Genomic DNA, 55,158 nt, shown 5'->3' on the forward strand with positions numbered 1-55,158 from the left:
CACCCGCCCCCCGCCGCAGCCGCTGGGCGCGCGCAACCGGCGCGCTAAGCCAGATCGCCCCGGCGGCATCGGCCACCGCCCGCGTGGCATCGGTCGAGCCACCGTCGGACAGGATCAGTTCGCGCACCAGCCCGGCCTCAAGCCCCTCCATCAGCGAAGGGATTGTTTCGGCCAGCCCGTCGCGGGCATCAAGTGTCGGAAGGATAATCGAAATTGGCGCGCGCATGCCCTGCCCCTGTTTGCCTCGGGCCGGTCATCCTATATGATGTCCCCGGGATCAAGAGGGAGACCAGAATGACCACCGTCGAACGCACCGTCCTGACTGTCACGGGACCAGAGGCCAGCAGTTTTCTGCAAGGTCTGGTGAGCAACGATGTCACCAAGCTCAAGGATGGGCTGGTCTATGCGGCCATGCTGACGCCGCAGGGCAAATACCGCGCGGATTTCTTTCTGGTGCCCGACGGCGACGGCGTGCTGATTGATGTCGCCACACCGCTGGCCGCCGATCTGCTGCGCGCGCTGAGCATGTATAAACTGCGCTCCAAGGTCGAGGTCGCCGAGACCGATCGTGTGGTCACGCGCGGCACCGGCCCTGCGCCCGACGGCGCCTATGCCGACCCGCGCGATCCGCGCATGGGCTGGCGCGCCTATGACGGGCGCGCGGGCGAGGATGTCGACTGGGACGCCCTGCGCGTCGCCGCCTGCATCCCCGAAAGCGGGATAGAGCTGACGGCAGACACCTTTGTGCTTGAGGCCGGGTTCGAGCGACTGAACGGCGTGGATTTCCGCAAGGGCTGTTATGTGGGCCAAGAAGTCACGGCGCGCATGAAACACAAGACCGAGCTGCGCAAGGGGCTGGCCGTGGTCGCGGTGACCGGCAGCGCGCCGGTGGGCACCGAGATCGACGCCGGTGGCAAGGCCGCTGGCGTGCTTTACACGCAGGCCGGTGGGGCCGGGATCGCCTATCTGCGGTTTGACCGTGCGACAGGCCCGATGACCGCGGGCGAAGCAACGCTGGTGCGTCAGGGATGAGCTTTTCAGACACACTCACCGCTGCCCTCGGGGCTGATGTCGCCACCACCACGCCGCTGCAGGGCGGGGATCTGTCGCAGATCGAGCTCGTCACCCTGACGGATGGCCGCCAGATGGTCGCCAAGCGCGGTCCTCTGGTCGAGGTTGAGGGGCGCGTGCTCGCCGCGCTGCAGCTGCTGCGCGCCCCGGTGCCTGCGGTCCTGCATCTGGAACAAGGTCTGCTCTGCCTGCAATACCTGTCCCCTGCCCCGCCCAGCCGTCAGGGCTGGCGTGATCTGGGCAAGGCGCTGGCCCAGCTGCACAGCCATGATGGCGCGGGCTATGGCTGGCAAGAGGATTACGCCCTTGGACGGGTCGAGATCCGCAACAGCACAACCCCCGACTGGCCGACGTTCTGGGCAGAGCGGCGTTTGCTGGCGGATATCTCAGAGCTGCCGGGCGATCTCGCCGCGCGGGTTGAAACACTGGCGCGGCGCCTGCCCGACCTGCTGCCGAAGGAGCCGCGCGCGGCACCGCTGCACGGCGATCTCTGGATTGGCAATCTGCATTTCAGTGAGGATGGCGCCTATCTGATCGACCCGGCCTGCTATCACGGCCACAGTGAGGTCGATCTTGCCATGCTGACCTTGTTTGGCCAGCCCGACGATGCCTTCTGGCGCAGCTATGGCACGCTGGATCACGGCTTTGACGACCGCAAGCCGATTTATCAGCTGTGGCCCGCTCTGGTGCATCTGAGATTGTTTGGCGAAAGCTACAGGCCGATGGTCAGCGGCCTGCTGCACAGTTTGGCCGTCTGAGACGCACGGACCTTCATCTGCCCGTAAATATCCCGGGGGTTCGGGGGCAGCGCCCCCGAGCTCTCGCACCAGAAGAACGTCGCGGTTATGCGCGCTCAGCGTATTCCATGGTTTCGGTGTTCACGATGATGTCTTCATCCTGACCCACAAAGGGCGGCACCAACACGCGCAGACCATTGTCCAGCAGCGCAGGTTTAAAGCTGTTGGCCGCTGTCTGGCCTTTGACCACCGGCTCTGTCTCGACGATGCGGCAGGTCACTTTCTGCGGCAGGGTCGCGTTCAGCGCCTCTTCGTAGTGAAATTCGACGTGGATCGTCATGCCGTCCTGCAGGAACGGGCGGCGTTCGCCGAGGATATCGGCGGGCAACTCGACCTGATCATAGGTCTCTGTGTCCATGAAGGTCAGGATGCCGTCCGTTTCGTACAGGAACTGCATGTCCTTTTGTTCCAGACGCACGCGCTCGACCTTGTCCGCCGAACGGAAGCGTTCGTTCAGCTTAGAGCCGTTGCGCAGGTTCTTCATCTCGACCTGAGCAAAGGCGCCGCCCTTGCCGGGCTTAACGTGGTCGACTTTCACAGCCGCCCAAAGGCCGCCGTTATGCTCCAGCACGTTGCCGGGGCGAATTTCGTTTCCGTTGATTTTGGGCATGTGTAAAACCGCGTCAAAAGGTTGATAGAGCTTAGAGCGTCCCTATATCTGGCTATAATGCAACTGGCAAGACAACCAGATGTCGTGCTGCACCTTCAGAAGCTATGCGTAAAGATCATGGGTGTTATGCGATATCGGGGTACCCGAATCAACTCTAATAGTCCATAAGGACGTTCACGCCTGAAAACACAAGAGCAATAATCAAAGGACGAAACATGCGAGATTTCGTTGACGGAACAGCCTATAACAGCGAACAGGGCAACCGCGCCCGCAAGCTGTTTGCGGCGGTTGTCCTCGCGGCACTGGATGATGCAATTGCCGACGACAAGAAGTACGGCAACGGACCAGAACAGATCGCCCGCTGGGCACGGTCGCGCGACGGGCGCGAAGTGTTGTCCTGCGCCGGGATCGACCCCAATGAGCGGGTTGTGTCTGGTCTGATGGATTTTGTCGGCAAAGGTGTGCGCACCTCTGTTGCCCTGTCCCGCGAAGAAAGCGAGCGCCGTCACGCTGCCGAGCAGGCAGAAGCGGCCTGAGCCACCCAAACGGCACCTACATTTAAAGCGCACCCCCGGGTGCGCTTTTTTTGTTTGCAAACATCTCTCTCAGCCCGGCTGCGGTTTGCCCCAATTTGCTGTCGGAATGTCGGGTTGATGTCGGAACGGGTCATTCGACCGGCTGTGCGCCTTTCAGGCCCTGCTGAATCTCGCGCCGGATCAGATCGCGGATATCGTCAGAAAGACCGTCGCCCTGTGTGCCTTGCAGTTCCCGACGCAGAATCGCAGCAACAAGATCGCGCAGCCTGTCTTCGCTGGGAAGGTCGTCCTGCACGGGGGTATCCTGGGCCTGATCAACCTCGGGCGGTGCTGTGGCACCCTCCGGCGTTGAGACGGGTTCGATCAGTCTGGTTTCTGGGGTGTCTGGCTGGGCCAGTGTTGCGGCAGGCACGTCCGGCACTGGCGTTGCGTCAGCCTGCGCATCAGGCGCTGGCCGTTGTTCGCGAGATCCGGTTGCCGCGACAAGGGTCGCGAGTTCCGCGATTTTCTGGTCCAGCGTAAGGGTCGGGGCCGTGGACGACCGCATTGGCAGGGCAAGCCGCGCCTCTGTCGCGGCCTTGTCCGGGGCAGATCGTGCGGGCCGGTCTTGCCCAACCGGCGCCTGTTCCCGACCCCGAGAGACCATCGCCCTGGCAAGCGCGGCGGCAACCATGCCCTGCAGCGCATCATCCAGCTTGCGCAGGTCCCCATCTTGCGTATTGCTTACGGACTCATCTGTGGCGGAGGCAGCGGGATCGTCGCAATCCACGCGGCTGGTCAGGACGAGCGGTTGCGCCGCTTCGGGCTTTTGGGTGCCGGTGCCGGGAATTACACGCTGCGCATGAGTCAGTACGAGCCTGTCAGGTGCGCTGGCACCCTGCCCCGTCTGAAGCGACGTCGTGTCAAACGGTCCGACCTCACGTGAGACAAGCTTGCGAATCGATGCAAGCAGGTCGTCTGTCTGAAGATCCGTAACGGGGTCGGACATATTCTCTCACCACTCTTGCCTTTGGGCGAGTCTAGCGAGAGCCGGGCGGGCGAACAACCTATGCGGAATAAATTACTGTTTGCCGAGGGCACGCAGGACACGGTCGAGTTCGCGCCCCTGCTTGCTGAGCGGTGTCGGTGCGCCCTTGACCATATTGTAGTAGGCCGCAGGATCATATTGCTGGACGTTGAGGCCCAGCTGATCGGCAGTCAGCACACCCATGGCGTAGAGAACGGAGTAGGCCGCGATATATTCGTCAACCGAGGCCGAAATCTGGCTGGCGCGAGCGTCGAGCAGTTCCTGTTCCGAGTCGAGCACATCCAGAGTGGTGCGCGCGCCCAGTGTCGCCTCTTCGCGGATGCCATCAAAGGCGATCTGTGCGGCGCGGACCTGATCCGCCGTGGCGGTCTGGCTGGCCCGGGCCACCTGAAGGCGAATATAGGCGTTGGCGATGTTCTGTTCGATGTTCAGGCTGGCAAGCTGGAGCTGAGCGCGCGAGGAATCGCGGCTGGCCATGGTCTGACGCACGAGCGAGGACAGGCGCCCCCCCTGATAGATCGGCCCCGCCACGTTCAGCGACACCGACCCGCCACGGGAAAAGTTGTCATTGTCGAAATTTTGCGTCACGCCGACCTGCCCCTGCAGGCTCAGCGAGGGTTTCATCGCGGCCTTGGCGCGCAGAATGCCGAGTTCGTTGATAGAAACGGCATATTGCGCCGCCAGAAGATCCGGATGGATGCGCATCGCAACGGCGCGCGCCGCTTCGACGGACGGTGGCAGCGTTGGCACACTGCGCGGATAGGTCAGCGTGCCGGGACGCTGGCCAGTGGCAACGCGGTATTCTTCCTGCGCGATGACCAGATCACCCTCTGCCGCAGAGAGCGAGGCACGGGACGAGGCCAAGCGCGCCTCTGCCAGGGCGACATCGGTGCGCGTCACTTCGCCCACGTCAAAGCGATCCTGGGCGGCGCGCTGTTCCTGAGTGATTAGACGCAGGTTGTTCTGCCGCAAGGACACTGTTTCCGTGGCGCGGCGCACTTCCATGAAGGCCTGCACGGCGCGCAAAAGGATCTGTTGTTCGACGGACAGAAGGCTTTGCCGCGTGGCGAGCACCGATTCCTTGGCCGCATCAATCGCAAGGCCGGTCTGGCCGAAATCATAGAGCGTCATTTCGGCGCTCAGCGCGATCGTCTTGGTGTTCTCGACGCTGGGCATGATCTGGAACGCGGTCTGGGAATTGCGGGCCGTGCCGAAGTCACGGGCCACATTCGCCGTCCAGCTGAGCACAGGGCGCAATCCGGAAATCGCCTGTGCCACATCTTCGTCGGCAGAGCGCAGCACGGCGCGGTTCTGTTCCAGCAGGCCGCTGGTGTTATACGCGCCAACCAAGGCATCTGCCAAGGTATCGGCCTGCGCCGCAGCTGCGATCCAGACCAAAGCAACGCCCGTGGTCAGATGTTTGAGGAGTGCCCTGGGTGTCATGATGCTCTGCCTGTGTCTGTCCGCTTGTGCTGCTCAGAGCGCGAAGGCGGTTTCTTTTTCAAATCCAGCCAGCACCGGGGCGCTTGCGTTAAAGGCGAAACGCCAGGAAATCTTGCCGTCCAGCTTGTAGCCCATGCGCACGACGCCAAGCGCACCTTCCATGAACACACATGCAATGCGGCCGCCATCCTTGAGCTGATCGATCAGGGCCGCGGGGACCTGCTGAACCGCGCCTTCGATGATGATCGCATCATAGGGGCCGTGTTCCGGCGCGCCGGCGGCAAGCGGACCTTCGTGCAGGATGACATTGTCGGCCTGATGATCAGAGAGCAGGCCTTGGGCCTCTTTCAATCGGGACGCGTCGTCTTCGACGGCGACGACCGCTTCGGCGATATGGGCGATGACGGCAGAGGAATAGCCCAGACCGGCACCGATATCGAGCACGAGGTCATTGTTGGTGACATCCAGCGCATCCAGCATCTTTGCGAAGGTGCGCGGTTCGAGAATGACGCGGCCTGCGCCGATCTCGACATTCTCGCTCATGTATGCGGCTTCGGCGCGGTCGCGCGGCACAAATGCCTCACGCGGGACCTGCAGCATCGCGTCGATGATCGGGAATTTGGTGACATCTGAGGGGCGCACCTGTGTGTCGACCATCATTCTGCGGCGGGTGGCATAGTCTGACATGTACTAAACTCTTTCGTTCAGAATCCTGAGAACTGTCATGCCACAGAACCCCCGCCACGGCAACGTCCGGGCGGGAGAAATGCTTCAAACTGAAGACAAGATGTCGAGCCTGTGCAACGCCCTTGCACAAAGCTGTGCAAAGGCGCGGATCAGCCGGGCTGCGTGCCGCCCATGGTGCGCCGCACCACGCTGTCATCCATCAGGGCCGCCGCGATCACCATCACCGGTATCGACACGATTCCCCCGATTGGCCCCCAGAACCAGAGGCCGAACACCAGCGCCACAAACACCAGCAGCGCGTTGAGCGAGACATGTTTGCCCACCAGCGAAGGGGTGACGAACTGCGCCTCCATCATATTGAGGAACAGGAAGCCTGCGACCGGCGCGCCCACCATCAGCCCGTCGAAATGCACGAGCCCGCTGAGCAGCAGCCCCACTGCCATCAGTGCAGGCCCGACATAAAGCACGTAATTCAGAAGAAAGGCAGCCATGCCCCAGACCCATGGCAACGGCAGGCCGATCAGCATAAGCACCCCGGTCAGCGCCATGCCGAGGCAAATGTTGATGACAGAGATGGTCACGAAATAGCGCGAGACCAGCGTTTCAGCATTGCGGAACCGCTGCTGGATCACGCTGGACTGCGCAACCCCACCGATGCGTTTGGCCAGGGCCGAGTAGACTTCAAGGCGGGTCAGTAGAAAGAAATAGAAGGTGCCCGCAAAGACCAGCACCTGACCGAGGATCACCGGCGCCAGAAACAGAGCATCGGAAACCGTGGGCAATGCAGACCCGGCATCCCCGCCACCGCCACTTTCGCCAGCGCCGCCAAGAGCCTGTTTCATCTGCTCGTTCATATCGTCCAATCCGCGCACCATGCCCCTCAGGTCATAGACCAGCGACTGCATCTCGTACCGGATGGTTGGAATGGTGTCGGTGATGCGCCAGAGCAGCGGTTCCATCGCCACAATCAGCAGACCGATCGCACCCAGCGTCAGCACCATGATGATGGTGGCCGCATAGCCGGTCGGAATCCTGAAGCGGGCAAAAAGATCCATCATCGGTGCGAGGATGATCCCCACCACGACGGCCAACGTCATCGGCGCCGCGATATCCTTTGCGACGTGCACTGCGAAGAGCGAAACGATCAGCGCGATCAGCAGGGTCGCTGTGCGTTGTGGGTCCGAAGAGGACATGAGCCTGTTTGACATGATCCGCGTTCAGCGCCGTCTTGACCGGGAGGAGCGCCGACCAGCATCCATGCCCATCAGGAAACCCTCGAACATCTGCAGCAGCGGGTCGGGCGCGCCTGCCACAGGCGGCGGGCGGCGATAGACACGGCGCTTTTGCAGACTGGCGATGGCGAAAAAGATCAGCCCGCCCGCGACGTAGACGCAGCCGATCACCTGCGCGGCCAGCAGCGAATCACCCACTCGTTCCAGCGTCAGCCAGGCCGCAATGGTCAGGAAGGCCACGCCGACGAGCAGCAGAAGCGCCCCGGCAAGCGAAAAGGCGACTGCGCGCGACGTGCGTCGCGCGTAGTCTCTGAGGGAAGTGCCAAGGAGCATGCTTTATTTCCGGCCGCTCAGAAAGCCTGCCAGAAAGCCGATGCCGACGGCGATGCCGATGGCGGTGCCGGGCTGACGACGGATGGCCTCCAGCGCCTGATCCTGTGCGTCGGCTGCGCGCAGCTGTGCTTCGCTCAGCGCCTCGGAGCTGCGATCACGCAGATGTTCCGCCCGCACTTTTGCGGAAGCGATGGTTTCATCCTTGCGGCGTGCGCCGATGTCGCCAAGCAGGTCGGTGATCCCTGCGAGATCCTTTTTCAGGGTCGCGATCTGATCGGAAAGCTCTTTGTAGTCGCTTGATGTGCCGTTGGTCATTGTTGTCTGTGCCATGTGTAAGTTCTCCAGCATGTGGTCTGACAGAAGAACGCGGCCCGGGTTGCTTTGTTCCGGCCTGTCGAGCGTTTGACGCAGAGAATGTGCAGATGCACCAAACCTGCTTGACGCCAGAGATGAGAAAATCTAATCAGGCGTTGCTCTGGCGGGTTGGCGGAGAGGTTACGCAGCGGATTGCAAATCCGTGTAGACCGGTTCGATTCCGGTACCCGCCTCCAAGCATTTTCAATAGCTTGCATGTTTGACTCCTGTGCGCGCATTGCACCGTTTACAGGTGCGTTTACAGTTTTGTTCACTTTGCACCCCCTTTTGCCAGTGCCAGCTTGACCAAAACAGCGTCGGTTTCGTCAGGCGAGACTCGGGCATAATGTTCAATGACGTTTGCCGCGTAGCGTATCGACCAAGCCATGTGATTGGCGATTTCAGCAAGGGACAGGCCAGCATTCAAAAGACGCGTGGCCGCTGTCCCCCGTGCATCATACAGGCGCAATTCATCTGACAGCTTGGCTTTGTCACGCCATTGCCGGACACCTTCCGAAGCGCGGTGCGGTGTCAGAGCATTACCACTGGCATTTGTGAGCATCAGCAATCGGTCGCTCGGTGTCGTGTCTATCACCTTGGCCAATTCGGGTGTGATAGGGATATGAGCCAACCGCTTACGCTTGTTTGTCCTTACGCGCAGGCGACGACCTTGCGGGGTCGTTTCAACATGCGCCGGGGTCAGCTTGATTAGATCCGCAGGCCGCAAGCCAGTCTCGCAAGCAGCGCAGAGAATACGCCGCGCCCACTCCGGCGCAACCGCGTCGAAAGCCTCGCGGTCAGCAGGTGTCCACACAATTTCAGAGCGGTCCACCTCATACAGACGGTGCAGCTTGTGACAATGATGCTCGGCAAGCTTACCCTCCTGCACCGCCCAGTTCAAAACGCGGACAGCATGCGTGCCTGCCATATCGTGCTGTTTTGGCGAATGCTTCCAAAGCGCGCGCCAAGCATTCATTTCACCACGCGACCCCCGCTCCTCAAAAATAGCGGCGGGCGCGTCTTGAAAGTGTTCCGCAAAACGCAGCAACCATTTGCGTTGGTCAGCAAAAGAGCGATCCCCTTTTGCCCTGGCGGTGCTGGAAAGAAGGTCATCCACCATCTGGGGAACCATGTAGTCGGCGGGCTTAGGGCGCGCCGTGGCTTCTGCAAAAGCTCGATAGAAAGCCGAATCGGATGGCTTGCGCTGTTCGTCTTCCCAGAACTTGGGGCCACCGCGCCAAGCGTAAAAATGAAAACGGCTTTTGCCACTCGTCAGCTTGCGCCGGACGCGATGCACACCTTTGGGCAGATCAGCTTGTGACACGGTTAGCCCTCCACTTTTCGAGCGGAGTCATGTCAGGCTTTGCAGCATCACCGCCCGTCCCAGCTGTGATAAGGAAACGCTTGCCATCTTGTGTTTCGACGACCACGGACACCTGACTAAAACCCGCCGCCTTTGCAGCCTCGAAAGCAGGCGTCAGGTCTGATTTTCGTATTGCGGCGGGGCGACGCTCCATCATCAAGCCTCATCGCCCAAGGCGTCATTCTCAAGCGATCTCGTGATTTCGCCGAGAGGGTCAATTTCACCAGCAAGGATAACCTTGGCAATTCTGAAAAGAGTGAAACAGCGCAGTTTGGACGAAAATTCCAATCCCCCAGAATACGGCATGCTGTCCTTCATGGGCTGATCGTCCGGCGCATGGACTAGCGCCGAAAAAACATGCTCTTCATGAGGAATGTCGCTTCCCTCATACGGGTCTGCACTGATCGTCGTCGCCGACATATCAACGTAAAGGCTGACGCTCCAATTTTTGGCTCGCACTTCATCCCAAGTTTCCTTTGCCAGTCGGTCCAGAAGGATGGAAAAGGCCGTGCCAAAGGTAGCGTCGGTATCGTTGTCGGTGTCGAGCGGTAGGTTAACAAAATGAGGCAACCGCTCCATGGCTACGGCGGGGCTGTCTGGACAGCACATGAAGGCAGTCAGAAAACTGGAGAGTTCGTTGCTATCAATGTGCGGAGCGTTCCGCCCTCTTGGACCTTTCTTGGTCCAGTCGCCTTCACGCAAAAGACGGCTCAGCATCTTCGTCGTCGGCTCGGGCCGGTTCAAGACTAATGCCAGATAAGATGCCGTTTGTCCAAGATGCATGTTTCGCTCCATCGCCTTCCATTGGACAATTACTCCAATTAGATCGGAAGTCAACACTATAGGAGTGATTGTCGGATAGATTTGGGGCATCAAGTTTCCGGGTACCCGTCTTTCCCAGTGCAGGCGCACCAAATTGCCATGATGGCGCGGCAATCATGTGCCTCAGCATGATCGGCTTCATCATTGGAGGCTGGAGAGACATAGAACCAAGCCAGCGCGGCCAGTGCGCCTACCCCCTCAAGGGACGTGGGCTTTAGTGCGAGCATCGCTTCTTGGGCGACCTCCTCACGAGCCTCGGCAGCGAGTGAGCGCGGATCTTGCCAATTGCCATTGCCGGGCAGGTCGGCCAGCTCACGCCATGTTCGACGTGCATCGAGCCATTCACGATAGACCGGCACAACCGGGTCCGGCTGATCGGACATCGCCGCAGCGGGCAACGCCAGCGCTACGCCGGAGGCGGGCAGCGCGGAAAGAAAATTACGACGGGACATAGCTGGGGTGGTCGCGCAGGCGCGTTTTTCGGTCATTGCCAGAGTCTCCTCAATCCGATACTATGATAACACGGTTATTTTTTTAACGCGCCTCAGTCAATACAAATATAACAAGGTTATCAAAATGAACGCGGTACAATGCAAGATGGCGCGTGTAGCTTTGGGTCTGGGAGTTCGGGATCTCGCGACACTGGCTGGTGTCGCACAGGCAACTGTTTCACGTCTTGAGCGTGGAGAGGAACTTAAACCCTCGACCGTGGCTGGCATACGTGCGTCTCTCGAAACTGCAGGGGTCGAATTCATCGAAGAAAACGGTGGAGGCGCAGGCGTCCGATTGAGGGAACGAAGAAATGGAACTTAAGACTTTTGTAAAATCGACTATTCAATCAATTATTGAAGCTTCCCAAGAGATTATAGAAGAAAACCAAGGTAAGCCTGTTTTTTACAATCCAGTCTCTAACAAGCCTACTAGTGACGATTGTCAGCTCTACTGGGGTAAATTCATCCCGGTAACTGAGATAAAGTTTGACGTTGCTGTGGCCGAAGGTACTGAGAAGAGTGGAGGCGGCGGCGCAAGCATAGATGTCATTTCTATCAAAGTGGGAGGCAATGGACAAATTGCTTCAACTGCAACAAGCGAATCAAGAATTTCATTTTCTTTGCGAGTTGCTCTGCCAGCTTGGATTTCTTCTGAAGACAAGGGAAGCACGCGGTAGTCCGCCACGCCCTCGTATTAGGAAGGCCGCGCGCTGTGAGGGGTCCATGGCACTCGCTGAGTGATCCGGGTGTTTCGGGTTAATAAATGCGTAAAGTTCCCAATACACCAATCCTGATCCTCAGTCTTGTCGCCAATCCACCATGCGCATCGCGCCGGACACGTCGCCGGGCGGGATACCGGCCTCTTTCGCCTCGGCCAATGTCTTGATGATCGCGGACAACGCCCTGGCACGCCCACCTGCATCAAACGCTTGCAAAGGCCGGATAGTGTCAATCTCCACCTCTGCCCCGAGCTTGGCCGTTGCCTCATCTGCCAGCATCTCGGCAATGGGCTGCAAGGTCCAGATTGCGAGCTGGCGTTGTGCCTCGCGGATTACGGGGCCGGTTGCCGCCCGATTGAAGAATGACGGCAGGACGCCATAGGCCATACCGATCCCCTCGCGCGCCGCCGCCAGCGTTTCATCCGTCATGCTCTTGGACAGATCCGGAGATAGCTGATCAGGCTTCTGTCCAATGGTCGGATTCATGCCCGCCGCTGTTGCCTGTGCGACGCCTTCGATCACCAGCGTGGAACCGCGCCGCCCTTTGAACGCGCCCCGCATATTGGCCATGTCTTCGGCGCCTGTGTCCGGCAGCGGAACGATCTGCGAACCAAGCGGCGCATTCTCGAATGTCTCTGCAAGCGCAGCCTCGACCGCATGTAGCATCCCGCCCGTGAGGCTGGACCGCCGCAGCGGTGCGGTGCCGATCCACGGTGTCAGGTTATCCGAACCGATCCGCAGGTGCAGCACCTCGGCTGCAAGAGCTGTCACAGTGCGCCCCCCGCCCGCCTCAGGGATGGACAGGCGATAGGCGCGCGGCCTGCCGTCGCGGGTGGTCACATCCCAATCGGTCGCCGGGACAAGCCCCAGCTCGGTGATCAGATAGACAGCCTCACCGTTCAAGGCGACGCCGCGCGCAATCATTGCCATGGTCTGCCGTGTCAGCAGGTCTGTGCCTGTCACGTCCGCCATGGCGAAACCGCCTTCCCACAGGCTGACACAGCTTTGCACCGTCGCGGTCAGCTCGGCCACGCCGCGCCGCCCGCTGATAAAGCTGTCACGCGCCGCCATAACCTGTGCAGTGTATCCGCCGCCGCTGGACCGCACCTCGATCGGGCGCAGCTTGTTCATGAGCCATCCGAGCATTGTTACCTCCACCGGATTGCGGCGGGGCGGTGCGTCATGCGCTTTGCCACCTCGCCAAAGGGTTGCCAGTTCCGAGCCTCGATCTGGGCTTGCGGATAGGCGGGCTTCGTCACGGCGCTGATCTCGATCAGGTCCGCCGCCCGGATCGTGCGCAGGATCGCGCTGCCGCGTTCCTCGACCGTCTCGCCGCCCGGCCGGACGCGGAATCCCGGCGACAGGCCCCGCACCAGCCCGGCCGCATGGGCTGACAGGAAGTCGCGCACATAGCTGACCTGCCCCATGTCGGCGCTGATCGTCGCGTCAACGGTCAGCGCGTCGTCGGTTTCGGTCAGCGTCAGAGTGCCGGCAGATCGTGAGGCCAGCGGTTTGTTGAAGTCGTGGCCGGACAGAAAATGTACGTCCTCGCCCCGGTCCAGACGATCCGCAAAGGCACGGGCCGCGATCATCTCGCGACGCTCACGCCCTGCCCCCAAGCGTTCGGCCAGCACGGTTTCCCGGCCATATGGAAAGGTTGCCCGAAGGCGGGTTTCCCCGCCATCGGTGCGCAGCTCAAGGCTGCCAACATGAGCGCCCCAGAGCATCACGCCGCCGCCAGTTCGAGGCCGGTCAGCAGTTCGAGCTGGGCCGGACGCGCAACGGTCACATCCATTGTCGCCAGTGCCGTGATTCTCAGCCCGCCGGACTGTGCATCGCTGTAAGGGTCGCGGATCATGTCCACCGCGCCCCATGCGCCAATGAAGATCGGAGCCACGCCGCCCGCGGCTGTGGTCAGCAGTGATGATGTTGCAAGCGGGTCGCCAGAGGGCGCGGCAAGCCCGTTGTTCGTCATGGCGATATTGGCCGAAGGCAGGTTTTTCACCAGCCGGTCCCATTCGGAAACCGCCGTGCCGGTGATCAGAACGCTGTCCAGATAGTCCCACAGCTCGGGCCGGATCATTGCCCGCACCGCATCCGGCGAACCGGCGGCATTGGCGGTCATGAAGCGGGTGACAGCCGAGCGGAACGCGCCCCAGCTTGCCAGTGCATTCACCGCCGTGGACGTGATGCCGTAGGTTGCCGCGCCCGTGATGACGCCAAGCGGCTGGCCGTTGGCCCCGGTGCCGAGAAACGCTGCCTGATCCATAGCCGCGCCCATGGCCCCGCTCATATCGCGCCGCACCGCCTGTTCCAGCGCCGCGCCGGACTGTTTCAGCGTCTTGCGTGTGATGCGCATCTGAATGCCGAGGTTGTGGTCCGGCGACATAGCGCGGTCAGTGGTTGCGTAGGTCGTTGGCCCGGCCACGTTGGACGCCTCACCGTTCGCCCAGCCCGCCGTGACAGCCGAGGTGGTCACGGGCCATTCCAGCGCGCCCGCGTCGATGCTGATCATCTGAGCACCCATGCGCGCCGCCACGCTGTCCGGAAACAGGCGGTCGATGATCGGGCGGGTCTGGATCGGGTTTGGCGTGCCGCTGGCCACAGTCTCACCGGCCCGGACTTCCAAAGCCTGCCACGGCACGGGAATGCCCCGGAAGCCGCCCGCGCTGCGCAGCTCGGTCACAATCTCCGCCGTGTGGCCGTCCAGTTGCCGCCCCTCATCAAGGGCAAGCGCGACTTGGCGCAACTCAAATCCTGCCATGAGGTTGGCCCATTCCTGCGCCGAGCGGGTTTCCAGCTCACCGCCCGCGTCCCGGCGTTCGGTGTCCTCAGCGATCAGCGCGGCGCGGTAGCGGGTTTCATTTGAGCGATATTCCAGATCCAGCTTGTCCATGGACCGGATTTCGTCTTCGGACGGGGTTTCTTTGCCCACAAGTTCCGCAAGGTTCTGGCGGATTTCGCTTTGACGGCGGGCGATCTTTACTGATTCAAGCATCTTTGATTTCCTTGTGCTTGGTTGGGTTTTCATCGGGGCGCGACAGCGCCTCGACAGCTTTCCGCCAGTCTTGGCGGGCCTCTCGGGGCGGGGGATGCCCGCACTCGATCCGTGTCTTTCGGGTGTGGCAACTCGGGCAAAGCGCCTGAAGGTTGGCGGCGTCGTAGGACAGCTCAGGGTGCGTCCTGACCGGCTTGATATGATCAACCTCAAGACGCCCGCCGCAGCCGCAGGACCGACAGCGATAGCGGTCCCGTTCGAGGATCTCGGCCCGCAGCGCCTGCCAGCGTTTCGTGCGGGTGATCCGCTTGGAATAGCGGTGATGATCGCGGCGAATGCTCATTGATCTGCCCACGCTGAACAGGTCAGCTCCAACATCCGGCGGCGACGATCAGGCGTTTCCTTGATTCCGGTTATCTCGTATTCACGGCCTTCGCAGGTCAGCCGATCCGTTGGGTCAATGTCCGCAGTGAAACCGCTCCACCGGACAGTGAAGCGCGTCGTTATCGACGCCTGCACCTGCCCGGCGTTCCACCGTTCGGCATCGCTGATGTCGCGTTTTGCAGCAAAGACGGGCGCGCCATGGTCCTGCCATTGTTCGACTTGGCCGTAGCCATCATCGACAAGAACAGCCCGACGGAATTGCACCCGCCTGTCCAGAGTTGCGGCGTTCAAAACCATTGCATCCTCGCTTTCACTTTGGGTTGTGCTGCGATCCGCGCGCCTTGGGCCACGGCCAGAACCGATGCCGCCGCCGCGTCGATCCGGCCCGTGGATCGGGCCTTCGCAATCTTGATGTTGTTCGCCGGGTCGCGCAGGCACACGGTGTCCGCGAAGGCAGAGCGCAGCAGAAGGGAGGGCTTGGCTTTCACCAGCCCGTCAAACGCAGCACGGCGGAACCGCTCTGCATCCTCGCCACCGTCCCGAAAGCCCTGCCCGCGCCAGACCAGCGGCGCGCGGATGCCCGCCCGGCCAATCGCTTCTCCCAGTTCGGCCTGCTTGTAGCGGTCCATGGTGATCGCGATGACGGACTGATCTTCAACATGGCGCATGACCTCGACCAGCCACGGCGCGACAGGCACGGTCTTATCGCCTAGAACGGACAGCTCGCCCCTGTCGCGCATCTCGACATAGCGCCCGGCTACGCCATCCGTCTGGCCACGATCCAAGAGGCCGGGCATGGATGGGAACGTGCCCAGGCATTCAAGCCGACCGGTAGCGGGCCAGTAAAACGCCGCCGCTGTCATGGAGGCCGAGCCGCCGAGGTCGATCCCGATAACGACCCCGCCTTCGCGGGGTGGCAGCGCCGAGGTTTCGCAGCCAAGCCATTCGTCCAGGGTAATCAGCAGATCCCGCGATTCGCCGGACACGCGCTCATTGCGGTTGTAAAGCCGGAAGCTTGTGAGGCTGGAACCGCCCCGCGCAATGGCACGCTTGGCTTGAGCTTCCAGCCATTCCAGCGAACCGCCGATGCCGTGAGGTGCGCCGGGGTTAGCAATCAGCAGGCTTTCCGGGTCATCGGCAGGCAGGCCCGGGGCTGGCCGATGCTCTTGGACGTAAGAGCCGGGCGAAGGATCGTCGATCCACCGGGAAAACGGGTGCGTGTCATCGCTGGCGCTGGTGCTGATCAGGAAGGCGCGACCTTCGCGCTTGCCCAGACCGGACAACAGCGCATGTTCCAGCTCGTCGCCACGATCAAGCGCCCAGTGCCCGCGCTCATCGAGGATCGCCATGGTCGGCGCGCCGCCGAGGGCTGATTTGCCGTCCGCTGCGATCACGCGCAGGATATGCCCGCCGCCGTCGCCCTCATATTCAATCTCAAGCCGGGGCGCGCGCCGGAAAATGAAGTGCCGCCGGATTTCCATAGGCAGGCTGGCGATGAAGCCCGCAACAAAGTCCCAGATGATGCGCCCCTGATCGCGGGTACGCGCGGCTGCAATGATCTCGCGCCGGGGTTGGCGATCCCAGACACCGATCAGACCGCCGAGGGCAAGCCCTGCCGTGATCGCGGATTTCCCGTTGCCGCGTCCAATGCTTAGAATGGCGTTGGCGGTCGTGTCGGCCATCGCGCCTTCAATGAACTGGCGCTGAAAGGGTGCGAGCGTGACAGGTTTTCCAGCGTTCGGCCCCTCGGGGATTTTGAGGCCATGCATGAACTGCATAGCTCTTTCTGCCGGGGCCGCGTTTTCGGCCTCCGCGTCGTGCGCGAAAATTGACAACTCCCATCCTCGGTCCCGCGTGTCGTTCAAAGTCGCGGTATTGGTACCTAATTCAAAGAGGTCGGCTTGATGATGCTCGGAAGGACGCGGCGCGCGTTGTGCGGGCGGCAGTTTCGAGCCATCCGCCTTGCGCCATGTTCTTTCTTTCTTCTTCGCCTCGGTCATCGTTTCACTCTCGCGTGTTGCTCTGTGTTAATCGTTGCTCTGTCTTGCCCCTGCTTACTGGTGAGGGTCGTTGTGACGGTCAGAAAGCGGGTTAACGTAGCGGGGTTGGAAACCCGCCTCCCGCCCTGACCGCCGCGATCTTGCCTGCTCACCGGAGCCGAGCCGCCGCTTAGGTCAGACCTGCCTTTCCCTCGGCTCGGTCCGCTCTCCCATGTTCACCGCCGTAGAGGGTGGCAGTGGGGCCTTAGGGCTTGGAGAGACCGCACGACGCGGAATAGCTGCCCTTGTGCTGTGGCCCGTTCCCCGGTAGCACTTTGGATGAGACGTCCCCGGCTAACCCGTGAAAGCCAGACGCCTCATAAGCCCGCCGTGTCACCGGCGGGCTTTCTCTTTGCCCTATCTCTCGATCAACTCCGGCTGTGCCTCGGGCACCTGCCCCAGCTCTGACACCAGACGCCGCATCACGGACGCCTGACGGTCGCTCGGGCGCCAGCTCGGGCGCTTGCCGTTGCGGGCAATGGACTTCACAAAGCCTTGCACCCATGCGTCGCTGTTATCGGCCATCGCCCGCCGCGTGACGCTGGGCCAGTGGTGGGTCAGGATCACATCAAGCTCGTGCTCGGTCATACCTGCACCCCGCGATACCGCGCGCCCACGCGGGCCATGTGCGGCGACGTGGTCAGGGACTTGGCGTCCATCGGCGACCTGCCGTCATAATGCAGCGCGGCCTGATCCCTGATCGCTTCGGCCAAGTCGCGTGGAATGTCGTCGGCTTCGTCACCAAAGCCCGCCGTGTATTCGATGATGATCCGGCTGGGGGTTAGCGCAAGATAGGTGTCCCGCCATCGGATCATGGGACGGATGCCCCCGATCACGTCAAAGGCGGTGAACGCGGTGCCGTCGATGGTGACGGCTATTTCAGCATCATCAGCCACCGGCCCGATTGGCAGGAGCATGTCGCGTTCGCAGTTTGGGTCAAAGACGTTGACAAGAATTGTCTGGGTCAACAGCGCGATTTGAGCGAATTGCTCGACCTCTGCCGCCGCAGTCCAAGCCTTGTTGGTCAGATCGTCGTCCGCATCGTTAAAGTCCACACGGGAGTGAACTTTGATCGACGCAAGATCGAACGGCAAAGCGGTTGAAACAGGAACCCTTTGGACAAGCATTTTCAAAGCGCAATCTCCACTTCACCGATGTGACGGAAGAATGCGGTCTGATCCTTGGCACTCATGGCCTCATAAGCCGCCAGCGCATAAGCCTTGAGTTCGGAACGGCTGGCGCAGGACGCCCACCACCGCGCGTCAGTCATGGGGTTTAGGAAGGTTGGCAGCGGCGCACCGGCCCCGCCCATGAGCGGGCGCGTGACCGCATCGCGCTGATCAGCGTCGAGGGTGGCAAGGCCCGCCCAGGTCATGGCGGCGCGCTCTTGCGGGGACAGAATGCGGGCGAAGACATGGGCAGCACGGTGCCATGCATCGAACCCGCCAAGCGTCAGCGCATAGCCCAGATGCCGGGACGCGTCCTTGTGCTTGGGGTCTATGAATTTGGAGAGTGTGGAGCTACTTTTTCGGTTTACAGAAGGTTTGCAAGCCGTTGAATTTTCAGGGGTCGAAAACCCTTGGTGTTTACACTCTTTTTCTTGTTTTTCTAAGCCCTTAGAAGGATTGCAAATCCGTGTAGACCGGTTCGATTCCGGTACCCGCCTCCAAGCTTTTCTATTCATTTCTGACAGTTGGATCTGGTGCCATCTTCCGGGTTACTCGGTCGTTGGGACTGGCACCGCCTGAGCTGCAGCGTTTTCAATCTGGTCTGACAACCAGCGGCTGCGCTATTGCGTGGCTAGGACTTGCGGGCGTTTTTGACCTTGCGCGATTGTGCCCGGACGCGGGAATGGTGCCTGTGCGGCAGAGCTGCGCAAAGGTTTTCCGGGACAATCCTTACGGGCGGCCCCAACAGACCTTGCGCGGTCGATTCGCATTTTCCCCAGAGCGCGCGGCCGCGACAGATTGCGCGCCGACATGATCGGTCGTTTTTTTCAGCTGACGCCGCCACTGCGGGCGTCTTGCTAGGTGTCACACCCTATCCAACCTTACAGCGTTTCGGGTTAACTTGGATTGGATAGTCGCGGCATCCCCCTTTGGTAGAACGCGAAATCCGATGCCCGTTGTCTGAGGTTAAACACGAACCGCTTTGAAGGAGTCCGCATGACTGTTGCAGTGTATCTACCCGCCGATGACAAGACCCAGTGGTGGGTGGACATGTTGCAGGCTCTGCTGCCCGGCTGGGTTGTCGCGCCGATGGAGGCCATGACCGCCCCCGAGGAGGTGACATATGCCGTTGTCTGGCGCCCGCAAACCGGGGATCTGGCGCGGTTTGCCAATCTCAGGGCGATTGTGTCGATCGGTGCGGGCATCGACCATGTGCTGGCCGATGACAAGCTGCCTGCCGGTGTGCCGATCATCCGCACCGTGGGCGATGATCTGACCCAGCGGATGCGCGAATATGTGGCGCTGCACGTGCTGCGCCACCACCGCGACATGCCCCGCCAGTTGCAGGCGCAGGCCGAGCGGGACTGGCATGCCATCGTGGTGCCGGTCGCGCCAAGACGCAATGTCGGCGTCATGGGTCTTGGCAATCTGGGCGCGGCGGCGGCGCGCACGCTGGCCGATCTGGGCTTTGCCACCCGGGGCTGGTCAAAATCCGCGAAATCCATCGACGGCGTGGAAACCTTTGCCGGGCCCGCGCAGTTCGACGCCTTTCTGTCAGGCTGCGAGATTCTGGTGAACCTGCTGCCGTTGACCGATCAGACGCGCGGCATCCTGAACGCGGATCTGTTTTGCAAGCTGGCCAAGGGCGCCTGCATCATCAACTGCGCGCGTGGCGGGCATCTGGTGGAGGACGACCTGCTGGCCGCGCTGGACGCGGGCAGGATCAAGCAGGCGACGCTGGATGTCTTTCATGTGGAACCCCTGCCCGCCGATCACGCGTTCTGGAGCCATGCAGCGGTCACCGTGACGCCGCATGTCGCCTCGCAGATCGACGCAGACACCGGCGGGCGGATCATTGCGGCCAACCTGATGATGTTTGAGGAGACCGGCACCTGCGCCGATCTGGCCGACGCGCAGCGCGGCTATTGAGGTTGAGATAACCTCCGGCCCCGGATCCGGGGCCGGAGCGTGGCGTGGCGTCAGATGTGAAACGCCACCCCCTGTTCCGCGAGCCCACCGCCCAGGGCCGATACCGTCCCGTCGGCGCGCCAGCAGGCGGCGCCGGTCATTGTACCGTCGGCCCCAAAGGCGATGGCGTTCATGCCCCCGCCGATATGGGGCACCACGCGCACCTCGTGTCCCATGGCCTCCAACGCCTCGACGTGGTGGGCAAAGGCCGGCTCGACCTCTACATGGCCGCCCTCGGTCCAGACGCGCGGTGCCTCGACCGCCTGCTGGGGCGTCATGCCATGGTCGATCAAGTTGACGATGGCCTGCAAAGCCGACGGGAAAATCCGCAGGGCCCCCGGCAGACCAAGGGCAAAGGCCGGCTTGCCCCCCTTGAGCACGATCATCGGCGCCATTGAGGTCGGCACCCGTTTGCCCGGCGCGATGGACAGCGCCTTTCCGGGATGCGGGTCAAAATTATACATGTAGTTGTTGGGAATGATACCGGTGCCCGGCACCATGAAGCGCGCCCCGAACAGCCCGTTAATCGTATGGGTCGCCGACAGGATCATGCCATCCTTGTCCGCCACGGTGACATGCGTGGTGTTGTTGCTTTCATAGCCCGGCGGCACCGGGGCCGCACCGCCCACATCGCGCAGCCGGGCGCGGCAGTCGTTTGCGTATTCCTTTGAGGTGTAGCGTTCCACCGGGATATCGACAAAATCCGGATCACCCGAAGCGGCGCGGCGATCCTCGAATCCGATGCGGATCACCTCCATCAGCAGATGCAGACGCGCAGCGGTATCAAAACCCATGGCCGTCAGATCATACCCTTCGAGGATGTTGAGCATCTGCGCCACATGCACGCCTGAGGAGGCCGGCGGAGGGGGGCCCGCCACCTCAAAACCGCGGTAGCTGGAAAAGATCGCGTCGCGTTCGTGGGGCACATAGCCTTTGAGATCCTCTAGGGAGAGCGACCCGGCATCGTCCCCACCGGTGTTCAGCCGGTCGACAAGCGCCTGCCCCAGCGCGCCGCCATGCAGCGCCGAGGCGCCTTCGCTGCGGATCAGTTTCAGGCTTTCGGCATAGTCGGGCTGGCTGAGGTGATGGCCCACTGGGGCGGGCGCGCCGTCGGGCAGGAAGATGCGCGCAATTTCGGCGTCTTGCGCCATGTCATCGGCGTGGCGCAGAATGTTGCCGTTCAGATAGCTCGACACCCGAAAGCCCCCCGCCGCCAGCCGGATCGCGGGCGAGGTGACATCCGCAAACGGCAACCGCCCGTGTCGCGCGTGCATGGCGCACCATCCGGCAAGGTTGCCCGGCACCGCGACCGAGGACGGTCCCACCAGATTACGACGCCCCGCCGTTTCCATGTAATCGGGCAGGCTGTCCGACACCGGCTGATACATGTCGGCCCGGGCTGCCCCCGGCGCCTCTGACAGACAATCGAACACCACATGCTTCCCGTCCGGCAGGCGCAGATGCGACACGCCACCGCCCGCAATGCCCACCATCATCGGTTCGACCACCGTCAGCGCAAGCAGCGCCGCGACACCCGCATCCACCGCATTGCCGCCCATGGCCAGCACCTCGTGCCCGGCGGCAGAGCCTAGCGGATGATTGCTTACCACCACCCCGCCAGAGCCGGAGGCCGGGTGTTTCTTGCAGGTGAAGGGCAGCGGGGTTTGCAGTGCGGTCATGTCGGTGATTTTCCTGATCGGTCCGTGTGATGCGCCAAGGGCGTCGCGGCGAGCTTAAACGCATCTGTGCCGAAGTGTCAGGCCGAGACCAGAGCCAGTCTGGATATTTTCGGGCTTCGGGCAGTACCTGTGCAGAACAACGGCAGGGAACGGAGGGGCAGAACCACCCCCGGCACGGACGCCCGAGAGGGGGTCACAGATCAGCTTCGCCCAACAATCACGCCACCGGGGCGAATGCGGACTTTGTCTGTGCCGCCCCTTGTCGCCGCCACTTTCCCCGGCTCGAGCGATGCTCTACTCCTGCGGCGCAATCGCTGCATGCCAGACCGGAGAGACCATGAAACCCATCCGCCTGATGTCGGGCATCCTTACCGTCGGATTCTGGACGCTTGCCAGCCGTGTGCTGGGTGTTGCGCGCGAAATCATCATTCTTGCGCTGATCGGTCCGGGGCCGCTGCTGGATGCCTTTGTGGCCGCCTTTCGCCTGCCCAACATGTTCCGCCGGTTCTTTGCCGAAGGGGCGTTCAATGCCGCGTTCGTGCCGATGTTTTCCAAGAAATACGAGGCGGGCGAAGATCCCGAGAAATTCGCGCGGGATGCGCTGAACGGCCTTGGTTTTGTGCTGATGGGGATCACGGCCGTGGCGCTGATCTTCATGCCCGCGCTGGTTTATGCCACGGCTTCGGGGTTTGCCGGATCGGACCGGTTCGATCTGACTGTTGGTTTTGGCCGCGTGATGTTCCCCTATATCTTTTTCATCTCGCTGGCGGCGCTGTTTTCCGGGGTGCTGAACGCCACGGGCCGGTTTGCCGCTGCCGCCGCAGCGCCGGTTCTGCTGAACATCCTTGTCATCATGGCCATGGTAAGCGCGCATTACGGCGGGCATGACGTGATCGCAGCACTGGTCTGGACCGTGCCGCTGGCCGGTGTCGCGCAGCTGGGTCTGACATGGTACGCCGCCGAAAAATCAGGCCTGCACGTGCGCCCCGGACGGCCCCGCCTGACCCCGGACATGCGCCGGTTGCTGCGCATCGCCATCCCTGCAGCGCTTGCCGGGGGGGTGATGCAGATCAACCTGCTGGTCGGCCAGCAGGTGGCGTCGAATTTCGACAAGGCGGTGGGCTGGCTTTATGCCGCCGACCGTCTTTATCAGCTGCCACTGGGTGTGGTTGGGATTGCCGTGGGGATCGTGCTGCTGCCGGATCTGTCACGCAGGTTGAAGGCACGGGATGATATCGGCGGGCGCGAAGCGTTTTCCCGCGCGGGCGAGCTGTGCCTCGCGCTGACCGTGCCCTGCGCCGTTGCGCTGGTTTTGGTGCCGCTGCCGATGGTGTCGGTGCTGTTTCAGCGTGGTGCGACGGGGCCGGACGACAGCGCAGCCATCGCGCTGGCGGTCGCACTTTACGGTCTTGGGCTGCCTGCCTTTGTCTTGCAGAAGGTGCTGCAGCCGCTCTTTTTTGCCCGCGAGGATACGCGATCCCCGTTTCGCTATGCGGTCTGGTCGATGGTGGCCAATGCCGCGATCGCCATCGGCCTTGCCCCCTATATCGGCTGGATCGCGCCCGCCATCGCGACGACCACGGCCGGATGGCTGATGGTGGTGCTGCTGCTGATCGGCGGGCGCAAGATGGGCGAGGTTGCGCAGTTTGACGACCGGTTCCGCCGCCGCGCCTGGCGGATCTGTCTGGCCTCGGCGATCATGGGAGCGGCGATGTGGGGAACTTTGCTGCTGCTTGGACCGTTGTTCGGCATGGCAGGCCTGCGTTATCTGGCGCTGGTGCTGCTGCTCGGTGTCGGGGGGCTGGTCTATGCGTTTGCGGGCCAGTCGCTTGGCGCGTTCAAACTGTCCGACTTTGGCAACGCCCTGCGCAGAAAGCCCCGCTAGCGACATGACCCTTACCCCACTGATCACCGCCGCTGAAGGTTTTCCCGCGCTGGAGCGGCTGGCCGCAGGAGCGCAGGAAGAACTGCTTCTGTCGTTCCGCATTTTTGACCCACAGACGAAGTTGCGCGCGCCCGAGCTGCGCGAACAGGGGCTGGAGACCTGGGCGGATCTGCTGGCGGTGGTGGCCGGGAGGGGCGTGCGCATCCGCATGGTTCTGGCGGATTTCGACCCGCTGTTCACCTCGGACCTGCACCGGACGGCTTGGGCGTCAGCCAACGGCTTTGCTTCGGCCGTTCCGGGCGATTTTCAAGTGCTTTGCGCGCCGCATGGTCAGACAGTTGGCTGGCTCTGGCGCACGGTGTTCCGTCCCAAGATTCTGGAGAAACTGCATGCGCTGCAGGGGGATGATCCAAAAAAACTGACGCCCTTGCAGAAAAAGGTGCTGACGGGCCCAGCGGTGCTGCGTCCCGTCACGCTGCATCAGAAATGCGCCGTGGCAGACAGCCGGATCTGCATCATCGGCGGGCTGGATGTGAATGACCGCCGCTATGACGACTGGGACCACGACCGCCCGTCGGATGAAACCTGGCATGATGTGGCAATGCAGGTCGAGGGCGCGTTTGCCGTCCCCCTGCGGGCGCATCTGATCGAGACGTGGAATGCCGCAATTGACTGTGGGGCAGAGTCGCCAGGCCAGACTGCCGAGCGCATGGAGGTGGCGACCGCAAGCCGGAGCGCAGGGGATTTGCAGCTGGTACGCACCCTTTCGGCGCCCTGTCAGGGCTTCAGCGTCTTTGGTCCCCGCGCGCGGATCACCGAGCACGAAGAGGTGCTGATCAAGGCCATAGATGCCGCCCGCGACAGCATCTACATCGAAACACAATTCCTGCGGCACCGCCCGATTGCCGAGGCGCTGGCCCGTGCCGCGGCCCGTGAACCGGACCTGAACTGCATCATCATCCTTCCCCCCCAGCCGGACAGGGTGCTGTTTGACGGTGACACCGGCTGGGATGCGCGCCATGCCGAGGCTCTGCAGCTGCGGGCGCTGGAAAAAATCCGGGACGCCTTTGGCGATAGAGTCGCGATGATTTCACCGGCAAAAACCGCCGCCGCCGAAAAGGGCGAGGCCGAGGTTTACGGCGCCGGGCCTATCTACATCCATGCCAAGGTCATGTTGATCGACGAGGACTTTGGCCTTGTCGGATCAGCCAACCTGAACGGGCGCTCGCTGCACTGGGATACCGAAGCGTCGGTCCTGTTCCGAAACGCCGACACGATCCGCGACATGCGCCAGCGGTTTGCCTTGAAATGGCTGGCAGAAGAGTCAGAGGGGCAGGATATCACCCGCGCCGAAATCTGGTCCAGAACCGCCGAGGCGAACAAGCTGCGCGCGCCGCAGGACAGGACAAGTTTCGCCCTGCCCTATCCGTTCAGACGCGTGCGTCGGTTTTCCCGGCACCTGCCGATCCTGCCGTCGGATATGTTTTAAGGATCATTCGCGCCGCAACAGCGACAGAATCTTGGTCCAACCGCCGGGCACCAGAAACAGCGAGAGCACGAGGCCCACGACAAAGCCGCCAAGATCCGCGACCCAGTCGTTTGTGCTCCCGAAGACCAGCCCGAACAGAAGTTGCAGGCCGAGCAGCATGGCGATCAGCGAAAACGCCCGGATCTGCTGCGCCCCCATCTGGCCCAGACGCACCCAGAGGAGATAGGTGAACGCGCCGATAAGCCCGTAGACCGGCGGAAAGGCCCCGATCAGCGGCACGGGGCTGTTCAGGATGAGCCCATATGCCAGTGCCCCCCCGATGGAGGAGGCGACAAAGATCGCGAGTGTGGCGATGTTGCCCATCACCTCGCCCACCATCTTGCCCAGCGCCAGCAGCATCACGCCGCCGATCATCGCATGGGTGAAGCCGGCGTGAATGAAGGGATAGGTGACAAAGCGGATCAGATGTTCGGCCGGGAATTGGCCAGAGGACAGCATCCAGTTCAGGATCTCGCCGGAAAAGGCATAGCGCTGGATCGCCTCAAGCCGCCAGCCGACAGCGCCCGGGCCGCCCAGTATGCCGCGCGCGCCAAGGTCAAACGCCACCTCGGCCCCGGTGATCACCAGAAACAGCGCCACCACCACGGGCGGCAGCGGATTGACCGGGCTTTCGTTCTGCGGGCTGCTCATCTGTCCGACCTCATCTGTGGCGCCTCTGGGCGCGCTGTGTTGACGCCACCCCGGGGCATGGGTAAGCCAGCAGGACATATAATTCCAGACGGAGAATTGCCATGTCCGAGGGGGTCCAAACCTCTCCCGCCTTCACGCCCCGGGTTTTTTCGGGGATTCAGCCTTCGGGTGATCTGCATCTTGGCAACTATCTTGGCGCGCTAAAGCGTTTTGCCGATGCGCAGAACAAGGGTGTACAGTCGATCTATTGCATGGTCGATCAGCATGCGATCACCGTCTGGCAGGACCCGGAAAAGCTGCGTCAGGCGACGCGGGAACTGGCGGCGGGCTTCATCGCCTCGGGCGTTGATCCGAAACGATCCATCCTGTTCAACCAAAGCCAGGTTGCTGAACATGCGCAGCTTGCCTGGATCTTCAACTGCGTGGCCCGCATGGGCTGGATGAAGCGGATGACCCAGTTCAAGGACAAGGCGGGCAAAAATGCCGAGAACGCCTCGCTCGGGTTATTCGGCTATCCGGCGCTGATGGCGGCGGATATCCTGATCTATCATGCCACGCACGTGCCAGTGGGTGAGGATCAGAAGCAGCATATCGAGCTGACACGCGACATTGCCGCCAAGTTCAACCATGATTACGGCGTTGATTTCTTTCCGATGACCGAACCGGTGATCGAAGGGGCGGCGACCCGCGTCATGTCCCTGCGCGACGGGTCCAAGAAAATGTCGAAATCCGACCCATCGGATGCCAGCCGGATCAACATGACCGACGATGCCGACACGATTGCAGGCAAGATCCGCAAGGCCAAGACCGATGCCGAGGCGCTGCCTTCGGAGGCTGAGGGCCTGAAGGAGCGGCCCGAGGCGCGCAATCTGGTGAACATCTATGCCGCACTTGCAGACATGACGGTGGCAGAAGTGCTGGCGGAAAACGGCGGGCAGCAATTTTCGGCGTTCAAGCCAAAGCTGTCGGATCTGGCGGTTGCCAAGCTTGCCCCGATCTCGACCGAGATGGCGCGGCTGATGACCCAGCCGGATGAAATTGACGCGATCCTGCGCCACGGGGCCGCCCAGGCGCGCGAGATTGCCGCGCCCATCCTTGCCCGTACCTATGACATCGTCGGCATGGTGCGCTGATCCGAACGGTTCCGACCTGACAGGCCGGAACCGTCTGCCGTATTGCCCTTTGCCCGCGCCGCCTTACTTCTGCTCCAAAGAGGCAGAGGCGCCATGGCAGAATCCTACAAATCCCGCGAACAGCGCGTGCCATCGGGGCGGTTGTCCCGCTTTTCGCGGTTCGGGGCGCTGACCACCGGCATCCTTGGCAATGTCGCCATCGGGGGCGCGCGCGCCTATGCAGCCGGACAACGCCCGCGCCTGAACGATCTGTTGCTGACCCCGGGCAATGCCACCCGCCTCACCCGAGAACTGGCCAATATGCGGGGCGCTGCGATGAAGATGGGGCAGCTTTTGTCGATGGAAGCCGGGGATTTCATCGCGCCGGAACTGTCCGAAATCCTCGCCCATCTGCGCTCCGATGCCCACACGATGCCGGGCCGGCAGCTTAAATCCGTGCTGGTCGCCAACTGGGGTGCGGATTTTCTGAAACAGTTCCGCAAGTTCGATGTGCATCCCATCGCCGCCGCTTCGATCGGGCAGGTGCATCGCGCGGTAACCCGCGATGGTCGGGACCTCGCCATAAAAGTGCAATATCCGGGCGTGCGCGGCAGTATCGACAGCGATTTGCGCAATGTCGCCAGCCTGTTGCGTCTGTCGGGCCTACTGCCGCGCGATCTGGATATTGCCCCAATGCTGGAGGAGGCGCGCCGCCAGTTGCATGAAGAGGCGGATTACCAGCGCGAAGGCCGTGCCCTGTCGGATTTTGGCCGGCTGCTGGAGAACGATCAGGCGTTTCTCGTGCCCGCACTGCACGGCGATCTGACAACGACCGACATCCTTGCGATGGATTACGTGTCAGGCGAGCCGATCGAGACCCTGAAGGAAGCGCCGCAAGAGGTCCGCGACCATGTCACGACGCAACTTTTGACGCTGCTATTGCAAGAGCTGTTCACCTTTCAGCTGATGCAGACCGATCCCAATTTTGCCAATTACCGCTATCAGGAGGACACCGGGCGCATTGTCCTGCTGGATTTCGGCGCCACCCGCAGCTTTGCGCCACAGCTGGCGCAGAAGTTCCACCATCTGTTGCGGGCAGGACTGCACAAGGACCGCGCCGGAATTCGGGCCGCTGCCATCGACATCGGCTATTTCAGTCACAGTACGGCAGAGCATCACCAGACCCAGTTGCTGGACATGATGGAGATGGCGCTGGAGCCGCTGACCTGCCCTGGGACCTTCGATTTCGGCGACTCGACCCTGCCCGCCCGTCTGCGCGAGGCCGGCATGGCCTTTGGCGAGAACCGTGATTTCTGGGAAATTCCGCCGATGGACACGCTGTTCCTGCAGCGCAAGATTGGCGGGCTGTACCTGCTGGCGACGCGGCTGCATGCCCGGGTCGACATGCCGTCGCTCTTGGCACCACATCTGTGAACGGACAAACTGTGCAAAAAAGCACGATACACCTTCGATAATGGCGCTACTCACGTCCTCTCGCACAGATTAGCTTACCCTGCGAAAGGACACCCCATGTCATACACAACGCATCCCCAGACCAGCATTGGTCACGTTCACCTCAAGGTTTCGGACCTTGATCGCTCCATCGCGTTCTATCGCGACGTGATGGGATTCGAGGTTCAGGTCCGCTACGGGCCTCAGGCCGCTTTTCTGTCGGCAGGCGGCTATCATCACCACCTTGGCCTGAACACATGGGAAAGCCGTGGCGGCACGCATCCGGCACGCGGCACCACAGGCCTTTACCACGTTGCGTTTCTCTATCCCGACCGCGCCGCCCTTGCCGCGACGTTCAAGAATGTGCTTGAGGCCGGTGTCGAGATTTCCGGCGCGGCCGATCATGGCGTGTCTGAAGCGATCTATTTCAACGACCCAGATGGCAACGGGATCGAGATCTACCGCGACCGCCCGCAAGAGGACTGGCCGCGAGATGCCTCGGGTGTGATCAAGATGTCCAACAGCGCGCTCGACCTCAACGCGCTTCTGGCCGAGGCGGTCTAAGAGGCTCTGGACCTCCCTCGCTGGCGGGCCTAGTTTGCCCGCCAAACGCACAAGGAGAGTCCACCATGGCCACCGGCACCCAGATCCGCACCTATTTTCAAGGTCAGTGGCATGATGGCGACATTCCGGTCATCCGGGGCGCCGATCACGGCGCCTGGCTCGGCTCCAACGTCTTTGACGGGGCGCGCTATGTAAACGGTCTGGCGCCGGATCTTGCGGCCCATTGCGCCCGCGTCAACCGCTCGGCGCAAGCGCTTATGGTGACACCGACCGTCACACGTGAGGACATGGTGCGGATCGTCTGGGACGGACTTGCCGCATTCCCAAAGGAGGCCGCCGTCTATATCCGCCCGATGTACTGGGCGCTGGACGGCGACGCGACGGCGATTGTGCCCCTGGCCGATGCCACCGGTTTCGCCATCAGCCTTGAAGTCATCCCGATGGCGGCAGACGACGCCACGACCACCCTGACACGTACCCGCTTCCGCCGCCCGGTGATGGAGGATGCGGTGGTCAACGCCAAAGCCGCCTGCCTTTATCCCAACAACGCCCGCATGCTGGCCGAGGCCCGCGCCAAGGGGTTTGGGAATGCCCTAGTGGGTGACGCTATGGGCAATGTCGCCGAATCCGCCACGGCCAATGTGTTCATGGTCAAAGACGGCACCGTAATGACCCCAATCGCCAACGGCACCTTTCTGTCTGGCATCACCCGCGCGCGTCACATCAAGAATCTGCGCGCCGACGGGACGGAGGTGGTCGAGACGGTCCTGACATTCGATGATTTCCACGCGGCGGATGAGATTTTCCTGTCTGGCAACATGCACAAAGTGACCCCGGTCAGCGCCTTTGACGATACCCAGTACCAGATCGGCCCGGTCACACGGCGCGCGCGCGCGTTGTACTGGGACTGGGCGCGTTCCGAAGGCTGAGACGGTGCGACGCTGGCTTTACCGTCTGTTTCTGGTCGCACAGATGATTGCATTTCTGGCGGGGGTGGTCTGGTTCTGGCAGACCTCGCCCTTCGCCGATCCGATTACAGAGCGCGGAGAGTCCGAGCTGAGGCAGGCGCTGGATCGCGCCATGGCCCGCGAGGTCGATCAGGACTGGCTGGACCGGCGTCTGGCGCAGGCGCTTGAGCAGGATGACCTCGACCGCGCCGCGCTGTTGATCGAGGTCGGCTCGGAGCGGATGCCGCCGGTTTTGCCATTGCCAGAGATGCAGGCAGAATACGAACGCAAAGCCGAAATCGCCGGGCGCCCCTTGGCAGAGGCCAAGGCATGTCTTCGCTGCGCTGTAGATGCCACATCCTGCAAAAGCATTTCTTTGATCGCGACATGCCTTATCCCGTTCGAGATGACCCCCGCAGGCGATATCAACGCCCTGCGCACCGAGGCCTGGGCCGCGTTTTCGGGCGGCGAGGTGGATGAGCTGAACGCCGGGCTGGCGGTGGTGGGTCTGGGGGCGACGGCGCTGATCCTGTTCACCGGCCCGGTTTCGGGCACAGCCAAGGTCGGGGCGACAACCCTGCGCATCGGGCGCAAGTTGGGCAGCCTGACCACGCGGATGGGTGGCGAGTTGTCGAAAATGTCCCGGCTCGACATCAAGGCAGGTGGTCTGTGGCGCTGGAGCTACGGCACCGGCCCCCTGGACGAGGCGCTGGATGTGGCGCGGCTGGGGCGGCTTGAACGGGTCAGCGGGTCCATGACCACGGTTGCAAAAAATACTTCTGCCGCCGAGGCTCTGGTTCTGCTGCGTCATATCGAGAGCGCCGAAGACGCAGCGCGTCTGGCCCGTGTTGCCACAGCCGCCGGAAAGGACACCCGCAAATATTTCACCGTGCTGGGCAAGACCCGGGTGTTTCGTGCTCTGGTGCGGATCAGCAATGCCGCGTTGACCGGCGCGGCGCTGATCTATGCCGCAGCGCTGCATGTCCTGACCGGGCTGGCCCATTTCATCGGGGTCCGGCTGCTGCGGGGCGGTGCGAGGCTTTTGCGTCCTCTCTAACAGCCACGGTTGCACAATTTCGCGACGCCCCTCATGATCGGGCCAAGCGAAAAGGACCAGATCATGCGCAAGTTCCTCGTTGTGCTGGATGACAGCCGCGAATGCCTCAACGCGATGCGGTTTGCCGCCATGCGCGCCTCGAAGACCGGCGGCGGGGTGGCGATCCTGTCGGTGATTCCCCCGGATGAGTTCAACCACTGGATTGGTGTCGGCGATATCATGCGCCAGGAGGCCCGCGAGCGGATCGTCGCCCATTTCGAGGTTTTCGCCAAATGGATGCGCGACAAGCAGGGAGTTGACCCCGAGTTGGTGATCCGCGAAGGCGAACCGGTCCCTGAGATCATTGCCCAGATCAAGGAGGACGCCGAGATCGGCGTGCTTGTCTTGGGTGCAGGGACCGACAAGAAGGGACCGGGACCGCTGGTGTCGCAGCTGAGCCGGGGATCGGGCAGCCTGCCCATTCCGATCACAATTGTGCCGGGCGACATGTCCAAGGAACGCCTTGAGATGATCACCTGACGCGAAAGAAACCGCTCCTGACATCAGGGGATACAGTTTAGAACCGTTCCAAACCTTGACCTCTGCCGCTTGCGCGCGCATATATGTCTGAACCCAGAAAGGTGCAGATCAGATGTTCATCCAGACCGAATCCACTCCGAACCCGGCGACGCTGAAGTTTCTGCCCGGCCAGACCGTTCTTGACATGGGCACCGCCGATTTCCCCAGTGCCGAAGGTGCTGCCGCCTCGCCACTCGCCACACGTCTTTTTTCGGTGACAGGCGTCAAGGGCGTGTTCTTTGGCAATGATTTCGTCACTGTGACCAAAGGCGAAGAAACCGATTGGGACCATGTTAAACCCGCGATCCTTGGCGCGATCATGGAGCATTTCCAGTCCGGGCAGCCGGTCATGGCTGATGACGCCCAGCAGGCCGGCAGCGGCCATGCCCATCACGAGGGCGAAGATTCCGAGATTGTCGGCCAGATCAAGGAATTGCTGGACAGCCGCGTTCGCCCCGCCGTGGCACAGGATGGTGGCGACATTACCTTCCACGGCTTTGAACGCGGTGTTGTCTATCTGCACATGCAGGGCGCGTGCGCGGGATGCCCGTCTTCGACCCTGACGCTGAAGATGGGGATCGAGAACCTGCTCCGTCACTATATCCCCGAAGTGACCGAAGTGCGCCCCGTCGCCGTCTGAGGCGACCTGGCGGTGACTGAAAAGACGTTTGTACCGTCGGGCGATCTGTCGACGCCCGACGCCTTGGCCGCATTACAGGCCAGCGCATACCGCGACATGTCCCCCTGGTCGGCGCGCGATTTTACCGACCTGCTGGAGCACCCCACCTCCCTGCTGAGCGTTCGACCCCATGCATTTTGCCTGGGACGCGTGATCGTAGATGAGGCTGAGATCCTTGCCCTGGCCACCGACCCGGATCATCAGCGCAGGGGTCTGGGCACAGCGATCCTGATGTCCTTTCTGAGTGAGGCGGCAGGGCGCGGCGCGGCCATGACATTCCTTGAAGTCGCTGCCAGCAATGCCCCGGCGATTGCATTCTACCAGCACCACGGATTCGCACAGACAGGGCGGCGCAAGGGTTATTATCGGCAGCCCGACGGAAGCCGCACCGATGCGCTGCTCATGTCCCGCGCAGTGACCCAAGGTAAGCTGCCCGAGTGCTGACATCGCCTTTCGCTGCACAGCAAAAAGCTGTTGACCCTCCCCAGTGGAAACGTCCTTAATCGCATCTGATCTGACTTGATCCACCAAACGCGGCCAAGGTGCGCCTGCCGCCACACATACCATCCGGGAGCAACCTATGACCCTCATGCAGAAATTCCTCGGCGCGGCCGCGACGCTGGCCCTTTCGGCGGGCGCGGCACTTGCCGATCCGGCGCTGATCTACGACCTCGGCGGGAAATTCGACAAATCCTTCAACGAGGCCGCGTTCAACGGCGCCACCAAATGGGCCGAGGAAACCGGCGGCACGTTCAAGGATATCGAACTGCAGTCCGAGGCACAGCGCGAACAAGCCCTGCGCCGCTTTGCCGAGGCCGGGTTTAACCCAATCGTCACAACCGGCTTTTCGATGTCGACCCCGATTGCATCGGTCGCTGCCGACTATCCCGACACCAAGTTCGTGACCATCGACGGTTTTGTTGATCCGGCAGAACACCCCAACGTGCTGTCGATCCTCTTCGCTGAAGAGCAGGGCAGCTATCTGGTCGGCATGCTGGCCGCGATGGCGTCGAAAACCGGCACCGTCAGCTTTGTCGGCGGAATGGATATTCCTCTGATCCGCAAATTCGCCTGCGGCTATGCGCAGGGCGTGAAGGCCGTGAACCCCGATGCCACCGTCATCGCTAACATGACCGGCACCACCCCTGCCGCCTGGAACGACCCGGTGAAGGGGTCGGAGCTAACCAAGGCGCAGATTTCGCAGGGCTCTGACGTGGTGTTCGCCGCGGCTGGAGGCACAGGTCTGGGCGTGTTGCAGACCGCTGCCGACGAAGGGATCCTGTCCATCGGTGTCGACTCCAATCAGAACTACCTGTTCCCGGGCAAGGTTCTGACATCGATGCTCAAGCGCGTCGATGTGGCCACAGCCGAGGCGATGACTGCTGGTGCGGATCTGGAAACCGGCGTCAAGGCGCTGGCCCTGGCGGGCGACGGCGTCGGCTATGCGCTGGACGAGAACAATGCTGATCTGATCACCGCCGACATGCAGGCCACTGTCGAAGAGGCCAAGGCCAAGATCATCGCTGGCGAGATCACCGTGCACGATTATGCATCGGACGACAGCTGCCCCGCGATCAGCTTCTGATTGCATCGGGCACGGCACGGATCTAAGGACCCAAGTCAGGGCCGCGCAGCCACAGCGCGGCCCTGACCCCTTCCGAGACACAGGTACCACCGCATGACCGACCAAGCCCCCGCGATCGAGCTCAGAGGTATCTCAAAGGCCTTTGGTCCGGTACAGGCCAATAAGGACATCTCGATCCGGGTGATGCCCGGCACGATCCACGGCATCATCGGGGAAAATGGCGCAGGCAAGTCCACGCTGATGTCCATCCTCTATGGTTTTTACAAGGCCGACGCGGGTGAGGTGTTTATCGCCGGAAAGAAGACCGAGATCCCCGACAGTCAGGCTGCGATCAATGCTGGGATCGGCATGGTGTTCCAGCATTTCAAGCTGGTGCAGAATTTTACTGTGCTTGAAAATGTCATCCTTGGCGCTGAGGAGGGTCGGCTGCTGCGCCCGTCGCTGTCCAAGGCACGCGGCGCCCTGAAGAAACTCGCCGAGGAATATGAACTTTCCGTTGATCCCGATGCGCTGGTGCAGGACCTGTCAGTCGGGCACCAGCAGCGGGTCGAGATCCTGAAAGCGCTTTACCGTCAGGCGGATATCCTGATTCTGGATGAACCCACCGGTGTGCTGACGCCCGCCGAGGCGGATCATCTGTTCCGGATCCTCGACAATCTGCGCGCCGAGGGCAAGACGATCATCCTTATCACCCACAAGCTGCGCGAGATCATGGAAATCACCGACACCGTCAGCGTCATGCGGCGCGGCGAGATGACCGCAACCGTCAAAACCGCCGAAACATCGCCCGAGGCGCTGGCCGAGTTAATGGTGGGCCGCAAGGTGCTGCTGCGGGTGGACAAGGCCCCGGCCAGACCCGGAGCGAAGCTGCTGGAGATTGAAAACCTGCGCCTGACGGATGAGACCGGCGTGCAACGTCTGCGCGGCATCTCGCTTGATCTGCGCGCGGGTGAGGTTCTGGGGATTGCGGGTGTCGCGGGCAATGGCCAGTCCGAACTGCTTGAGGTGTTGGGCGGTTATGGCACAGCCACCGGCATCGTGCGGGTGAACGGCGTTGAAATCCCCCTGTCGGGCACGGGCTGCACCGGTCAGGCACGGCGCGCCGCCGGCATCGGCCATGTGCCCGAGGACCGCCATCACGACGGGCTGATCCTGCCTTATACCGCTTGGGAAAACGCCTGTTTCGGCTATCACCGCGATCCGGCCTTTCAGAAGGGCATTCTGATGAACAACGCCGCGATCCGCGAGGATGCCAAGGGCAAGATGGAGCGTTTCGATGTCCGCCCGCCCAATCCCAACCTTGCCGCGCGCAACTTTTCCGGCGGCAACCAGCAAAAGATCGTGCTGGCCCGCGAGATCGAGCACAATCCCGACATCCTGCTGATCGGCCAGCCAACCCGGGGCGTGGACATCGGCGCGATCGAATTCATCCATCAGCAGATCATCCGTCTGCGCAATCAGGGCAAGGCGATCCTGCTGGTCTCGGTCGAGCTGGACGAGATCTTTTCGCTGTCCGATCGCATCGCGGTGATGTTCGACGGCCAGATCATGGGCTTTCGGGACGCGGCACAGACCGATCAGCGCGAACTGGGCCTGATGATGGCAGGCATCACGCAGGATCCGGGGGGCGATCCGCTTGCCGCCATCGACGCGACTCTGGCCGCCAAAGAGGCACGGGAGGCCGCACAGCATGGATAAGATGCCCGCCTGGGCCGATGCGGTTTTGGTCCCGCTGATTTCGCTGATCCTGGCCGCGCTGCTGTCAGCGCTGGTGATCGTTGCCATCGGGGAAAGCCCGATCGAGGCGCTGAAGCTGATGGTCGAGGGCGCGCTGATGCGCTCGACCGGCTGGGGTTACACGCTTTACTATGCGACCAATTTCATCTTCACCGGCCTTGCTGTCTCGGTCGCCTTTCATGCCGGCCTGTTCAACATCGGCGGCGAAGGACAGGCAACGCTGGGCGGGCTGGGCGTTGCGCTTGTCTGCCTTTACCTGCCGTGGCCGCACTGGTCGCTGGCCCTGATCGGAGCATCGCTGGGCGCTGCCGTGTTTGGTGCGCTCTGGGCACTGATTCCCGCCTATTTCCAGGCGAAACGCGGCAGCCATATCGTGATCACGACGATCATGTTCAACTTCATCGCCGCCGCCCTGCTGAACTATGTGCTGGTGAACCTGCTCAAACCTGTCGGGACCATGGACCCCGCAAGTGCATTATTCCCGCCCGCGACCCATCTGCCTACGTTTCAGGAGATGTTTTCTTCGCCCGAGTCACCGCTGTTCCGGGGTGCACCGGCCAATATATCGTTCTTTCTGGCGCTGATCGCCTGCGTCGTCGTCTGGCTGCTGATCTGGCGCACGCGGCTTGGTTATGAAATCCGCGCTCTGGGCCATTCGGAATCCGCTGCGCGATATGCCGGCATCTCTCCGGTGCGGATCATCATCGTCACCATGCTGATCTCGGGGGCGCTGTCGGGTCTGATGGCGGTCAACACGACGATGGGCGAATCAGAACGGCTGTTGATGAATGCCACCGAAGGCGCCGGGTTCATCGGCATCGCCGTGGCGCTGATGGGGCGCAATCATCCGCTTGGCGTGCTGCTGGCGGCAATTCTGTTCGGCTTCCTCTATCAGGGCGGCGCAGAGCTGGCCCTGTGGACGAACATCCCGCGCGAGCTGATCGTCGTGATCCAGGCACTGGTGATCCTGTTCACCGGGGCGCTGGACAACATGGTGCGTATCCCGCTTGAGAAACTGTTTCTGGCCATGCGCAGGGGGAACACCTGATGGATTTTCTGACCCTTCTGCAAGTGCTCGATTCCACCGTGCGCCTGGCGACACCGCTGCTTTTGGCTTGCCTTGCGGGCCTGTTCAGTGAACGCGCCGGGATCTTCGACATCGGGCTGGAGGGCAAGATGCTGATGGCCGCCTTCTTTTCGGCCGCAGTTGCCTCCCTCACCGGATCGGTCTGGCTGGGCCTGCTGGCCGGGATCGCCGGGTCTATGGTGCTTTCGGGCATCCACGGCCTTGCCTCGATCACCTTCCGCGGCAATCAGCTTATCTCAGGCGTTGCGATCAACTTCCTTGCGGCAGGGCTCACGGTGCTCATCGCGCAGGACTGGTTTTCCCAAGGTGGGCGTACCCCGTCGCTGATGGGGGGCGGGCGGTTCAACGCCATCACTCTGCCCTTCGCGGACACCTTGTCCGGTGTGCCCATCCTCGGTCCGATCTACGCCGAGCTGATCTCGGGTCACTCGATCCTGGTCTATGTGGCATTTGCCTGCGTTCCCCTTACCTGGTGGATCCTGTTTCGCACCCGCTTTGGCCTGCGCCTGCGTGCCGTGGGAGAAGCGCCCGAAGCTGTCGACACTGCCGGCGTTTCGGTCGTCGGCCTGCGCTACGCCGCTGTTGCGATCTGCGGCCTGCTCTGCGGCATTGCCGGGGCTTACCTCGCGACAGGCCTGCAGGCAGGCTTTGTCAAGGACATGACCGCCGGGCGGGGCTATATCGCCCTTGCCGCGCTGATCTTTGCCAAATGGCGCCCATGGCACGCCCTTTCGGCCTGTCTGCTGTTCGGGCTGCTGCAGGCGGTGGCGCTGCGCTATCAGAACATCGACCTTGGTGGTGTGATCATCCCCGTTCAGGTCATGGACGCCCTGCCCTATATCCTGACCGTGGTGATCCTTGCCGGTTTCGTTGGCAAGGCAATACCACCGCGCGCGGGCGGCGAGCCCTATGTGAAGGAACGCTGACCCAGCGTTCAAACCACAGATCAAAAAAGAACTTTTATGCCTTCGGCGAGGATATTTAGGGGCAGATGAAACCAGGACCTCTCCTCCGCTTCATCTGCCCTCAAATATCCCGGGGGAGTCGCCCATACGGGCGACGGGGGCAGCGCCCCCGAACCCGTGCAAAAAACGCACAGCCCCTACGCAAAGCGACCTGGAAACAGCACCAAAGATCAGCTGCCCCGTTGCCAATCCCGCTGTGCCTGCGCAATGTAATGACATGCAGGTCTACCTTCCCATTGCCGAGGTTTCGGTCAACCTTTTCGTCCTCCTCGGGCTGGGCACGATTGTGGGCATGTTGTCGGGCATGTTCGGCGTGGGGGGGGGGTTCCTGATCACGCCGTTGCTGTTCTTTCTTGGGATTCCTCCGGCGGTTGCCGTCGCCACGGGCGCAAATCAGATCGTTGCCTCCTCGATCTCGGCCGTGCTGGCACATCTCAAACGCAAGACGGTCGATCTGCGCATGGGGATGGTCCTGCTGGTCGGTGGCCTGTTTGGTTCCGGCTTTGGCGTATACATCTTCAATATTCTACGCGAGCTTGGTCAGGTCGACCTGCTGGTGCGGCTGTGTTATGTGCTGTTCTTGGGTGTGATCGGCGCGCTGATGTTCGTCGAATCCCTGAATGCGCTGCGCAACTCAAGACGCGGCGCGCCGCCCAAACGGCGACAGCATGGCTGGGTGCATGGCCTGCCGTTCAAGGTTAGGTTTCGCGCATCGGGACTTTATATTTCGGCCATTCCGCCACTGATCGTCGGTTTTGCCGTCGGCATCCTTGCGGCGATCATGGGGGTTGGCGGCGGTTTCATAATGGTTCCGGCGATGATCTACCTGCTGGGCATGCCCACCAAGGTGGTGATCGGCACATCGCTGTTTCAGATCATCTTTGTCACCGCCTTCACCACGCTGCTGCATGCCACCACAAGCATGACCGTGGACCTCGTGCTTGCGCTTGCCCTGATCGTAGGCGGCGTCATCGGGGCCCAATTTGGCACCGTGATCGGCATGCGGCTCAAGGCAGAACAGCTGCGCATCCTGCTGGCAGTGCTGGTGCTTGCCGTCTGCGCCAAGATCGGGCTGGAGTTGCTGCTGCATCCATCCGAGATCTACTCTCTGTCCGCAGGCGGGATATGATGCGCCGCCTTGCCAGCCTTCTGCCGCTGCTGCTGCTGCTGATCACCAGCCCGGCCTTCGCGCAGGACACCACCTTGCCGCAGAACGCTGTGCCGCAGGAAGAAGTCGTGCTGGGCCTGAGCCAGGATCAGGTTTCGATCGGGACGGATTTTGACGGCTCGAACATCCTCATCTTCGGCGCGATCAAACGCGAAACCCCGATCCCGGAAGGTCCGCCGATTGAGGTTCTGATCACCGTCGCCGGGCCGTCGGTTCCGGTGACAGTGCGGCGCAAGGAGCGCCGTTTCGGAATTTGGGTCAACACGGATTCGGTGGTGGTCGATTCCGCCCCGTCCTTTTACGCCGTTGCAACCTCTGCACCCTGGTCGCAGGCCATTTCGGATGTGGAGGATCTGCGCCAGCGTGTGTCGATCCCCCGTGCTATCCGGTCTGTCGGTGCGCCTATGACAGTGCAGGACAGCCAGAGCTTTACCGAAGCGGTGATCCGCATCCGTATGGCGAATGGCCTCTACCAGATGGCCGAAAATACCGTTGTGGTCAGCCAGCAGACTTTGTTCGACACGGCAATCGAGATGCCCGCAAACCTGACCGAAGGCACCTATCGCGCCCGCATCCTGCTGACGCGGGGTGGCACGGTCATTTCCCAGCGCGAAACGGTGATTGAGGTGCGCAAGGTGGGGCTGGAACGCTGGCTGTTCAACCTGTCGCGGGAACAACCGCTGTCTTATGGTCTGCTGTCCATCGCGATCGCCGTCGCAGCCGGCTGGGGGGCCTCTGCCGCCTTTCGCATGATACGGTCCTGATGGCGCGCGCCCTGCCACCCGAACGTGCTCACTTTACCGCCTTTCGGACTCTGCCGACCCGCTGGGCGGACAATGACGCCTATGGTCATATGAACAATGCCACCTATTTTTCGCTTTTCGACACGGCGATCAGTCTTTGGCAGATGGAACAGGGCATCTTGGTCGACGGACCAGAGGCGGCGCGGTTCCTTGTGGTGGAAAACGGCTGCACCTATTTCACCGAAGTCGGGTTTCCCGATATCCTGCAGGCGGGCCTGCGTCTGACACATCTGGGGACCACCTCGTTCCGAATCGATGTCGCCCTCTTTCGCAACGGCGCAGATACCGCCGCCGCTCTGGGCTTTTTTGCGCAGGTCCATGTGGACACCTCGGGCCGCCCCACAGCACTACCTGAGGCGGTCCGCGCCGTGCTGTCCGGCCTCATGATCTGACCAACGGCCCAACAACGCGGCAAAGGCGTGACGGCGCAGCCGAACACTGCGCCCGGGTAGTGCAGGGAGAGTTCCCTGCGCGTCTGCAAAGCCCCCCTATCAGACAATCTTGATCAGCCGCCTTCGTGAAAATACCCATAGATCCGTTCGGCAAGGGCCTCTGACACGCCCTCGACAGCCTTGAGATCAGCGAGGTTGGCGCGGCTCACAGCCTTGGCTGATCCGAAATGGGCCAGCAATGATCGCTTGCGTGCCGACCCCACCCCCGGCACATCGTCCAGCGGCGTGGCCCCTATCGCCTTGGATCGTTTGGCGCGGTGGGTGCCAATTGCGAACCGGTGCACTTCGTCCCGCATCCGCTGAATGAAGTACAGGACCGGATCGTTGTGGCGCAGAGCAAAGGGACGCTGGCCGACGCGGTGGAACTCCTCCTTGCCGGCATCGCGGTCGACGCCCTTGGCCACACCCACCATCGGAATATCCTGCACACCGTATTCCGCCATGATCGAAGCGACGGCAGAGACCTGCCCCGCCCCACCATCGATCAGCAGCAGATCGGGCCACTGGCCCTGTGTGCGTTCCGGATCCTCCTTCAGCAATCGCTTGAACCGGCGTTCCAGCACTTCTTTCATCATGCCGAAGTCATCGCCGGGTACCAGTGACTCGCCCTTGATATTGAACTTGCGGTACTGGTTTTTCAGGAACCCCTCAGGCCCCGCCACGATCATCCCACCCACAGCATTTGTGCCCTGGATATGCGAGTTGTCGTACACCTCGATCCGCTGCGGCGGTGCCTCCAGTCCAAAAGCCTCGGCCAGTCCTTTCAGCAGTTTGCCCTGTGTCGCCGATTCAGCCATCTTGCGCGCCAGAGATTCTCGCGCGTTACGTGCCGCACCTTCGATCAGTTCCACCTTTTCGCCGCGCAGCGGCACGGCCACCTCGACCCGACGACCGAGCTTGCCCGACAACGCCTCTTCCATCAGATCGGTGTTCTCGATCGGGTGGCTCAGCAGGATCAGGCGCGGCGGTTCCTTGGTGTCATAAAACTGGCCCAGGAAGGCCTCCAGCACCTCTGCCTCGTCCACATCGGCGCCGACGCGGGGATAGAAATCGCGGTTGCCCCAGTTCTGGTTTGCGCGGATGAAAAAGACCTGCACACAGGCCTGCCCGCCCTCTAGGTGCAGCGCCACCACATCCGCCTCGGTCACACCGCGCGGGTTGATCCCCTGCGCCGTCTGCACCTGCGTCAGGGCGCGGATGCGGTCGCGCAACGATGCGGCACGCTCAAATTCCATCGCTTCTGAGGCTGCCGCCATCTGCTTTGCCAGCGCCTCTTGCACGCCAGTGGATTTTCCGGACAGGAACTGCGCGGCATCCTTGACGCTATCGCGATACTCCTCGCCCGAGATCTTGCCCACGCAGGGCGCGGAACAACGCCGGATCTGGTGCTGCAGGCAGGGCCGCGTGCGCGATTCGAACATTGAATCCGAGCAGTTGCGCAGCAGGAAAACTTTTTGCAGCTGGTTCAGCGTCCTGTTCACCGCGCCTGCGCTGGCGAAGGGGCCGAAATACTGGCCCTTATCCTTTTTCGCGCCGCGATGCTTGGTGATCTGGGGAAAGTCGTGGTCGGTCACCAGAATGTTCGGAAACGACTTGTCATCGCGCAACAGCACGTTGTAGCGCGGCTTGAGCTGCTTGATCAGGTTCTGTTCAAGCAGCAGCGCCTCGGTTTCCGTCCGCGTCGTCAGGAACATCATCGACGCGGTTTCGCGGATCATCCGCGAGATGCGCCCGGAATGCTGCGGTGAGGGACGGGAATAATTGCTGACCCGTGCCTTCAGATTGCGGGCCTTGCCCACATAGAGAACCCGGCTTTCCGAATCAAGCATGCGGTATACGCCCGGGCTGCTGTCCAGTGTCTTGAGGTAGGACTGGATGCGCGCATGGCCCGTCAGCGCCACATCGGAAGAGGTATCAGAGGTTTGTGTCATTTTCCTTTTTCCTCTGGCCTGTCACCAATGATTCCCATGTCTGGCTGCACCGCGTGGCACATGGGTGCAAGATGTAAGACATCCACCGATCCTGTGGATAACTCTGCGTGTAACTTTCCGTGGTCTCGAAATTCTCGTTGTATTTGACAGACTTCGCCGATTTGCCTGTTTTTTAACCACATATATAAGCCATTGATTTAAAGCCAAAGATTTTTCAAACCTCTGCAAAGACATGATAACATTAACTCTTTTGTAACGATTGAATGACGCTTCGGGGTCCAGTGCACAACTTGACCTTGGGTCGTCATTCGACCCCGATCACATCCGGCGTCTGCCACCCCAGGTGCTGCCCACCGTCCGTGCACAGCAATTGCCCGGTGACCGACGGGGCATCAAGGAAATATGATAGCGCGCCAACAATATCCGACGCGTTCGATCCCCGCTCAAGAACCGTTGCGGCGCGCTGCTTGGCAAAGTGTTCCTCGCTTTGCCGCCCGCCGCGCAGGGTAGGTCCAGGACCGATTCCATTGACCCGCACACGTGGCGCCAGGGCCTGCGCCGCCGTCTGGGTCAGGGTCCAGAGGCCGACCTTCGCCAGCGTGTAGGTCATGAACTCCGGCGTCAGCTTGCGCACACGCTGGTCGATCATGTTCACCACCAGCCCCTGTGCCACGGGTTCGTTCCTTTCATCCATCAGCGGGTCCGCCACCTGCGCCGCAAAGGCCTGGATCAGCACGAAAGGCGCGCGCAGGTTGCTTTCCATATGCCGGTCCCAGTTGTCCCGGGTGGCTGAACTGATGTTGTCATATTCAAAGATGGACGCATTGTTCACAAGGCAGGTAAGCGGCCCACCCAGCGCGGCAACGCAACGCGGCACAAGGCTCTGCACCTCTGACTCTTGCGTGAGATCGGCCTGCAGCGCCACAGCCTGACGTCCCATCCCCCGGATAAGGGTCACAACCTCGTCCGCCGCATCCGAGGACGTGGCGTAATGTACCGCCACATCATAGCCCTTTTCGGCCAGAGACAACGCCATCACACGGCCCAGACGTTTGCCGGCCCCAGTCACCAATGCTTTCACAAGGCACTCCTTAGCTTTGAACAACAAATCAAATTGGCGAGATAGAGCTCGGCGCGCACAAGACCCCGTGCAGACCCGATATTCTGCCGCAGAAACACAAGAAAATCAGCGGCATGCCTGTCGCCACAGCGCGGCCAGCAGCCAAACGCTCTCAGGTCTTTCCTTTACCACAGGGGCACGGGCCCCGACCTATCCTGTAGCGCCCGCACTGTCGACATTTGGCCGAGGCGAGGCGTTTTGCTCCGGGCACCTTGAGCTTGCCAAACATCGCCAGCACACCCATGCCGACCAGAAAGAGGGTGACGATCTTGATGATCACATCACAGACCGAAGCGTGCGAACTGCGCGCGCTCTTCGATCCCGCCCAGCGTATCCTGCGCAAGAGAGGCTCCAAAGCGCTGGAACAGCGACCGCTTCGCGTCATACCTACGGAATTTGACCTTTTCGCCAAAACGGGCCTTCATCACCGGCACCATATGGCCGATGCCGTCTGCCAGACCAACCTGTACAGCACCCCGCCCGACCCAGACTTCGCCCGTGAACAGATCCGGATCATCCGTCAGCTTGTCGCCACGGTGGAGCTTTATCTGGGCAATGAAATTTTCGTGAAGCTGGCTCAGCAACCGGTCAAGCCGCGCCACGTCCTCTTCGGTTTCCGGCTTGAACGGGTCGTTCATGCTCTTGGATTTTCCCGCCGTATGCACCCGTCGCTCCAGCCCCTGCCGGGTCATAAAGACATGCGCGCCAAATCCTGCAGAGATCACCCCGATCGAGCCTATGATAGAACTCTCATCGGCGAAGATCTCATCCGCCGCCGAGGCGAGCCAGTACCCGCCGGAGGCAGCAACATCCTCGACAAACGCAAAGACCGGTATCCCTGCTTCCTCCGACAGCCGCCGGATCCGCGCGGCAATCAGCGAGGATTGCACGGGCGAGCCGCCTGGCGAGTTTATCTCAAGCGCGACAGCTTTGGGCTTGCCACGTTTGAAAGCTTTTGCAAGCAGCACACGCAGACTCTGATCGCTCAGTGCCCCGCGCCCGCCCATACCTATCGCGCCCTGCAGGCGCACAACGGCCACCGTCGGGTCGGGTTTCAGAAAAGGGATCCATCGTTTCATGTCTTTGCATGTAGATGGACCACCCCCGACAAACAAGGCGCAGGTCCGGAAACTTGCCCGTCTCCGTGACCTTCTGCCAAAGTCGGCCCGGCAAGATGCCCGCCTGGCACCACAAATCCGCCGAGCAAACAGCACAAGCGCCTTTGTACCTCAGCCAGGCCTGCTGAGGCAGACAAGATCAGAGCCATACCTCATCTTCACCTGTCCAAAAATATCCCGGGGGGTCACCCGTGAGGGTGACGGGGGCAGCGCCCCCTTTCTTGCAGCGTCAGAAGAAACTCTGCGGATCGATATCGATCGCCAGCCGCAATTGCCCGCGCAGGCGGAACTGCCCGGTCCATTCGGCCAGCGCGGCCTGCAGCGCGACGCCCTTGGGCGCCTTGACCAGCAGCCGCACGCGGTGCCGTCCGCGCACCCTGGCAACGGGCGCCGGGGCGGGTCCAAAGACCTGTGCGCCGATCCGGCGCAGCGCAGCGTCCTGCCGCGCCATGGCGTTGCCAAGGTCAAAAACCTCCTGAACATCGGTCGAACTCAGGATGATCCCCGCCATCCTCCCATAGGGCGGCACACCGGCAGCGCGCCGCTCTGCGGCTTCGGAGCGCCAGAAGCTTTCCTCATCGCCAGACAGGATCGCCCGGATCACCGGATGTTCGGGCTGATAGGTCTGCATCACCGCCTCGCCCGGCTTTTCCGCACGCCCCGCGCGCCCCGCCACTTGGCGCATCAGCTGAAAAGTCCGCTCGGCGGCGCGCAAATCCGACCCCTGCAGGCCCAGATCAGCGTCAATCACCCCGACAAGCGTCAGCAGGGGAAAATTGTGCCCCTTGGCCACCAGCTGGGTGCCGATGATGATATCCGCCGTGCCTTTGGCAATCGCTTCTATCTCGGCCTTCATGGTGCGCGCAGAGCCATACATATCCGACGAGAGCACCGCGACACGCGCCTCGGGGAACAAAGCCGTGACCTCTTCACCCAACCGTTCAACACCGGGGCCGACGGCGGCGAGCTTGTGCTCAGCCTCGCAGGACGGGCAGACATCTGGCACCGGTTTGCTTTCCCCGCATTGATGGCAGACCAGCCGTTTCAGGAAACGGTGTTCGACCATCCGCGCATCACAATGGTCGCAGGCAATCTGATGCCCGCAGGCCCGGCAGATTGTCACCGGTGCATAGCCGCGCCGGTTCAGGAACAGCAGAGATTGCTCGCCCTTTTCCAGCCTCTTGGCCACAGCACGCTGCAGCGTGGGTGAGACCCAGCGGTCACGCGGCAGATCTTCTGCCCGCATGTCGATTGTGCGCATCACCGGCATCACCGCCGCGCCAAAACGCGCGGTCAGCTCAATCCGGTCATATTTGCCCGCCTCGGCATTGGCCCAGCTTTCGAGGCTGGGCGTGGCAGAGGCCAGTACCACGCGTGCGCCACAGATCGCCGCGCGCAACACCGCCATGTCGCGGGCATTATAGAGCACGCCCTCTTCCTGTTTGTAGGAGGTGTCGTGTTCCTCATCCACCACCACAAGCCCGAGGTGCTGAAACGGCAAAAACAGGGCGGAGCGTGCACCCACTACAAGCTGCGCGCGCCCTTCGCCGACCATCTTCCAGACCCGGCGGCGTTCGGTCACTGTGACGCCCGAATGCCATTCAGCCGGACGTGCGCCAAAGCGTGCCTCGACCCGGTTCAGGAATTCGGCAGACAGCGCAATCTCGGGAAGCAGCACCAGCGCCTGGCGACCTTGGCGCAGGCACTCGGCCACCGCTTCCAGATAGACCTCGGTCTTGCCAGACCCGGTGACGCCCCGCAACAAAGTCGTCCCATAGACGCCAGAACGGACGCCGCACATCAGCGCCTCGGCCCCTGCCGCCTGATCGCCGGTCAGCGCCTTGCCGTCCAGATCGGGGTCGAGATGCGCAAAGGCGGTGTCGCGCGGGCTTTCCTCTTCGCTCACGGCGCCGAGTTTCACCAACCCCTTGATCACCGAGGGTGTCACCCCCGCAGTTTCAGCCAGTTCCTTGAGAGTCAGGGACAGACCGCCCATGTCGCGCAGCACCTCAAGCACGCGGGTGCGGGCATCTGTCATCCGGTCTGGTTCGGACAGGCCCGACCGGTACACCTTGCGCATGGATGGCGGATCACCCAACCCGGGTGCTCGTGTGCAAAGCCGCAGCATCGCGGGCAGCGGCGTCAGGGTGTAGTTCCCGGCCCGTTCCAGAAAGCTGCGCAGTTCGTCGCGCATCGGGACCGCGTCGAGCACGCGGATCACTGCGCGGATCTTTGAGATGTCAAAATCCCCAACGCCCACTCCCCAGACCACCCCCAGCACCTTGCGCGGGCCGAGCGGCACCTCCACAAAGGCGCCCAGAAGGCAGCCACCTTCGGGTGCGCGATAGTCTAGGGTGCTGGCGAACGGCTGGGTCGTCATCACCGCGATCAAGTCGCCTTCGTTGAAAAAACCAGGGGACATTCACACTTTCATGTTGGCGCTGCCGGGAACAGGCTTCCTGCCCCGGTCTCTCTGGGGTAAGACAGCAGCGACCGATTGCCAAGCGACACAGAGGATACAAAAATGAAATTTTTCGTAGACACCGCCGATATCGATGCCATCGCCGAGCTCAATGACCTTGGAATGGTCGACGGGGTCACCACGAACCCGTCGCTGATCCTGAAGTCGGGTCGCGACATCATGGAAGTGACAAAAGAGATCTGCGAATTGGTTTCCGGGCCGGTTTCGGCCGAAGTCATTGCGCTTGAAGCTGAGGACATGATCGCCGAAGGCCGCAAGCTGGCCGAGATCGCACCGAACATCGCCGTCAAGGTGCCGCTGACCTGGGCAGGGCTGAAGGCCTGCAAGACGCTCTCGGACGAGGGTAACATGGTTAACGTGACACTCTGCTTCTCGGCCAATCAGGCGCTGCTGGCGGCCAAGGCGGGTGCGACATTCATTTCTCCCTTCATCGGGCGTCTGGACGATCTGAACATCGACGGGCTGGACCTGATCGCGGATATCCGCACGATCTATGACAACTACGGGTTTGAAACGCAGATCTTGGCCGCGTCGATTCGCACGGCGAACCACATGTCCGAATGCGCAAAGATCGGCGCAGATGTGGCAACCGCGCCGCCGGCCGTGATCAAGGCGATGGCGAACCACATGTTGACCGACAAGGGCCTTGACCAGTTCGTCAAGGATGCGGCCCAAGCCGGTATCAAGATCCTGTGAAACTATGGGCGCCGCGGTCCGGGATCGCGGCGCCACCACAGACACGCTCGGAGCCCTGCGCGGGTTCTGAGAACCTTGGTGCACCATTCCTTTGCAAAGACCCGCCGGGTCGGACAAGGGACATCGACACATCCGCCACACCCCGGCAAAGAGCTTTACACGTCCTGATACAACAGGCGAAAACCAACGTACTCTCTGATAATGTCCAACGAACAAACAGACAGAGTTCCCATGAGCAGCAGTCCACGCATCGACGAAACCCTGCGCGACACCATCATCTCGCGCCCTGATGTTATCCTTGAAGATCAGGACCTTATGCGTGCCCTTATCGTCGCGAATGAACGATCTATGGGGGGCAACATCGTGGATCTGCGCGGCATCGCCATGGACCGGCTTGAAGCGCGGCTGGACCGGCTTGAGGACACTCACCGTTCGGTTATCGCCGCCGCGTACGAAAATCTGGCCGGAACCAATCAGGTTCACCGCGCCATCCTGCGCCTGCTTGATCAGGTTGAATTCGAACCCTTTCTCAAGGATCTGGGCGGTGATGTTGCCGAAATCCTGAACGTTGCTTCGGTGCGCCTCGTGCTCGAATCGGCGCAGAATGAAACGGACCCGGCGATCCGGCGCATGGGGACTGTCCTGTCGGTGGCCGAACCCGGTTTCATCAACATTTATCTTGCCGATGGCCGGATCGCTGCCCCGGTTCGTCAGATCACTTTGCGGCAGGTTCACCGCGCCGATCCGCAGATCTATGGCGATGCCGCCCCCAGCATTTACTCCGAGGCCTGCCTCAAGCTTGATTTCGGCCCGGGCCGTCTGCCGGGGCTTCTGGTGCTGGGCGCCAAGGACCCGCTGCAATTCTCGCCGCAACAGGGCACCGATCTACTGGCCTTTTTCGCGGGTGTGTTCGAACGCAGCATGCGCCGCTGGCTGTCTTGACCCTTGCCATTGCTCCGCAGGCGCGTGATGCGCTGGAAAACTGGCTGGCCGCCGCCCGGGCGCTGAACGGCGCGGCGGACAACACCCTGACCGCCTATCGCGCCGATGTGGTCGAATTCATCACTTTCATGACGCTGCACCATGGCGGGACCGAGGGCCTTGGCCCGCTGTCGCGACTGACCGTATCGGATATGCGTGCCTGGATGGCGCATGTGCGCGGTGGCGGCGCAGGATCGCGGTCCATGGCGCGCAAGCTGTCGGCGGTTAAATCCTTTTATCGCTGGCTGGCCGAGCGTGAGGGCTATGAACCCACTGTCGTCCTCTCCACCCGGACGCCCAAGTTCCAGAAGAAACTGCCGCGTCCCCTGTCCCAAGACGCCGCCCGCGCCATGATCGCCTCGGTCGAGAGTCAAAGTCTGACCGACTGGATTGGTCTGCGCGACGCTGCAGTCGTGACGCTGCTCTATGGCTGTGGTTTACGGATTTCCGAGGCGCTGAGCCTGACAGGTGGTGATCTGCCGCTGGGCGAGTCGCTGCGGATCACCGGCAAGGGTGGCAAGGAACGCATCGTACCGGTGCTGCCCGTCGCGCGCGCCGCCGTGGCGCGCTATATCACCGCCTGCCCTTACACTCCCGAACCGGACGCCGCCCTGTTTCGCGGTGCCCGCGGCCGAAAGCTGAACCCGCGCTTGATTCAGAAGGTGACCGAAAACGCCCGGATGCAGCTGGGCCTGCCCGCCACGGCGACGCCCCATGCCATGCGCCACAGCTTTGCCACGCATCTTTTGTCCGCCGGGGGGGATCTGCGGGCCATTCAGGAATTGCTGGGTCATGCGTCACTGTCCACGACGCAGGCCTATACCGCCGTTGACACCCTGCATCTGATGAAGGTCTATGAGGCAACGCACCCCAAGGCCTGACAAATGCACCCAAATCCCATATTTCACTCTGCCGATCACGCCAAGGACATCTCCCTAGCCCGTGACCGTGGCTTTGGCGTTCTGGCGGTCAGCACCGAAACGGTACCGCTGCTGTCACATATCCCGTTTCTGCTGGCCGAAGACGGCGGTCATGCCGATCTGCACCTTGTCCGATCGAATCCTATTGCGCGGCTGAAAGGCGCGCAGCAGGCAGTGATCGCGGTCAACGGGCCGGATGGCTATATCTCGCCAGACTGGTACGGTCTGACCGATCAGGTGCCGACCTGGAATTACGTCGCCGTGCATCTGACCGGCACTTTGGAACCGCTGCCCGACTCTGAGATGCGCGCCATGCTGGACCGCCAGTCAGAGGCCTATGAGGCACGGCTTGCGCCGAAACCGGTCTGGCAGACGCCCAAAATGACGCCCGAGGTTTTGGAGCGCATGCTGCGGATGATTCTGCCCTTCCGGCTGCATGTTCAACGGATCGACGCCACTTGGAAACTGGGACAGAACAAGGCCGACACCGCGAGGTTGGGCGCGGCTGAGGCGCTGCAGGAGTCCGGGATCGGAACGCAAACAAGCGCCCTGGCGGATCTGATGCGCGCGCCGCCCATGCTTTAGCTGCCGCCCCTTTCAAAGCACTGGTAAACTGCCTACCTGTCAGGAAAGACACCTGGTCGAAAGGACCCCAGATGATGAAGCTGCTCAGCTCTCCCGCCTCGCCCTTTGTGCGCAAGGTATTGATAACGCTGCATGAGACAGGTCAACTGGACGACGTCGAAGTCGTGCCGGTGTCCAACACGCCCATGGCCCCGAATGCAGCAGTGGCTGCGGCCAATCCGATGGGCAAGATTCCAGCACTGATCCGCGAAGACGGTCCAGCGCTCTATGACAGCCGCGTCATCTGTCGCTATCTGGATCACCGCGCCAAGGCGGGTCTTTACCCCGAAAACCGCATGTGGGATGTTTTGACGCTAGAGGCGACTGCCGATGGCATCATGGAAGCCGCGGTTCTGATGACATATGAAAAACGCCTGCGGCCCGAGGCACAGCAATCCCCGGACTGGATCGAGGCGCAATGGGTCAAGGTCGATCGTGCGCTGACGGCCGTCAATGCGTTGTGGATGAGCCATCTATATGGCAAGCTGGACATGGGACATATCGCGATTGGCGCTGCCCTTTCCTATGTGGATCTGCGCCACGATGCACGCAACTGGCGCGCGGGACGAGATGCGTTGGCCGTCTGGCACAAGGGCTTTTGCGAACGCCCATCAATGCAAGCGACACAACCTCCGGCATGATGCAGGCGACACGACCAAAGATGTGATGGCTTTGAGCCGCTGCACACGATGCTGGACAAAAAAGCCCGCCCGAAACCCGGGCGGGCGTTCAAACGATTACAGCTTCTGCGGGGGCATCGACACTCCTCAGATCAGAACTTCAGCGTCAGACCCACGTTCAGCGCGTTGGTCTTGATATTCGTCTCGAAAGTCCCGCCGTCTTCCAAATCGCCTTGGTTGTGCGAATATGTGAACTGGTATTCGCCGAACACTGCCACCCGCTCGCTCAGATCATAGCTTGCCCCGGCATAGAGCCGCGCCGCCGGACCGGCCAACTGATATTCAAAAGTCTCGGATCCGGAAAAAGTCGCGCCTTCGACATGCGGAATGGCAACACCCAGACCACCGCCCACATAGGGCGACAGGCCGCGCCACTGATTTTGCCAGCGACGGGTTGCGTTCGCGGTCAGAATGTTCAGACCGTCCGAGAATTCGAAATTCGAAAACCCGATCTTTGCCGCATCACCGTCATCCGCATAGACCTTGGTGTGGGTGAATTCGAGACCGAAACCGATTCGCTCGTTCTTCCACCAAGTGCCGCGAAGGCCATAGTAAGGGGGATTCGAGAAAGACTTGCCGTCCCAGCCGATCAGTCCGTTATAGCTGTCGCCAGTAAACGGCGCATCGCCCTTGAGCCTGCTGTGCGGAGCAGTTTGCCAACCTGTATAAAGAGATAGATCCATTTCCGCTGCGGCTGGACCAGCGAGAAATGCAATAGCTGTTGCGCCCAGAGCGCATTTTAGCAAAGTTCCATGTGTCATTGATATCATCCTTAAGACCTTGCGGCCATAACCTTGCGGTAATCGTCTCTTTCGGTGTCATATAACTCCTTAGCAGGCCTCACAACCGCGACACATCCGCGCTTTTCACAAACACGCGATTTTGAGTTCTGGACGCAACCGGGCGAGAACGCTAAATAGCCCAACGATGAGGCCATGCAATGACATGGCGGATCTTTTAGTCTCGGCCAGCCCAACGGCCCAGGAATGGAGTAAACCCCGTGTCACACGCAGACGATCACGCAGGCACCCGGAGAGATTTTCTCTACTACGCCACCGCAGGTGCCGGAGCCGTCGCCGCTGGCGCCGCCGTATGGCCGCTGGTGAACCAGATGAACCCTTCGGCGGACGTTCTCGCGCTCTCGTCGATCAGGGTCGACATCTCTGGCGTTGCCGAAGGCACCCAGCTCACGGTCAAATGGCTGGGCAAGCCGGTGTTCATTCGCCAGCGCACCGCCAAAGAAATCGAGGAAGGCCGCGCCGTTGCGCTGTCAGACCTCGTGGACCCGATCGCGCGCAACGAAAACCTTGCAGGAGAGGCTGAGGCAACCGATCAGAACCGCACTCTGGACGAAGAAGGCAAATGGCTCGTGATGATGGGTGTGTGCACCCATCTCGGCTGTGTGCCGCTGGGCAACAACTCCGGCGATTACGATGGCTGGTTCTGCCCATGCCATGGCTCGCATTACGACACGGCTGGCCGCATCCGCAGAGGGCCCGCTCCGCGCAACCTTCCGGTGCCCCCGGCAGAGTTTGCTGACGAATCCACGATCGTTCTCGGTTAAGGGAGAGAGAAATGGCTGGAATTCCACACGACCATTACGAACCGAAGACCGGCGGCGAAAAGTGGGTCCACTCGCGCCTGCCGATTATCGGTCTGCTGTACGACACCATCATGGCCCCCACACCCAAGAACCTGAACTGGATGTGGATCTGGGGTATCGTGCTGACCTTCACTCTGGTGCTGCAGATCGCCACCGGCATTTCGCTGGTGATGCATTACACGCCTGACACATCCATGGCCTTTGCCAGCGTCGAACACATCATGCGTGACGTGAACGGCGGCTGGGCCCTGCGTTACATGCATGCCAACGGCGCCTCGCTGTTCTTTGTGGCCGTCTATGCCCATATCTTCCGCGGGCTTTACTATGGTTCGTACAAGGCGCCGCGCGAGATCACCTGGATCATCGGCATGCTGATCTATCTTCTGATGATGGGCACCGCCTTCATGGGTTACGTTCTTCCCTGGGGCCAGATGTCCTTCTGGGGTGCAACGGTTATCACCGGCCTGTTCGGCGCGATCCCCTTCATCGGTGAGTCGATCCAGACATGGCTGCTGGGCGGACCGGCGGTCGACAACTACACGCTGACGCGCTTCTTCTCGCTGCACTACCTGTTCCCGTTCGTGATTGCCGGCCTCGTGATCGTCCACATCTGGGCCTTCCACAGCACCGGCAACAACAACCCGACGGGTGTTGAAGTGCGCCGGACGTCCAAGGCGGATGCGGACAAGGACACCCTGCCCTTCTGGCCCTATTTCGTGATCAAGGATCTTTTCGCGCTTGCAGTGATCCTGGCGATCTTCTTTGCGGTTGTCGGCTTCATGCCGAACTACCTTGGCCACCCCGACAACTATATCGAGGCGAACCCGCTGGCGACGCCTGCGCATATCGTGCCGGAATGGTATTTCCTGCCCTACTACGCGATCCTACGTGCCTTTACTGCCGACGTCTGGGTGGTTCAGATCGTTTCCTTCGTCACGGGCGGCATTGTCGATGCAAAGTTCTTTGGCGTGCTCGCGATGTTCGGCGCCATCGCCGTTATGGCCCTTGCCCCCTGGCTCGACACGTCGTCGGTCCGTTCGGGCAGGTACCGTCCGATGTTCAAGTGGTGGTTCGCCCTGCTCGTGATCGACTTCATCGTGCTGATGTGGGTCGGTTCGCAGCAGACCGTGTTCCCGTATGACTGGATCTCTCTGATCGCCGCAGCCTACTGGTTCGCCTACTTCCTAGTGATCCTGCCGCTGCTCGGCGTGATCGAAAAGCCGGTTGCACGGCCCGAGACCATCGAAGCCGATTTCGCCAGCCATTACGGCAAATCCTCCGACGCCGCTGGTACCACATCCGCGACCCCGGCAGAGTAAGAAGAAGGACCCTGAACCCATGTTCAAGAAACTTGCCCTGACCGCCGCATTGGCACTGGCTCTGACCTCCGGCGGTGCATTCGCCGCCGGAGAGGGGGGACATATCGAGGATTTCGATTTCTCCTTCGAAGGTCCGTTCGGCAGCTACGATCAGCAGCAGCTGCAGCGCGGCCTGCAGGTCTACACCGAGGTATGCTCCGCCTGCCACGGGTTGCGCTACGTACCCTTCCGCACGTTGTCGTCGGAATCCGGTCCCGGCATTCCGGAAGATCAGGTTCGCGCATATGCGGATCAGAACTTTCAGGTATTCGATGCGGAAATCGATGATTTGCGCAATGCCACACCTGCCGATAACTTCCCGCCAAACACCAGCCTCGGCGCGCCGGATCTGTCCATGATGGCCAAGGCTCGTGCGGGATTTCATGGCCCATACGGCACCGGTATCAACCAGTTCCTGAAGGGTATCGGCGGCCCGGAATACATCGCGTCGCTACTCACCGGCTATACCGGTGAGACCATCGAACAGGCCGGTACAGTCCTCTATGAAAACCATGCCTTCCCCAGCGGCTACATCTCCATGCCGCCGCCGCTTTCCGGCGATGACGTGGAATACGCCGACGGTCACGAATCCGATATGCACAATGAGGCAAAGGATGTCGCGGCCTTCCTTATGTGGGCGGCTGAACCCAAGATGATGGCGCGCAAGCAGGCTGGTTTTGTGGGTGTCGTGTTCCTGACGCTGCTTTCAGTGCTGCTGTATCTGACCAACAAGCGCATCTGGGCGCCGATCAAGGGCAAGAAAAAGCACGGATGATACGGCCCTTCCTGTAGAATAAGAAAGCCCCGCCAAACTGGTGGGGCTTTTTGCTGTGCTGCCTCTGTGATGAACGGACTATCCCAGATAGTCCCGCAATGCCTCTGGCGGATTGGCAAACAGCTCTGTCGTGTCCATTGGCGCAAAGGCCACCCCATCGGCCACCAGCACCACCCGTTCGGCAAAACGCCGCGCATCTGCAGGATCGTGGGTCACAAGGACGACCAACGCTTTGGCAGCACCGGCCACCTGCGTGACCAAGTCCAGCATCTCGACCTTGAGCGCGGGCCCCAGTGCCGCAAAGGGTTCGTCCAGCAGCAGCACCGGGCGATCCTGCACCAGCACCCGCGCCAGCGCCGCGCGGCTGTGTTGCCCGCCAGACAGGGCGCCGGGGCGTCGCGAGCCCATGCCCCGCAGCCCGACGCTGTGTAGCGCCAGCGCCATATGATCGTGGTCCGCCTCTGAAAGCCGCCCGCCGCCGGGCCGCAAGGCGAGGGCGAGGTTGCGTTCCACACTCAGATGCGGAAACAGGTTGTTGTCCTGAAACAACATGCCAACGGGCCTCTTGCCGGGAACGACAGAGGTCAGATCGTGGCCATCCCACTGAACCCTGCCCGCCTGCGGTGCGCGGAACCCGGCGATCACATCCAGCAGCGTCGATTTGCCAGCGCCGGACGGCCCGATCACCGCGATCCTTTCGCCCGGGCGTAGCGCCATATCCGCCGACAGGGTAAAATCCCCTTCGACAACTCTTATACCGTCAAGCCACAGCATCTACGCGCCCCCCTCTATCAAAAAGCCAGAAGAGCCCCAGACTGAGTAGCAGAAGCAAGAGCGCAGCGCCTGCGGCACCCTCCATCCGGTAGGCCCCCATAAGCTCGTAAACCTTCAGCGGCAGCGTCGCATGGTCCGGATCAG

Annotated in this window: 60 protein-coding genes and 1 tRNA gene (1 of these 61 only partly in view); 32 read left to right on the forward strand and 29 right to left on the reverse strand. The window is 61.7% G+C overall.

Annotated features, from left to right (window positions below; translation table 11 throughout):
- Positions 1–226: glycosyltransferase (locus tag P775_RS16570; protein ID WP_143520936.1), on the reverse strand; the 226-nt coding region annotated here is incomplete at its 3' end.
- Between the two features lie 68 nt (positions 227–294).
- Between P775_RS16570 and ygfZ the strand changes: the two genes are divergently transcribed.
- Together ygfZ and P775_RS16580 are read left to right on the forward strand one after the other, a co-directional pair.
- On the forward strand, positions 295–1,032 hold the full coding sequence (gene ygfZ / locus P775_RS16575) for a CAF17-like 4Fe-4S cluster assembly/insertion protein YgfZ (RefSeq protein ID WP_099912013.1): 738 nt from the start codon (positions 295–297) through the stop codon (positions 1,030–1,032).
- The gene (locus P775_RS16580; RefSeq protein ID WP_099912014.1) at positions 1,029–1,829 is read left to right on the forward strand and encodes a fructosamine kinase family protein; all 801 of its coding nucleotides are present in this window, start codon (positions 1,029–1,031) and stop codon (positions 1,827–1,829) included. The genes ygfZ and P775_RS16580 overlap by 4 nt, the downstream gene beginning before the upstream one ends.
- Before the next feature lie 85 nt (positions 1,830–1,914).
- Here P775_RS16580 and efp read toward each other — a convergent pair whose 3' ends face one another.
- A complete protein-coding gene (gene efp / locus P775_RS16585) occupies positions 1,915–2,478 on the reverse strand; it encodes an elongation factor P (RefSeq protein WP_099912015.1) in 564 nt (187 codons plus the stop codon).
- Positions 2,479–2,693: 215 nt separating this feature from the next.
- On the opposite strand from efp, the gene P775_RS16590 reads away from it, so the two are divergent.
- Positions 2,694–3,014, forward strand: a complete 321-nt coding sequence (locus tag P775_RS16590; RefSeq protein ID WP_099912016.1) for a DUF6280 family protein — start codon at positions 2,694–2,696, stop codon at positions 3,012–3,014.
- Positions 3,015–3,144: 130 nt separating this feature from the next.
- On the opposite strand, the gene P775_RS16595 is transcribed toward P775_RS16590, so the two are convergent.
- From P775_RS16595 to P775_RS16620, 6 genes are all read right to left on the reverse strand, one after another.
- Entirely contained in the window at positions 3,145–4,002 is an 858-nt protein-coding gene (locus P775_RS16595; protein WP_099912017.1) for a hypothetical protein, read from the reverse strand.
- Between the two features lie 72 nt (positions 4,003–4,074).
- Positions 4,075–5,484 (reverse strand): TolC family outer membrane protein, encoded by a 1,410-nt coding sequence (locus tag P775_RS16600; RefSeq protein WP_099912018.1) that lies wholly within the window; start codon positions 5,482–5,484, stop codon positions 4,075–4,077.
- 33 nt (positions 5,485–5,517) lie between these two features.
- On the reverse strand, positions 5,518–6,171 hold the full coding sequence (locus tag P775_RS16605; protein ID WP_099912019.1) for a protein-L-isoaspartate O-methyltransferase family protein: 654 nt from the start codon (positions 6,169–6,171) through the stop codon (positions 5,518–5,520).
- A gap of 149 nt (positions 6,172–6,320) precedes the next feature.
- Positions 6,321–7,379, reverse strand: a complete 1,059-nt coding sequence (locus tag P775_RS16610) for an AI-2E family transporter (protein ID WP_245875727.1) — start codon at positions 7,377–7,379, stop codon at positions 6,321–6,323.
- 9 nt (positions 7,380–7,388) lie between these two features.
- Positions 7,389–7,736, reverse strand: coding sequence for a phage holin family protein (locus tag P775_RS16615; protein WP_099912021.1), 348 nt, complete (start codon positions 7,734–7,736; stop codon positions 7,389–7,391).
- 3 nt (positions 7,737–7,739) lie between these two features.
- Positions 7,740–8,066, reverse strand: coding sequence for an ElaB/YgaM/YqjD family protein (locus P775_RS16620; protein ID WP_245875728.1), 327 nt, complete (start codon positions 8,064–8,066; stop codon positions 7,740–7,742).
- 147 nt (positions 8,067–8,213) lie between these two features.
- On the opposite strand from P775_RS16620, the gene P775_RS16625 reads away from it, so the two are divergent.
- A tRNA-Cys gene (locus tag P775_RS16625) sits at positions 8,214–8,287 on the forward strand.
- Between the two features lie 74 nt (positions 8,288–8,361).
- Here the strand turns inward: P775_RS16625 and P775_RS16630 are convergent.
- The 3 genes from P775_RS16630 to P775_RS16645 form a co-directional block, all read right to left on the reverse strand.
- Positions 8,362–9,414 carry a tyrosine-type recombinase/integrase gene (locus P775_RS16630; RefSeq protein WP_245875729.1) on the reverse strand — a complete coding sequence of 351 codons (1,053 nt, stop codon included), beginning with the start codon at positions 9,412–9,414 and terminating at the stop codon, positions 8,362–8,364.
- Positions 9,415–9,609: 195 nt separating this feature from the next.
- Positions 9,610–10,236 carry a hypothetical protein gene (locus P775_RS16640; protein ID WP_143520937.1) on the reverse strand — a complete coding sequence of 209 codons (627 nt, stop codon included), beginning with the start codon at positions 10,234–10,236 and terminating at the stop codon, positions 9,610–9,612.
- Positions 10,237–10,325: 89 nt separating this feature from the next.
- On the reverse strand, positions 10,326–10,763 hold the full coding sequence (locus tag P775_RS16645; RefSeq protein ID WP_099912024.1) for a hypothetical protein: 438 nt from the start codon (positions 10,761–10,763) through the stop codon (positions 10,326–10,328).
- 109 nt (positions 10,764–10,872) lie between these two features.
- Between P775_RS16645 and P775_RS16650 the strand changes: the two genes are divergently transcribed.
- Both P775_RS16650 and P775_RS27655 read left to right on the forward strand, forming a co-directional pair.
- The gene (locus P775_RS16650; protein WP_099912094.1) at positions 10,873–11,088 is read left to right on the forward strand and encodes a helix-turn-helix domain-containing protein; all 216 of its coding nucleotides are present in this window, start codon (positions 10,873–10,875) and stop codon (positions 11,086–11,088) included.
- Positions 11,078–11,443 (forward strand): hypothetical protein, encoded by a 366-nt coding sequence (locus tag P775_RS27655; protein ID WP_143520938.1) that lies wholly within the window; start codon positions 11,078–11,080, stop codon positions 11,441–11,443. Before P775_RS16650 ends, P775_RS27655 begins: the two co-directional genes overlap by 11 nt.
- A gap of 120 nt (positions 11,444–11,563) precedes the next feature.
- Here the strand turns inward: P775_RS27655 and P775_RS16655 are convergent, their stop codons facing one another.
- The 9 genes from P775_RS16655 to P775_RS16695 all read right to left on the reverse strand — a co-directional run bounded on the left by P775_RS16655 (position 11,564) and on the right by P775_RS16695 (position 18,281).
- Entirely contained in the window at positions 11,564–12,631 is a 1,068-nt protein-coding gene (locus tag P775_RS16655; protein WP_099912025.1) for a phage portal protein, read from the reverse strand.
- Positions 12,632–12,633: 2 nt separating this feature from the next.
- The gene (locus P775_RS16660; RefSeq protein ID WP_099912026.1) at positions 12,634–13,212 is read right to left on the reverse strand and encodes an HK97 family phage prohead protease; all 579 of its coding nucleotides are present in this window, start codon (positions 13,210–13,212) and stop codon (positions 12,634–12,636) included.
- A complete protein-coding gene (locus P775_RS16665) occupies positions 13,212–14,483 on the reverse strand; it encodes a phage major capsid protein (RefSeq protein WP_099912027.1) in 1,272 nt (423 codons plus the stop codon). Before P775_RS16665 ends, P775_RS16660 begins: the two co-directional genes overlap by 1 nt.
- Positions 14,476–14,826: an HNH endonuclease gene (locus tag P775_RS16670; protein ID WP_099912028.1), complete on the reverse strand. Its 351-nt coding sequence runs from the start codon at positions 14,824–14,826 to the stop codon at positions 14,476–14,478. The genes P775_RS16665 and P775_RS16670 overlap by 8 nt, the downstream gene beginning before the upstream one ends.
- Entirely contained in the window at positions 14,823–15,158 is a 336-nt protein-coding gene (locus P775_RS16675; RefSeq protein WP_425439918.1) for a phage head closure protein, read from the reverse strand. The genes P775_RS16670 and P775_RS16675 overlap by 4 nt, the downstream gene beginning before the upstream one ends.
- Positions 15,155–16,636 carry a terminase TerL endonuclease subunit gene (locus P775_RS16680; protein WP_245875730.1) on the reverse strand — a complete coding sequence of 494 codons (1,482 nt, stop codon included), beginning with the start codon at positions 16,634–16,636 and terminating at the stop codon, positions 15,155–15,157. Before P775_RS16680 ends, P775_RS16675 begins: the two co-directional genes overlap by 4 nt.
- Before the next feature lie 627 nt (positions 16,637–17,263).
- Positions 17,264–17,494, reverse strand: a complete 231-nt coding sequence (locus tag P775_RS16685) for a hypothetical protein (RefSeq protein ID WP_099912031.1) — start codon at positions 17,492–17,494, stop codon at positions 17,264–17,266.
- Positions 17,491–18,033, reverse strand: coding sequence for a head-tail connector protein (locus P775_RS16690; protein ID WP_281256102.1), 543 nt, complete (start codon positions 18,031–18,033; stop codon positions 17,491–17,493). Before P775_RS16690 ends, P775_RS16685 begins: the two co-directional genes overlap by 4 nt.
- 2 nt (positions 18,034–18,035) lie before the next feature.
- Positions 18,036–18,281: a hypothetical protein gene (locus tag P775_RS16695; RefSeq protein ID WP_099912033.1), complete on the reverse strand. Its 246-nt coding sequence runs from the start codon at positions 18,279–18,281 to the stop codon at positions 18,036–18,038.
- 790 nt (positions 18,282–19,071) lie between these two features.
- On the opposite strand from P775_RS16695, the gene P775_RS16700 reads away from it, so the two are divergent.
- Positions 19,072–20,004: a 2-hydroxyacid dehydrogenase gene (locus tag P775_RS16700; protein WP_099912034.1), complete on the forward strand. Its 933-nt coding sequence runs from the start codon at positions 19,072–19,074 to the stop codon at positions 20,002–20,004.
- Positions 20,005–20,054: 50 nt separating this feature from the next.
- Here the strand turns inward: P775_RS16700 and ggt are convergent, their stop codons facing one another.
- The gene (gene ggt / locus P775_RS16705; protein ID WP_099912035.1) at positions 20,055–21,722 is read right to left on the reverse strand and encodes a gamma-glutamyltransferase; all 1,668 of its coding nucleotides are present in this window, start codon (positions 21,720–21,722) and stop codon (positions 20,055–20,057) included.
- Positions 21,723–22,059: 337 nt separating this feature from the next.
- Here ggt and murJ point away from each other — a divergent pair, with 337 nt between their 5' ends.
- Together murJ and P775_RS16715 are read left to right on the forward strand one after the other, a co-directional pair.
- Positions 22,060–23,607, forward strand: a complete 1,548-nt coding sequence (gene murJ, locus P775_RS16710; RefSeq protein WP_099912036.1) for a murein biosynthesis integral membrane protein MurJ — start codon at positions 22,060–22,062, stop codon at positions 23,605–23,607.
- A gap of 4 nt (positions 23,608–23,611) precedes the next feature.
- Positions 23,612–25,096: a phospholipase D-like domain-containing protein gene (locus tag P775_RS16715; RefSeq protein WP_099912037.1), complete on the forward strand. Its 1,485-nt coding sequence runs from the start codon at positions 23,612–23,614 to the stop codon at positions 25,094–25,096.
- Between the two features lie 3 nt (positions 25,097–25,099).
- Here P775_RS16715 and P775_RS16720 read toward each other — a convergent pair whose 3' ends face one another.
- On the reverse strand, positions 25,100–25,786 hold the full coding sequence (locus P775_RS16720) for a rhomboid family intramembrane serine protease (RefSeq protein WP_099912038.1): 687 nt from the start codon (positions 25,784–25,786) through the stop codon (positions 25,100–25,102).
- A gap of 101 nt (positions 25,787–25,887) precedes the next feature.
- On the opposite strand from P775_RS16720, the gene trpS reads away from it, so the two are divergent.
- The 15 genes from trpS (at position 25,888) to P775_RS16795 (ending at position 39,892) form a co-directional block, all read left to right on the forward strand.
- The gene (gene trpS, locus P775_RS16725) at positions 25,888–26,919 is read left to right on the forward strand and encodes a tryptophan--tRNA ligase (protein WP_099912039.1); all 1,032 of its coding nucleotides are present in this window, start codon (positions 25,888–25,890) and stop codon (positions 26,917–26,919) included.
- Positions 26,920–27,012: 93 nt separating this feature from the next.
- Positions 27,013–28,332, forward strand: coding sequence for an ABC1 kinase family protein (locus P775_RS16730; RefSeq protein ID WP_099912040.1), 1,320 nt, complete (start codon positions 27,013–27,015; stop codon positions 28,330–28,332).
- Positions 28,333–28,428: 96 nt separating this feature from the next.
- On the forward strand, positions 28,429–28,914 hold the full coding sequence (locus P775_RS16735) for a VOC family protein (RefSeq protein ID WP_099912041.1): 486 nt from the start codon (positions 28,429–28,431) through the stop codon (positions 28,912–28,914).
- Between the two features lie 65 nt (positions 28,915–28,979).
- The gene (locus P775_RS16740; protein ID WP_099912042.1) at positions 28,980–29,843 is read left to right on the forward strand and encodes a branched-chain amino acid aminotransferase; all 864 of its coding nucleotides are present in this window, start codon (positions 28,980–28,982) and stop codon (positions 29,841–29,843) included.
- Between the two features lie 4 nt (positions 29,844–29,847).
- Positions 29,848–30,918 carry a hypothetical protein gene (locus P775_RS16745; RefSeq protein WP_099912043.1) on the forward strand — a complete coding sequence of 357 codons (1,071 nt, stop codon included), beginning with the start codon at positions 29,848–29,850 and terminating at the stop codon, positions 30,916–30,918.
- A gap of 63 nt (positions 30,919–30,981) precedes the next feature.
- Entirely contained in the window at positions 30,982–31,437 is a 456-nt protein-coding gene (locus P775_RS16750; RefSeq protein WP_099912044.1) for a universal stress protein, read from the forward strand.
- Between the two features lie 112 nt (positions 31,438–31,549).
- On the forward strand, positions 31,550–32,116 hold the full coding sequence (locus P775_RS16755; protein ID WP_099912045.1) for a NifU family protein: 567 nt from the start codon (positions 31,550–31,552) through the stop codon (positions 32,114–32,116).
- Between the two features lie 12 nt (positions 32,117–32,128).
- Positions 32,129–32,599 carry a ribosomal protein S18-alanine N-acetyltransferase gene (gene rimI, locus P775_RS16760; protein ID WP_245875732.1) on the forward strand — a complete coding sequence of 157 codons (471 nt, stop codon included), beginning with the start codon at positions 32,129–32,131 and terminating at the stop codon, positions 32,597–32,599.
- Between the two features lie 136 nt (positions 32,600–32,735).
- Positions 32,736–33,740, forward strand: coding sequence for a BMP family lipoprotein (locus P775_RS16765; protein WP_099912046.1), 1,005 nt, complete (start codon positions 32,736–32,738; stop codon positions 33,738–33,740).
- Between the two features lie 93 nt (positions 33,741–33,833).
- Positions 33,834–35,438 (forward strand): ABC transporter ATP-binding protein, encoded by a 1,605-nt coding sequence (locus tag P775_RS16770; protein ID WP_099912047.1) that lies wholly within the window; start codon positions 33,834–33,836, stop codon positions 35,436–35,438.
- Entirely contained in the window at positions 35,431–36,525 is a 1,095-nt protein-coding gene (locus tag P775_RS16775) for an ABC transporter permease (protein WP_099912048.1), read from the forward strand. The genes P775_RS16770 and P775_RS16775 overlap by 8 nt, the downstream gene beginning before the upstream one ends.
- Positions 36,525–37,490, forward strand: a complete 966-nt coding sequence (locus P775_RS16780; RefSeq protein ID WP_099912049.1) for an ABC transporter permease — start codon at positions 36,525–36,527, stop codon at positions 37,488–37,490. Before P775_RS16775 ends, P775_RS16780 begins: the two co-directional genes overlap by 1 nt.
- Before the next feature lie 256 nt (positions 37,491–37,746).
- Entirely contained in the window at positions 37,747–38,658 is a 912-nt protein-coding gene (locus P775_RS16785; protein ID WP_099912050.1) for a sulfite exporter TauE/SafE family protein, read from the forward strand.
- Positions 38,658–39,461: a TIGR02186 family protein gene (locus P775_RS16790; RefSeq protein ID WP_099912096.1), complete on the forward strand. Its 804-nt coding sequence runs from the start codon at positions 38,658–38,660 to the stop codon at positions 39,459–39,461. The genes P775_RS16785 and P775_RS16790 overlap by 1 nt, the downstream gene beginning before the upstream one ends.
- The gene (locus P775_RS16795; protein WP_099912051.1) at positions 39,461–39,892 is read left to right on the forward strand and encodes an acyl-CoA thioesterase; all 432 of its coding nucleotides are present in this window, start codon (positions 39,461–39,463) and stop codon (positions 39,890–39,892) included. The genes P775_RS16790 and P775_RS16795 overlap by 1 nt, the downstream gene beginning before the upstream one ends.
- A 113-nt stretch (positions 39,893–40,005) precedes the next feature.
- Here the strand turns inward: P775_RS16795 and uvrC are convergent, their stop codons facing one another.
- The 4 genes from uvrC to P775_RS16815 form a co-directional block, all read right to left on the reverse strand.
- On the reverse strand, positions 40,006–41,883 hold the full coding sequence (gene uvrC, locus P775_RS16800; protein WP_099912052.1) for an excinuclease ABC subunit UvrC: 1,878 nt from the start codon (positions 41,881–41,883) through the stop codon (positions 40,006–40,008).
- Between the two features lie 304 nt (positions 41,884–42,187).
- Positions 42,188–42,964, reverse strand: a complete 777-nt coding sequence (locus P775_RS16805; protein ID WP_099912053.1) for an SDR family oxidoreductase — start codon at positions 42,962–42,964, stop codon at positions 42,188–42,190.
- A 320-nt stretch (positions 42,965–43,284) separates the two neighbouring features.
- Positions 43,285–44,082 carry a S49 family peptidase gene (locus P775_RS16810; protein WP_099912054.1) on the reverse strand — a complete coding sequence of 266 codons (798 nt, stop codon included), beginning with the start codon at positions 44,080–44,082 and terminating at the stop codon, positions 43,285–43,287.
- A gap of 268 nt (positions 44,083–44,350) precedes the next feature.
- Positions 44,351–46,543, reverse strand: coding sequence for a primosomal protein N' (locus P775_RS16815; RefSeq protein ID WP_099912055.1), 2,193 nt, complete (start codon positions 46,541–46,543; stop codon positions 44,351–44,353).
- 102 nt (positions 46,544–46,645) lie between these two features.
- Here P775_RS16815 and fsa point away from each other — a divergent pair, with 102 nt between their 5' ends.
- The 5 genes from fsa (at position 46,646) to P775_RS16840 (ending at position 50,465) form a co-directional block, all read left to right on the forward strand.
- Positions 46,646–47,299, forward strand: a complete 654-nt coding sequence (gene fsa, locus P775_RS16820; RefSeq protein WP_099912056.1) for a fructose-6-phosphate aldolase — start codon at positions 46,646–46,648, stop codon at positions 47,297–47,299.
- Between the two features lie 231 nt (positions 47,300–47,530).
- Positions 47,531–48,241 (forward strand): DUF484 family protein, encoded by a 711-nt coding sequence (locus tag P775_RS16825; RefSeq protein WP_099912057.1) that lies wholly within the window; start codon positions 47,531–47,533, stop codon positions 48,239–48,241.
- On the forward strand, positions 48,238–49,161 hold the full coding sequence (locus tag P775_RS16830; RefSeq protein WP_099912058.1) for a tyrosine recombinase XerC: 924 nt from the start codon (positions 48,238–48,240) through the stop codon (positions 49,159–49,161). The genes P775_RS16825 and P775_RS16830 overlap by 4 nt, the downstream gene beginning before the upstream one ends.
- A 3-nt stretch (positions 49,162–49,164) precedes the next feature.
- Positions 49,165–49,785, forward strand: coding sequence for an FMN-binding negative transcriptional regulator (locus P775_RS16835; RefSeq protein WP_099912059.1), 621 nt, complete (start codon positions 49,165–49,167; stop codon positions 49,783–49,785).
- A gap of 74 nt (positions 49,786–49,859) precedes the next feature.
- Positions 49,860–50,465: a glutathione S-transferase family protein gene (locus tag P775_RS16840; protein WP_099912097.1), complete on the forward strand. Its 606-nt coding sequence runs from the start codon at positions 49,860–49,862 to the stop codon at positions 50,463–50,465.
- A 131-nt stretch (positions 50,466–50,596) separates the two neighbouring features.
- Here the strand turns inward: P775_RS16840 and P775_RS16845 are convergent, their stop codons facing one another.
- A complete protein-coding gene (locus tag P775_RS16845) occupies positions 50,597–51,265 on the reverse strand; it encodes an outer membrane protein (RefSeq protein WP_099912060.1) in 669 nt (222 codons plus the stop codon).
- 239 nt (positions 51,266–51,504) lie between these two features.
- Between P775_RS16845 and petA the strand changes: the two genes are divergently transcribed.
- From petA to P775_RS16860, 3 genes are read left to right on the forward strand one after another with little or no spacing between them, the layout of a single operon-like run.
- Positions 51,505–52,068, forward strand: a complete 564-nt coding sequence (gene petA, locus P775_RS16850) for a ubiquinol-cytochrome c reductase iron-sulfur subunit (protein WP_099912061.1) — start codon at positions 51,505–51,507, stop codon at positions 52,066–52,068.
- 11 nt (positions 52,069–52,079) lie between these two features.
- On the forward strand, positions 52,080–53,426 hold the full coding sequence (petB, locus tag P775_RS16855; RefSeq protein ID WP_099912062.1) for a cytochrome b: 1,347 nt from the start codon (positions 52,080–52,082) through the stop codon (positions 53,424–53,426).
- A 19-nt stretch (positions 53,427–53,445) separates the two neighbouring features.
- Positions 53,446–54,240 carry a cytochrome c1 gene (locus P775_RS16860; protein WP_099912063.1) on the forward strand — a complete coding sequence of 265 codons (795 nt, stop codon included), beginning with the start codon at positions 53,446–53,448 and terminating at the stop codon, positions 54,238–54,240.
- 78 nt (positions 54,241–54,318) lie between these two features.
- On the opposite strand, the gene P775_RS16865 is transcribed toward P775_RS16860, so the two are convergent.
- Positions 54,319–55,014: a thiamine ABC transporter ATP-binding protein gene (locus tag P775_RS16865; protein WP_099912064.1), complete on the reverse strand. Its 696-nt coding sequence runs from the start codon at positions 55,012–55,014 to the stop codon at positions 54,319–54,321.
- Positions 55,001–55,158, reverse strand: partial view of a thiamine/thiamine pyrophosphate ABC transporter permease ThiP gene (locus P775_RS16870; RefSeq protein WP_099912065.1) — the 3' end only. Its footprint extends 1,372 nt past the window's final position; the window shows 158 of its 1,530 coding nt (coding positions 1,373–1,530); its start codon lies off the right edge, out of view; its stop codon occupies positions 55,001–55,003. Before P775_RS16870 ends, P775_RS16865 begins: the two co-directional genes overlap by 14 nt.

The sequence above is a fragment of the Puniceibacterium antarcticum genome (assembly GCF_002760615.1).
Taxonomy (GTDB): domain Bacteria; phylum Pseudomonadota; class Alphaproteobacteria; order Rhodobacterales; family Rhodobacteraceae; genus Puniceibacterium; species Puniceibacterium antarcticum.

What these genes read in the sequence shown, in the direction of transcription:
- ygfZ (WP_099912013.1), top strand. Translation starts at nt 295, where the DNA reads ATGACCACCGTCGAACGCACCGTCCTGACTGTCACGGGACCAGAGGCC.
- P775_RS16580 (WP_099912014.1), top strand. Translation starts at nt 1,029, where the DNA reads ATGAGCTTTTCAGACACACTCACCGCTGCCCTCGGGGCTGATGTCGCC.
- efp (WP_099912015.1), bottom strand. Translation starts at nt 2,478, where the DNA reads ATGCCCAAAATCAACGGAAACGAAATTCGCCCCGGCAACGTGCTGGAG.
- P775_RS16590 (WP_099912016.1), top strand. Translation starts at nt 2,694, where the DNA reads ATGCGAGATTTCGTTGACGGAACAGCCTATAACAGCGAACAGGGCAAC.
- P775_RS16595 (WP_099912017.1), bottom strand. Translation starts at nt 4,002, where the DNA reads ATGTCCGACCCCGTTACGGATCTTCAGACAGACGACCTGCTTGCATCG.
- P775_RS16600 (WP_099912018.1), bottom strand. Translation starts at nt 5,484, where the DNA reads ATGACACCCAGGGCACTCCTCAAACATCTGACCACGGGCGTTGCTTTG.
- P775_RS16605 (WP_099912019.1), bottom strand. Translation starts at nt 6,171, where the DNA reads ATGTCAGACTATGCCACCCGCCGCAGAATGATGGTCGACACACAGGTG.
- P775_RS16610 (WP_245875727.1), bottom strand. Translation starts at nt 7,379, where the DNA reads ATGTCAAACAGGCTCATGTCCTCTTCGGACCCACAACGCACAGCGACC.
- P775_RS16615 (WP_099912021.1), bottom strand. Translation starts at nt 7,736, where the DNA reads ATGCTCCTTGGCACTTCCCTCAGAGACTACGCGCGACGCACGTCGCGC.
- P775_RS16620 (WP_245875728.1), bottom strand. Translation starts at nt 8,066, where the DNA reads ATGGCACAGACAACAATGACCAACGGCACATCAAGCGACTACAAAGAG.
- P775_RS16640 (WP_143520937.1), bottom strand. Translation starts at nt 10,236, where the DNA reads ATGCATCTTGGACAAACGGCATCTTATCTGGCATTAGTCTTGAACCGG.
- P775_RS16645 (WP_099912024.1), bottom strand. Translation starts at nt 10,763, where the DNA reads ATGACCGAAAAACGCGCCTGCGCGACCACCCCAGCTATGTCCCGTCGT.
- P775_RS16650 (WP_099912094.1), top strand. Translation starts at nt 10,873, where the DNA reads ATGGCGCGTGTAGCTTTGGGTCTGGGAGTTCGGGATCTCGCGACACTG.
- P775_RS27655 (WP_143520938.1), top strand. Translation starts at nt 11,078, where the DNA reads ATGGAACTTAAGACTTTTGTAAAATCGACTATTCAATCAATTATTGAA.
- P775_RS16655 (WP_099912025.1), bottom strand. Translation starts at nt 12,631, where the DNA reads ATGCTCGGATGGCTCATGAACAAGCTGCGCCCGATCGAGGTGCGGTCC.
- P775_RS16660 (WP_099912026.1), bottom strand. Translation starts at nt 13,212, where the DNA reads ATGCTCTGGGGCGCTCATGTTGGCAGCCTTGAGCTGCGCACCGATGGC.
- P775_RS16665 (WP_099912027.1), bottom strand. Translation starts at nt 14,483, where the DNA reads ATGCTTGAATCAGTAAAGATCGCCCGCCGTCAAAGCGAAATCCGCCAG.
- P775_RS16670 (WP_099912028.1), bottom strand. Translation starts at nt 14,826, where the DNA reads ATGAGCATTCGCCGCGATCATCACCGCTATTCCAAGCGGATCACCCGC.
- P775_RS16680 (WP_245875730.1), bottom strand. Translation starts at nt 16,636, where the DNA reads ATGCATGGCCTCAAAATCCCCGAGGGGCCGAACGCTGGAAAACCTGTC.
- P775_RS16685 (WP_099912031.1), bottom strand. Translation starts at nt 17,494, where the DNA reads ATGACCGAGCACGAGCTTGATGTGATCCTGACCCACCACTGGCCCAGC.
- P775_RS16690 (WP_281256102.1), bottom strand. Translation starts at nt 18,033, where the DNA reads ATGCTTGTCCAAAGGGTTCCTGTTTCAACCGCTTTGCCGTTCGATCTT.
- P775_RS16695 (WP_099912033.1), bottom strand. Translation starts at nt 18,281, where the DNA reads ATGACCTGGGCGGGCCTTGCCACCCTCGACGCTGATCAGCGCGATGCG.
- P775_RS16700 (WP_099912034.1), top strand. Translation starts at nt 19,072, where the DNA reads ATGACTGTTGCAGTGTATCTACCCGCCGATGACAAGACCCAGTGGTGG.
- ggt (WP_099912035.1), bottom strand. Translation starts at nt 21,722, where the DNA reads ATGACCGCACTGCAAACCCCGCTGCCCTTCACCTGCAAGAAACACCCG.
- murJ (WP_099912036.1), top strand. Translation starts at nt 22,060, where the DNA reads ATGAAACCCATCCGCCTGATGTCGGGCATCCTTACCGTCGGATTCTGG.
- P775_RS16715 (WP_099912037.1), top strand. Translation starts at nt 23,612, where the DNA reads ATGACCCTTACCCCACTGATCACCGCCGCTGAAGGTTTTCCCGCGCTG.
- P775_RS16720 (WP_099912038.1), bottom strand. Translation starts at nt 25,786, where the DNA reads ATGAGCAGCCCGCAGAACGAAAGCCCGGTCAATCCGCTGCCGCCCGTG.
- trpS (WP_099912039.1), top strand. Translation starts at nt 25,888, where the DNA reads ATGTCCGAGGGGGTCCAAACCTCTCCCGCCTTCACGCCCCGGGTTTTT.
- P775_RS16730 (WP_099912040.1), top strand. Translation starts at nt 27,013, where the DNA reads ATGGCAGAATCCTACAAATCCCGCGAACAGCGCGTGCCATCGGGGCGG.
- P775_RS16735 (WP_099912041.1), top strand. Translation starts at nt 28,429, where the DNA reads ATGTCATACACAACGCATCCCCAGACCAGCATTGGTCACGTTCACCTC.
- P775_RS16740 (WP_099912042.1), top strand. Translation starts at nt 28,980, where the DNA reads ATGGCCACCGGCACCCAGATCCGCACCTATTTTCAAGGTCAGTGGCAT.
- P775_RS16750 (WP_099912044.1), top strand. Translation starts at nt 30,982, where the DNA reads ATGCGCAAGTTCCTCGTTGTGCTGGATGACAGCCGCGAATGCCTCAAC.
- P775_RS16755 (WP_099912045.1), top strand. Translation starts at nt 31,550, where the DNA reads ATGTTCATCCAGACCGAATCCACTCCGAACCCGGCGACGCTGAAGTTT.
- P775_RS16765 (WP_099912046.1), top strand. Translation starts at nt 32,736, where the DNA reads ATGACCCTCATGCAGAAATTCCTCGGCGCGGCCGCGACGCTGGCCCTT.
- P775_RS16770 (WP_099912047.1), top strand. Translation starts at nt 33,834, where the DNA reads ATGACCGACCAAGCCCCCGCGATCGAGCTCAGAGGTATCTCAAAGGCC.
- P775_RS16775 (WP_099912048.1), top strand. Translation starts at nt 35,431, where the DNA reads ATGGATAAGATGCCCGCCTGGGCCGATGCGGTTTTGGTCCCGCTGATT.
- P775_RS16780 (WP_099912049.1), top strand. Translation starts at nt 36,525, where the DNA reads ATGGATTTTCTGACCCTTCTGCAAGTGCTCGATTCCACCGTGCGCCTG.
- P775_RS16785 (WP_099912050.1), top strand. Translation starts at nt 37,747, where the DNA reads ATGCAGGTCTACCTTCCCATTGCCGAGGTTTCGGTCAACCTTTTCGTC.
- P775_RS16790 (WP_099912096.1), top strand. Translation starts at nt 38,658, where the DNA reads ATGCGCCGCCTTGCCAGCCTTCTGCCGCTGCTGCTGCTGCTGATCACC.
- P775_RS16795 (WP_099912051.1), top strand. Translation starts at nt 39,461, where the DNA reads ATGGCGCGCGCCCTGCCACCCGAACGTGCTCACTTTACCGCCTTTCGG.
- uvrC (WP_099912052.1), bottom strand. Translation starts at nt 41,883, where the DNA reads ATGACACAAACCTCTGATACCTCTTCCGATGTGGCGCTGACGGGCCAT.
- P775_RS16810 (WP_099912054.1), bottom strand. Translation starts at nt 44,082, where the DNA reads ATGAAACGATGGATCCCTTTTCTGAAACCCGACCCGACGGTGGCCGTT.
- P775_RS16815 (WP_099912055.1), bottom strand. Translation starts at nt 46,543, where the DNA reads ATGTCCCCTGGTTTTTTCAACGAAGGCGACTTGATCGCGGTGATGACG.
- fsa (WP_099912056.1), top strand. Translation starts at nt 46,646, where the DNA reads ATGAAATTTTTCGTAGACACCGCCGATATCGATGCCATCGCCGAGCTC.
- P775_RS16825 (WP_099912057.1), top strand. Translation starts at nt 47,531, where the DNA reads ATGAGCAGCAGTCCACGCATCGACGAAACCCTGCGCGACACCATCATC.
- P775_RS16835 (WP_099912059.1), top strand. Translation starts at nt 49,165, where the DNA reads ATGCACCCAAATCCCATATTTCACTCTGCCGATCACGCCAAGGACATC.
- P775_RS16840 (WP_099912097.1), top strand. Translation starts at nt 49,860, where the DNA reads ATGAAGCTGCTCAGCTCTCCCGCCTCGCCCTTTGTGCGCAAGGTATTG.
- P775_RS16845 (WP_099912060.1), bottom strand. Translation starts at nt 51,265, where the DNA reads ATGACACATGGAACTTTGCTAAAATGCGCTCTGGGCGCAACAGCTATT.
- petB (WP_099912062.1), top strand. Translation starts at nt 52,080, where the DNA reads ATGGCTGGAATTCCACACGACCATTACGAACCGAAGACCGGCGGCGAA.
- P775_RS16860 (WP_099912063.1), top strand. Translation starts at nt 53,446, where the DNA reads ATGTTCAAGAAACTTGCCCTGACCGCCGCATTGGCACTGGCTCTGACC.
- P775_RS16865 (WP_099912064.1), bottom strand. Translation starts at nt 55,014, where the DNA reads ATGCTGTGGCTTGACGGTATAAGAGTTGTCGAAGGGGATTTTACCCTG.